This is a genomic window from Roseivirga thermotolerans (genome assembly GCF_014653175.1).
Taxonomy (GTDB): Bacteria; Bacteroidota; Bacteroidia; order Cytophagales; family Cyclobacteriaceae; genus Roseivirga; species Roseivirga thermotolerans.
Map to the genome: position 1 here is coordinate 519,043 of NZ_BNAG01000003.1, position 57,671 is coordinate 576,713.

Genomic DNA, 57,671 nt, shown 5'->3' on the forward strand with positions numbered 1-57,671 from the left:
AGATACTGTGCCAACAACTGTCCTTATAAAGTAAGACGATTCAACTGGTTTAAATACCACGACAATACGCAGTTCGACAAGAACTCTTCCATGAACAATGATTTGGGTAAAATGGTATTGAACCCAGATGTTACTGTTCGAGCAAGAGGTGTAATGGAGAAGTGTAGCATGTGTGTGCAGCGTATTCAAGCTGGTAAACTTGCCGCTAAGCGTGAAGGCAGAAGACCAGTTGATGGAGAGATCAACACGGCTTGTGCATCGGCTTGTCCTTCAGATGCCATTACTTTTGGAGACCTTAACGATCCTAATTCTAAAATCTCTCAGCTGCTTCAGATTGAAGAGAAGAAAGAAGGAGAGAAGGTTACCGAGCGTGTGGTGAATGAAGACAGAGCATACCATGTGCTGGAAGAGCTGAACGTGAATCCGAACGTTTGGTACATGACCAAGATCAGAAACAAGGATAAAGAAACAACAGAAGCTTAAAATAAACCGAAAGAATATGCAGGTTACTTCATCCGTAAGAAAACCTTTAATCACAGGCGGTAAGACCGTTCATGATGTTACCGAAGACATCTGTAGACAGGTAGAAGCTAAGCCCTCCAAACTTTGGGGAATGGCCTTCGGAATTTCAGTTGTCACGCTTCTCATAGGTTTTGTGGCCGTGGCCACCACCCTTTGGGAAGGAATCGGAATGTGGGGTCTTAATAAAACCGTAGGTTGGGCCTGGGATATTACCAACTTCGTATGGTGGGTTGGTATAGGTCACGCAGGAACACTGATTTCTGCCATTCTTTTGCTCTTCAGACAGAAATGGAGAATGTCCATCAACCGGGCAGCAGAGGCAATGACTATATTTGCTGTTATTTGTGCTGCTCAATTCCCAATACTACACATGGGTCGTCCGTGGCTGGGAGCATACTGGGCACTGCCTTTACCTAACACTTTCGGTTCGCTCTGGGTAAACTTTAACTCTCCGCTTCTGTGGGACGTTTTCGCCATCTCTACTTACTTCTCCGTATCGCTCGTTTTCTGGTTTCTTGGGCTAGTTCCCGACTTTGCCACCATTCGAGACAGAGCTACCGGTATTCGTAAGAAGATTTATGGTGCACTCTCTCTTGGGTGGGATGGTGCCGCAAAGACCTGGAGTCGCTATGAGTCCGTATCGCTGATATTGGCTGGTTTGGCTACTCCGCTGGTACTTTCAGTACACACCATTGTATCGTTCGACTTTGCTACCTCAGTAATTCCTGGATGGCACACCACCATTTTCCCTCCTTACTTCGTGGCGGGAGCTATATTCTCAGGTTTTGCCATGGTGCTAACGCTTATGTTGGTAACACGGGCCGTATTTAAACTGCAAGACTACATCACTATTGAACACATCGAAATGATGAACATAGTGATCATTGTAACCGGGTCTATTGTAGGTATTGCCTACATCACTGAGTTCTTTATTGCCTGGTACTCAGGAGTTCCGGCAGAACAATATGCCTTCTACAACAGAATGCAAGGACCTTACTGGTGGGCTTACTGGTCGATGATGACATGTAACGTAATTTCACCTCAGCTTTTCTGGTTTAAAAAGATCAGAACCAGCATTGCAGCCACTTTCATACTTTCAATCATTGTGAACATTGGTATGTGGTTCGAGCGCTTTGTAATTATTGTTACTTCATTGCACAGAGACTTCTTGCCTTCTTCATGGGCAATGTTCTATCCAACTATTTACGATGTTGGGGTATATGTATTCACCTTCGGGCTATTCTTCACCGCGTTCTTCCTTTTTGCGAAGTTCTTCCCGGTAATCAACATGGCCGAAGTAAAAAGTATTATCAAATCATCATCTGAAAAAACTGCTTAATCATGAGTGACTCTAAGAATTTCTTATTGGGCGTCTTTGATGACGAAGATGTTTTGCTAAAAGCAGTTGGCAAAATCCGTGGTGCTGGCGTGAAGATCCACGAAGTATATTCTCCCTTTCCAGTTCACGGATTGGATGAAGAGCTTGGGTATAAGCGTTCTAGGCTTCCAATTGCAGCCTTTATGTTTGGTGCTCTGGGCACAACGCTGGCCCTGGTAATGCAAATTTGGATGTTGGGTGTTGACTGGCCCATGATTATTGGTGGTAAAAACTTTATCGCTCTTCCGGATTTTGTGCCGGTAACCTTTGAGCTTACCGTTCTTTTGGCCGCTTTTGGTATGGTGGGTACTTTCTTGGTAGCCAGTGACCTTAAGCCATGGAAAGATCCTAAGATGTTGGATTTGAGAATTACGGACGACAAGCACGTAATGGCCATCGATCTTGGTAAAAATGCAGGTCTTCAGGAAGCACAGATAAATGCCTTGTTGAAAGACTCTGGTGCAGTTGAAGTGAATAATAAAAATGTTGAAGAATAAGCCTTCTAAAGATATGATTCAGAAATTGAAAGTTTCTATTCCTATGCTGGCGCTCGCATTAGCCTGCGGTTGTGCGGCCAAGGGCGACTATACCGGCCTGGAATATGCCCCTCAGATGTATCATTCTGTGCCTTACGAGCCGCTTACGCAAATCAAAGACGAAGAGGCGGGTAAATGGCTTAGCAACAGAGAGGATGAAAAAGGAGAATTTTATAACTCCAACCCAAACAATCCTTATGCACAAAATGTCAGAAAGCCAGTAGAAGGTACGGTGAGAAGAAACCCTAACGATATGCTGCCTTACAGACTGGAAAAGGATGATATAACTGCGGCTGCAGCTATAGAAAACCCTTTCCCTGCCAGCGAAGAAATCATTGCAGAAGGCAGAAGACTGTATACTCAGTTTTGTCAGCATTGCCACGGTGCTAGTGGTAAGGGCGATGGAAAAGCCGGTGTGGCTTATGCAGGTGTGCCTTCATATACAGCACCTGCTCAGAGAAATTTGTCTCAAGGACACATCTTCCATGTCATCACTCACGGAATTAGACGTATGGGAGCACATGGTTCTCAGATTAGCGAAGATAAGCGATGGAAAATCGCAAGGTACGTTCAAACATTACAGCAACAGTAAACCGTAAATTTTTAAGAAATGGCAAAAGAAGTATTCGATTTTAACGCTGGCCTTAAGAAGAAGATCACTATAACCTTTATAGTGGGTGCGGTAATGTTGCTTATAGGGGCATTGAACCCGCAAAAAAACAGCCACCACGAAGAAGCCGGCCATGGTGACGATACACACGGAACAGAACAGCACGATGATGCTGCAGGCGAGCATGGTGACGAAGGTCATGCTTCACTCACCGATGGAGACTATGAAGTACTAGCCACCGCTGGTGGAGCCGAAGGAGAAGAAGAGCACGGTAAAGGTTGGTTCGAGCGGTTTAAAGTAGACCTGTGGATCAATAACGTATACTTTACCGGTCTGGCACTGATAGGTATTTTCTTCTTTGCAATACAGTATGCCGCACAGGCCGGATGGTCGGCCTACATTGTGCGAATCCCGCTTTCAATGGCTCATTGGATTTTACCTGCCGGAGTACTCATGGTGTTGACATACCTCTTTGTGAGTCATGATGTATTCCATTGGACACACAGCGATTTGTATGAAGTGGGTGGCGATCACTACGATGGTATTATAGCAGGAAAACAAGCTTACTTCTTTGCTCCTCTGGAGGGCGGAAGTTTCCCTCTGTTTTTTGTGCTTCGCATGGTTGTTTTCTTCGCACTTTGGGTTTGGTTGTTCAAGAAGTTGAAAGGCCTTTCATTGGCCGAAGATGAGTTAGGAGGAGATACCTACTGGCACAAAATGAGAAAATGGTCAGCCATTTTCCTGGTGATCTTTGCCGTGTCTTCCTCAGTTTCGGCATGGGATTGGGTGATGTCTATAGATACTCACTGGTTCTCAACCATGTTTGGTTGGTATGTATTTGCAAGCTGGTTTGTTACTGGTCTGGCCTTCATTACTCTGGTTACCGTTCTGTTGAAGGAAGCCGGATATCTACCTCAGGTTACCACCAACCACTTGCACGATCTGGGTAAGTTTGTTTTCGCATTCAGTATTTTCTGGACATACATTTGGTTCTCTCAGTTCTTACTGATCTACTACGCCAACATTCCGGAAGAGTCGGTATACTTTGTAGAGCGATTCCTTAGCGATAAATACGCTCCGTTCTTCTTTGTCAATCTGGTGTTGAACTTCTTCTTCCCATTCCTGACATTGATGACCAGAGATGCCAAGCGTTTGAATGTGTTCCTGAAGATGGTTTGTATAGTAGTAATGTTTGGTCACTTCATAGATTTCTATCTAATGATGACCCCTGGTACTATGGGAGAAAACGGATTCTTCGGATTTACTGAAATAGGAATGTACTTGATGTTTGGTTCTGCCTTTGTGTTTGTGGTGTTAAAAGCAATGTCTTCTTATGCTTTGGTACCCAAGAACCACCCCATGTTACAAGAAGCAAAACATCACCATATTTAAAATATTGACAAAAGAGATATGTTTGGTTTTTACATAGCACTTGCAGTTTTCCTAGTAGTAGCCATTCTGTTGTTGATCTTCAGAATTACTAGGCTGGTTAATGTGGTTAAAGGAACAGGAGAGGAGACTACCAGCAGTAGCAACAACATGAATGCGGTACTCATGATCGTGTTTATGGTTCTGTTCTTTGGCTTAGCAGGATGGTATTCCTGGGCTCATTTCGATGCCTACGACCCTCCGGTAGCTTCAGAACATGGTGAGTTAACAGATAAATTGTTCTGGAGAACCATGTGGATTACCGGTATCGTATTCGTGGTTACCAACATCCTTTTGTTTGTATTCTCTTATAAGTACCGTTACAACAAAAACAAGCGCGCCTTATTCTATCCACACAACAACAAGTTGGAGTACCTTTGGACTGGTGTACCGGCCATTGTATTGACTTGGTTGGTAATTTCGGGTTGGATGGCCTGGGATGGAATAATGAGCGAAGCCCCTGAAGAGTCTGAGCAAATTGAGATCATGGGCTATCAGTTCGCGTGGTCAATCCGCTACGGAGGAATGGACAACCAGGTGGGCGACTATGACTACCGACTCATTGATGCCATCAATACGCATGGAGTAGACTTCTCCGACAGAGCGAACTTTGATGATTTTATGAGCAACTCTTTGGTAATTCCTAAAGGAAAGCCGGTGTTGCTTAAAATTAGAGCCAGAGATGTCCTTCACTCTGTATTTATTCCTCACATGAGAGTGAAAATGGATGCCGTACCGGGTATGCCAACGCAATTCTGGTTTGTAGCCAATAAGACTACAGAAGAAATGAGAGTAGAAGAAGGTAATCCCGATTTCAATTACGAGCTGGCTTGTACTGAAATTTGTGGAGAAGGACACTTCTCTATGAGTAAAATTGTGACTGTACTTGAGCCTGAAGAGTATGAGAAGTGGAAGGCTGAGCAGAAGTCGTGGTTATCTAAAAACCCGTCTTTCATGTCGCAAGTACCAGATAATTTGAAAGAACTGGCCATGGTTTCGGCTGGCATTAACGAATAAAAAGAACTTAACATCATTAGAATATGGCAACAGCAGCAGAAGCGCATATTGATGTACATGGCCATGACGATCACCACGATCATGACCATGAGCAGTCATTTATTTCTAAATATATATTTTCTACCGACCATAAGACCATTGCCAAACAATTCCTGATTACGGGTATTATTTGGGCAGTAATTGGAGCGGCTCTTTCGGCTATTTTCCGTTTACAGCTTGGTTTTCCAGAGGCAGACCTCGGTTGGTTGAGGCCTCTTTTAGGTAAATGGATTTCTCCTGAAGGAACCCTTGACCCTGAATTCTATCTGGCCTTGGTAACCATGCATGGTACCATTATGGTGTTCTTTGTATTGACAGCCGGATTGAGCGGTACATTCTCGAACTACCTTATTCCATTGCAAATTGGTGCCAGAGATATGGCCTCAGGCTTTATGAACATGCTTTCTTACTGGTTCTTCTTTGTTTCCAGTGTAATCATGCTCATCTCTCTGTTTATTGAAACAGGACCGGCCTCAGGTGGATGGGTGGTTTATCCGCCACTTTCTGCACTACCAGAAGCTATGTCGGGCTCCGGACTGGGTATGACTTTGTGGTTGGTAGCCATGGTGTTCTTTATTGCATCTTCATTGTTGGGAGGTATCAACTATGTGTCTACCGTTATTAACCTCAGAACAAAAGGGATGACCTTTAGCCGACTTCCGTTGACTATTTGGGCCTTCTTCCTTACTGCGGTAATCGGTATTCTGTCTTTCCCGGTGTTGTTTGCTGCAGCTTTGTTGTTGGTATTCGACAGAAGCTTTGGAACCTCATTCTATTTGTCAGAAATCTATATCAATGGGGAGGCACTTCCCAATGTTGGAGGTAGCCCAATTTTGTACCAGCACTTGTTCTGGTTCTTAGGTCACCCCGAAGTATATATTGTACTCTTGCCGGCCTTGGGTATTACTTCAGAAATTATTGCCACTAACTCCAGAAAACCAATTTTCGGATACAAGGCCATGATTATCTCAATGATGGGTATCACATTCTTATCCTTCATTGTATGGGCACACCACATGTTCGTTTCAGGTTTGAACCCATTCCTTGGATCAATATTCATGTTCCTGACCTTAATCATTGCGGTGCCTTCGGCAGTAAAGGTGTTCAACTATCTTACCACGCTTTGGAAAGGTAACATTGTCTTTACACCGGCCATGTTGTTCTCTATTGGTTTGGTGTCGGTATTTATATCAGGTGGTATTACCGGTATTTTCCTTGGAAACTCGGCTATCGATATTCAGTTGCACGATACTTACTTTGTGGTGGCTCACTTCCACCTGGTAATGGGTGCGGCATCATCGTTCGGTCTGTTGGCAGGTGTTTACCACTGGTTCCCTAAAATGTTTGGCAGAATGATGGACGCCAGACTTGGTTATATTCACTTCTGGTTAACCTTCATTGGTATTTATTCGGTATTCTTCCCAATGCACTACATTGGTATTGCCGGATTCCCAAGAAGATACTATTCATTTACCAACTTCGATGCCTTTAGCGGATTCACCGATTTGAACATGTTCATTTCGATTGCGGCTATTGCTACCTTCATTGGCCAGTTTATTTTCCTTTTCAACTTCTTCTATAGCATTTTTAGAGGAAGAAAGGCTCCGGCCAACCCTTGGAAGTCGACCACGCTGGAGTGGACTACTCCCCGAGTACCTGGGCACGGCAACTGGCCTGGTGAAATTCCGAAAGTGTATCGTTGGGCTTACGATTATTCTAAGCCGGGTGCTGAAGATGACTTTATACCACAAACTGTTCCTTTCTCTCAAACCATGGAATCTAACCTTCCTCATGAGAACGATATGATTGCTTTGGAGAAGGAAATGGATGCAGAGGAGATTGTGGTTCATGAAGCCAAGCACTAACAAAGGAAGATCATTTAGGCGGTTTTCGGCCGTCACTATCATAGCCGTTTATTTGCTGATAGCGGTAGGCGGTATTGTAAGAACTACAGGGTCGGGAATGGGATGTCCTGACTGGCCCAAATGTTTCGGGAGCTGGGTTCCACCAACCGATGAAAGCCAGCTCCCGGCTAATTATAAGGAAGTATACGTTCAGCAGAGGGTTGATAAAAACGTGAAGTTTGCCAGATACTTATCGGCTTTAGGGTTCGGTGAGTTGGCCAATCAAGTGGAAAATGACCCTTCAATACTGGAGGAGGAAGATTTCAACCCGGTTAAAACCTGGACAGAATATGTGAATCGCCTGATTGGTGCGATTATAGGACTCCTGATATTTGGTACTGCGGTGCTTTCAGTGAGGTTCTGGAAAGAAGATAAACTAATCACTGTTCTTTCATTTCTTGCATTTGTACTCGTAGGTTTCCAGGGATGGATCGGGTCGATTGTGGTGAGTACGAACCTGCTGCATTGGATGATTACCATACACATGCTCATTGCTTTGGTGATTGTTTGCTTGCTCATATATGTATATCACAGATCTAAACCGGTTCAGTCTGATTATAGCTCCAGCCGTCTTGGTACGCTAAAAAGACTTACCCTCCTTTGCCTTAGTTTAAGCCTCATTCAAGTGGTGTTAGGCACGCAGGTAAGAGAGTCTATAGACATGCTGGCCAAATCGTTGGAAAGGTCTGAGTGGGTAGCCAATCTTGGGCTTACTTTCTATATCCATAGGTCATATTCACTCTTACTATTGGGGCTGCATGCTTTTCTGCTTTGGAAATTGTGGAAAGAAGATATACGGCATACGCAGTTGGTGAAACCTACCAGATGGTTGATGGCCATAGTGGTTATTGAAATAGTAAGTGGGGTCATAATGGCCTACTTTGCCGTGCCTGCTGCTATACAACCAGTGCATTTGCTTTTAGGATCGGTGATGATTGGAGTGCAGTATTATCTGTGGCTCATGTTGAGAGAAAAAGAATTGAAGTTGGCCTGAAATGGTTAATAACACAGCAAATATCAATGTAGAACTCACAGTTTCTCAAAAGGTGAAAGCCTTTGTGGAACTAATGAAAATGAGGCTGTCGCTTTTGGTAGCGTTCTCCTCTGCCTTTGGCTATGCGTTGGCTATGGGTGGCAGAGTAGACTGGATGCAACTGGCTGCTTTATTTGTGGGGGGCTGGTTGGTGAGCGGAGCCTCGTGTACTGTGAATCAGGTGTTGGAAAAAGACTATGACCGGGTAATGAAACGTACTCAAAACCGTCCATTGCCCACCGAACGATTATCTAACTCTGAATCGCTGTGGTTTGCTCTGGTAGTGGCCTGTTTAGGAATTGGCCTCTTGTGGGTATCTACCAACTTGCTTACTGTTGGTCTTTCATTGCTCTCTATGGTGCTGTATAGTTTTGTATATACACCTTTAAAGCGAGTAGGGCCAATTGCCGTTTTCGTGGGAGCTTTTCCAGGAGCCTTGCCTCCATTGTTGGGTTGGACTGCGGCAACGGGGTCTATTTCCCATGAAGCGCTTATTATTTTCGGAATTCAATTCATCTGGCAGTTTCCACACTTTTGGGCGATAGCCTGGGTGGCCGATGATGATTATAAAAAAGCAGGTTTTAAGCTACTTCCGGTAAAAGGGGAGAAGGATATGAAAACGGCTTTTCAGATTATGACTTATACCCTGTTCCTGATTCCATTGGGCCTGTTGCCCACGTATTTTGGTCTTACAGGTATAAACTCGGCAGTTGTTGCCACGGTTTGTGGAGTGCTGTTCTTAGCCTCAACCATTAAGTTAATGAGAGATCAGTCGCGTAAGTCGGCATTGAGGATCATGTTTGGTTCCTTTTTGTACTTACCGATTGTGCAGATTGCGTATTTGTTGGATATGGTAAAATGATGATGGCTGAAGATTACAAACTTGTAGATACACCGGTGGAACAACCCCTTTCAATGCATCCTAAAAAATTTGCACTGTGGTTGTTCATCGTGACGGTGGTTATGATTTTTGCCGCCTTCACCAGTGCTCACATTGTGCGCCAGGCCGATGGCGATTGGTTGATATACGACTTGCCCACTATGCTATGGTATACTTCGGCCATTATTCTGTTGAGCAGTGTGTTTATGCAATGGGCCTACATGGCGGCTAAAAAAGACAAACTGGAGCAGGTAAAACTGGCCTTGGCTATTACAACAGTACTGGGAATTCTATTTCTGGTAGGACAGGTTAAAGCCTGGGGGCAGTTGGTAGATAATAACATTTACTTTAACGGTAACCCCGCAGGAAGCTTCCTGTACGTGTTTACCTTTGTTCATGCCCTGCACTTAGTCAGCGGTGTGATATATCTGATATATATGCTAATTTCGTCTTACAAATATAAGGTGCACGCCAAGAACATGCTCAACATGGAAATGTGTTCTACCTGGTGGCACTTCTTAGGCGGACTTTGGATTTATTTGTTCATATTTTTATTGCTGAATCATTAAATAACTAACCAAATCTATGGCAACTACTGCTACAATAAGTAAAAAGAACCTCTGGGGTGGAGGGGTAGAGCCTCTGAAGGCCAGCTATGGTAAGCTGATGATGTGGTTCTTTCTACTGTCAGATGCGTTTACCTTTTCTGGTTTGCTCATTACCTATGCATTCCTGCGTTGGAGTGCTCCGGCCTATAAGGGAGATCCAGATGCATTCACCTTCTCAACTGAGTACTGGCCAATTCCGGAAAAGGTATATGAGGCCTTCCCTGGTTTTCATGGTGTTGAGCTTCCTTTGGTTTTTGTTGGTTTAATGACCTTCATCCTCATTTTGAGCTCTGTGACCATGGTATTGGCAGTAGAGGCAGGACACAGAATGGATAAAAAGGGTGTGGTAAAATGGATGCTATGGACCATTATCGGTGGTTTTGCTTTCTTGTCTTGCCAGGCTTGGGAGTGGAGTCACTTTATTGCCGGAACTGATACAGCAACCATAGGTGATGTAGTGATCAACGGAGTTTGGAAAGAAAACTATGAAATATTTGGAGCCAACCTCACATACAATCAATATGGACCTCCGGCCTTTGCCGCACTATTCTTCTTTATTACCGGATTCCACGGATTCCACGTGTTCTCCGGGGTAGTGCTTAATGTAATTATCTTCTTTAATGCAGCCAATGGCCTGTATGAAAGAAGAGGGCACTATGAAATGGTTGAAAAAGTTGGCCTCTACTGGCACTTTGTAGACCTCGTTTGGGTATTTGTGTTTACTTTCTTCTACTTGATTTAAAAGACTTTTTATAATGGAACAAGCAACAACTAACGTAGTGGCTCAACCGGCCGACAGATCGAAAATACTGGGTATTTGGAAGATAGCCGGTATACTGGCTTTCGTTACGGCAATAGAGTATGTATTTGCCTTTACTATGGATGCCGGAACTCTACGCTCAGCAATATTTATTGGTTTAACCATTGTTAAAGCTTTCTACATTGTCTCTGAGTTTATGCACCTGGGGCATGAAGTGAAAGGTTTGATTTACTCAATCATTTTACCCATGATCTTTATTGTGTGGCTTATTGTGGCCCTGGTAAACCTGGAAGGTGCAGCCATAAAAGAATCTAAGGGTGTGCAGGACTATGAACCTGCAGGAACAGAGCACGTGGAAGAATCGCATTAGATGAAGCAAGATTTTAATTAAGTACAGAATCAGGTCAAATCCATTGGCCTGATTTTTTAGTTTATAAAGCATGGGAAAGAAGGCCGTATTTCTGTTTTTATTAATCGCTCTGCCGGTAATGATTTTTCTATTCCTGAAATTCTTTGGGAGAAACGAATTCACTATACCGGTATACTACGAGCAAGGACTTGGCGACTCGCTTTCAACTCCCTGTTTAGACAAGGCCAATAAGCAATACCTTGTTAACTCAGATTTGCTTCCAAAAGGAGGTATTAATATTGTCCATTTTGAACAAGCCGATGGCCCCGTTCTAAAGTCTCGCTTAGAAGAATTGGAGCGGGTGCAAGATGTCTTCTATGAAGACGATCATATCCGGTTAAACACGTTTCTTAACAGTCAGACCATTGCACTGGATGATATAACAGATTATAACAGGCGTATTCAGTTTCTTGATCAGTTTTGGAATATGGAGGCGCTGGATAGCGCATCTTGGGCAGAACTTAAATACTGCTCCATGGCCATGACCCCTCTTGACAACCGTGTGGTGCTGGTAGATGCCGCAGGGAGAATACGGGGTTATTACAATATTTTGGAGCGGAAAGAAACAGACCGCCTTATCCTTGAGTTAAGAATTTTAAAAACCGAAGAATAGTATGGCACAAACGCTGGAAAAGAAAAAGTCGATGGTGTGGATTCGTATCCTTTCAGTAGCAATACCCCTCGCAGTGGCTGTATTGCTTGGCTTACCTACCAAACTCAACCTGGGTGAGTGGGTGTACAACCTTCCACATGCCATAGGGGCTATTAATACTCTTACTTCGGTTTGTCTTATTGCGGCCTTTATAGCGGTAAAACAAAAGAAGATCAAGCTTCACCAACAAATGAATACGGCCGCTTTTATTTTAGGCGCTATATTTCTTGTACTCTACGTCTTGTACCATGCCAGTGCTCAATCTACTCCTTATGGAGGCGAAGGAGCTTCAAGGTACATCTACTATTTCTTTCTTATTTCTCATATTCTGTTGTCCATTGGGGTTGTGCCGCTTGTGTTACTGGCTTTCTATTATGCCCTCAACAACATGATCGATAAGCATAAAAAGATTGTGAAGTATACTTTTCCAATCTGGCTATATGTATCTGTTACGGGTGTTATTGTTTACTTGATGATTTCTCCCTATTACATGCATTAATGGGAATTATGAGCATTAAGAATTATCTTTGCAGCATGAGTAAGCTCTGGAGAAAATCGGTATGGATTGGGTTATTTCTGATGGTTTCAGGAACTCAATTACTAGCGCAATGTGCCATGTGCCGTGGTTCCGTTGAGTCTACCGTAAGTGCCGGAGATACCTCCATGGCAGCCAATCTCAACCTTGGTATACTTTATCTGTTCTTTACACCATACGTGTTGGTAGCAGCTATCGCCATTATTTGGTACAAAACCAGTAGAAAAAATGTCAGAAAAGCCAAAGGTGCTGGCAGTATTGCAGGGTAGGTGCCCTCAATGCAGAAAGGGCAAACTTTTCCAACACACGGCCTACAATCTGAGCAAGTTCACGCAAATTAATACGCATTGCAGCCATTGCGGGGTGAAGTTTGAGAGAGAACCACGATTTTTCGATGGCGCTATGTACATCAGCTATGGGCTCTCTGTGGGGCTCTTTCTGGTGTCTGCCTTTATCATTTACCTCTTTTTTCATCCGGTTTCCGAAAACGTTTATATGATCGCAATCATATCGGAGGTTGTGCTGCTCTATCCCCTCATGTTTCGTTATTCCCGTATTTTCTACCTCTATCTCTTTGGGGGGCTAAAGTTTGGGGGTTCTATGAAGTAATTCTTTCACTACGCAAACTATTCACCGCCATTTAGGTAATATTTTTGCTTGGTGCTCCCTAATTCTTCCCATGCGGGAAATTATTGTTAGATTTCATCGTAGAAAAAAGGGTGATTAGATTGAGCCGCATTCGACAGTTATTATTCCAGCACAAAGCCTTTTTGTTGAGCGTATTATTGGTTGGGCTCACCCTGATAATTGACGAAGCTATTTTCTCTGACCAAAGGAGAAGGGTAAACCCTCAGGAAACCATAACGGAAAATCTGCACAAACAACTCAATGAGCTGGATGGGCTGTTGCAGCAATTGAGCGACATAGCCGTAGTGGATCTGAGTCGTCTTTTCAACCGTTTTGAGAGCAATGATGAAATGCCATATTTCATCTATGAAAACGGAGAGGTAATCTATTGGAGTACCAACCGCTTTGTACCCAAATATGGCACACTGGATGGTACTTACATTTATCGGTTTTTGGAGCTCAAGAGTGGCAAGTACATAGTAAAGCGCAAAGTGATTAACAGCTCGCAAAACCGCGTAGTTGAGATTTACGCACTCCTTCCGCTTACATCGGACGTGGCTCTCAACGAAAGTTTTGAAGAACACGGGCTAAACGGAGAAATTTTTGGACGCTCATCTTTCACACTCAATGCTCAGGAACAGGAGAATGGTAAAAATATTTATGCTCCGGAGGGTATTTTCCTCTTTTCGTACGAAGGAACCCAACGCATGAAGATTGATTATCCGAAGTATGCGGTCTTTATATTGGTGCTCTACCTGGTGGCTATTTACTTTTTCCTGAGGTCGGGTTATGACTATGCCCAATACCTCACCAATAGAAACTATCTGACGCTGGGTGTGTTGGTTTTAGTCATTTTCATTGGTGTTACCCGCTACTTTATGTTGCGCTATGAGTATCCGCTAAGTGTAGTGGAGTGGTCACTTTTTGAACCTGATCAGTTTGCCGAAAGCTTATGGCAACCGTCATTGGGCGATTTTTTACTTAATCAGTTGGCCATAGTGGCCATTGTTACTTTCACCTTCCTTAGACTCAGAAAACGTCAAACCGATCGCCATAAGATTAAACCTCTGGCGGTGGTGGGAGGTACTCTTTTCTTGCTGGCCAGTCTGCTGTATTTTGTTCAGGAGATAAGCTCACTGTTTGTCAATTCGCAGTGGTCTTTCGATGTAGGAACAGACATCAACTTCTCGCCCTTCAAGCTCATGGCTTATTGGGGAATCTTTGTGCTTGGTATTATTCCCTTTATTTCTGCTCATTATCTGAGTATAGAGCTAAGCAAAACCGACAAGAGAAAATGGGTACTAATGGTCTTGGGTGCAATTTGCTTGGTTCTGGTAATTGTATCGGTAGGTTGGCCTTCTCAATATGTAACTGTGGGCCTTGTAATGGCCATATACTTACTTGTAGTAGTGGGCTTTCATTTTGCGGAGCAGCTAAGTCAGGCCAACTATTCCACTTTCCTTTACCTCTTTACTACCGCTTTGTTGGTGGCCACCATTTGTAGTGTGGTGTTGGACAGTCACATAAAAGAAGAGCGGCTGTCCAATAAGCGCATGTTAGCCACCAGGCTTTTGTCTGAAAATGATTGGGAAGCCGAATACTTGTTGTCTCAGGCAAAAGAACGCATAGAGTCAGATGTGCTCATACAGGCCAACATTACCAATCCATTTTCTTCCAAAGAACTTATCCGTCAAAAAATACAAAGGGTGTTTCTGGGCGATTACTTCGATAAATATGAGATAAATATTCTCTTGTTTAATGGTCGGGGAGCTCCTGTTAGTTCGGCTACCACGGTGAATTACGATGGTTTTTTACAGAGCCACGCCAGGCCGGAAAAAGAAACCTCTGTTGAGGGACTCTATTTCAATAGAAGTAATTATCCGGTAGCACTCAATCAATACTATCTGTTCAATGAAATAAAGCGATACAATACCATAATTGGTTATGTAATAGTCATTCTCGATAGAAAGGAGGTGCTTAACAATAGCATATTGCCAAGGCTTTTATTAAGCGAGTCGGCTCCATCTCAAGGTCTGAGGCATTTAGACTATGCCGTGTTTGAAGGAGAGAAGCTGGTAAAGAGTGTTGGCGACTTTAACTACAGAAGAGATTTCGATGTGAGCATGCTCTCCAATCCGGCTATTTACGATGGAACAATGAGCCTGGCGGGTTATGACCATCTGGCAGTAAAAAATCAGGCCAACAACCAGGTGTATATAATCTCTAACCATCACTACCCCCTACAGTATGTAATTACCAACTTCAGCATCTTTTTCTTGTTTACGGTAGCCATGATTATTCTCATTTTCGGAATTTCCGCAGGCTACTTCAATTGGAGAAAGCAATCCGTAACGCTTTCAGCCAAAATTCAGATTCTACTCAATTTTGCCTTCTTCTTGCCACTTATTATTGTGAGTATTGTGGTACTCAGGCTGGTGAACAAAACGGTGGAGACCAATATTGAGAATCAGTACCTTTCTACTACTGAAAGTGCAGCACAAAATATAGCCAACCAGTTGCAGGCCTTTTTGGAAGGGCAGAATGAGAATAATGAGGCCCTTGAAAACCGAATTGCAGAAATAAGCCAATATGCCCGGGCCGACATGAACTTGTTCAATACCAATGGCCGACTGATCGCTACCAACCAACGGCTTATCTTCGATAATGAGTTACTAGCACCTTTCATTAACCCACAGGCCATGGCAGGAATTGTGGAATCCGGAGAGCGCGAAGAGCTGTATATTGAACGGGTGGGTAATCTCGACTTGAGTTATAAGGCTACTTATTATGGCATCCGGTCCAACGAAAATAATGCCTTATTGGGAGTCTTGAGTATGCCGTTTTTCGATTCGGAAGAACAGTTGAAAGCCGAACAACGCGATATTCTATCCAACATACTCAACTCATTCACCTTCATCTTTGTCATCTTTGTAGTGCTGTCGTTTCTGGCTTCCAGAATACTCACATATCCATTTAAGTACCTCACAGAGAAGATTAAGACTACTACACTCTCCAACCTAAACGAGCCCATTTCCTGGCCAGCCGATGATGAAATTGGTCTGATGGTCAGGGAGTACAACAAAATGCTCAGCAATTTGGAGAAGAGTAAAAAGGCTCTGGCACTGAGCGAGAAGGAAAGTGCCTGGAGAGAGATGGCACAGCAGGTAGCTCATGAAATTAAGAATCCGCTTACTCCTATGAAACTTAAGCTGCAACACCTGAAAAGAGTGCTTTCGGCAGCGCCAAATGTAGATATAGAGTTTAACAAGCCAATAGATAACCTGCTGAGTCAGGTAGAGACCCTAAGTGATATTGCCACTTCATTCTCTTCATTTGCTAAAATGCCTATGCCAAAGAGTGAAAGGCTTAATTTGGTAGAAGTGCTAAAAAAATCGGTAAGGCTCTTTAACGAAGATAAAATGGAAATACAGGCCAATATTCCAAGACAGCCTGTGTGGATTATGGGCGATGATCAGTTGCTGGGACGAATATTCAATAACCTAATTCTCAATGCTTCGCAGGCAATTCCGAATGAAAGAGACGGAAAACTGGAGGTAGAACTGGTATTGACCCATAATAAGGCTCGAATTACCTTTTCCGATAATGGAGTGGGGATTCCGGAGGAGATCAGCGAGAAAATTTTTATCCCTAAATTCACTACAAAGGCAGAAGGTTCCGGGATAGGCCTGGCCATAGCTAAGCGTGGGGTAGAGCATGCCGGAGGGAGTATATGGTTCGAGTCTGTTCCCGATGAGGGAACCACCTTCTTTTTGGAATTCCCATTAACCGATTGATTGTGCAGCGTGGTATTTTCGGCATTCTCTTTTTATTGTTTACTGTAGCCGCCTGGGCTCAGTCGCCTTTCGAGCGGTGCCGATGGATAAAGACCCACAAGAACCCTCAGGTACTCGATTCTCTAACCGTATTTCCAGAGTCTATACGAATAGTAGCCCCCGACAGCCTGCAGCAGTTTAGTTTTAATCTCTCTAGCAATTCAATAAGCTTTGAAAACGCTCTTCACGATTCTGTGCGGGTGTGTTATACCACTTTACCCTTCGACTTGCACAGCAAGCGAGCCAATAAAACCCTCGATATCTATGATTCTACGGCTCTTTTCAAAGACGCTATTTTATACAAGCAAGCGCTGGCCATTCCTAAACGCGAAGAAATTGTAAGTACAGAGAACATCTACAAAACCGGTAGTATTTCTCGCGGAATATCTTTCGGTAATCGGCAAGATGTATTTGTGAACTCTACACTCAACCTACAGATGGAAGGACAACTGACCAATGGAGTAAATCTGAGAGCCGTGATTACCGACCGGAACGTGCCCTTTCAACCCGAAGGGAACACCCAACAAATTCAGGATTTTGATAATGTATTTATAGAACTCTATTCCAATGACCAGTGGCGTTTGAAAGGTGGAGATGTAGTGTTACAGAATGGGGCTTCACACTTTTTGCGCTACTACAAAAACGTGCAAGGTGCGCAATTTTCTACCCGATACGACATGAAAGGAGGCTTTAAGGCACAAACTACTGTGGCCGGTTCTGTGGCCAAAGGTAGGTTTGCCTCGGTGAGTATAGAGCCCATAGAGGGTGTTTTGGGGCCCTATCGCGTAAGAGGGCCGAACAACGAGCGGTTTGTTATTATTTTGGCCGGATCGGAGAAGGTGTTTATTGATGGAGAACAACTGACCAGGGGTTTTGACAATGACTACATTATAGACTACAACCTTGGTGAAATTACGTTTACCAACCGGGTACTCATTACTAAGTTTACCCGTATAAGGGTAGACTATGAGTTTTCCGATCAGAACTACAGCCGGTCTATTATACAGGCTAGTCATTACCAGCAGAATGAAAAGCTAAACTTTGCCTTCAACTATTACAGCGAAAAGGACAACCGAAATCAGCCATTGCTCTTTGACCTTAGCCAGGAAGAGAAGCTCATACTGGCCAATGCCGGAGACAACCTGAACCAAGCCGTGACCAGCCGTGTAGATAGCGTGGCCTATAATCCAGATCGTATTCTTTACCGCAAGACCACCGGTACTGACAACTTGGGTAATGATTATGATATATTTCAGTACTCCACCAATCCCGATAGTGCTTTTTTCGATGTCCGCTTTTCGGAAGTAGGCCAGGGTAATGGAAATTATCGGCTTAGAAATACCACGGCCAACGGAAGAGTTTATGATTGGATTGCTCCTCTGAATGGTCAGCCGCAGGGAAACTACGAGCCGGTGGCCCTGCTCCATGCTCCCAACCAGAAATCGATGGCCACATTGGCTAGTGGCATTAAGTTAAACAAAACCGATGCTATTGAAGCAGAAATTGCTTTTTCAAAAAACGATGTAAATCTCTATTCGCAACGCGATAGCGATGATGATGACGGGTTGGCCTATAAGCTTATTCACACCTCCAAAGACCGTAAACTTAACTTCTTACCCAACTATGTGCTCAACTCCAGCCTCTCATACGAGTATAATAGCGAATCTTTTACCTTTATTGATCGACTCAGGTACATAGAGTTCGATAGAGACTGGAGTTATAATCCCCAGGAATTTAGCACAAGCTTCACCGAAAACATTTTTCAACTCAACTTGAACCTGTCTCAAAATGTTAGCAACGCACTGGCCTATGCAATGGTGAGAAGAAAGCGGGGCGAGGCTGTCGATGGTTTCCAACATAGCCTGTCGCTTAACAAGCGTTTGGGGCCATTTCAGTGGAAATCGAGCGCATACTGGATGCATAATGACCAAACTGTATTGCGTTCAGAGTGGAACCGGCTCAACCTCGATTTCTCCTACCAAAGCCAATGGTTTATTCCGGGCTATCGCTATAGACAAGACCAGAATGAGGTTCGCCAGCAAGCGACCGGTGAGGTGGTAAGAACAGCCATGCACTTTAAAGAGCATACCCTTTACCTTAAAAATGCAGATACACTTAAGACAAGCTACGGTATAGACTACCAGACTCGTGAAGACAGGCTACCGGTAAATGGTGAGTTGGTAGATAACAACCAGTCGTATACCTGGAATGCCTTTTTTCGCACCCAGTTCAACCCGTCCAACAGGTTGTATTTGCTGTTTACTTACAGAGAACTTGAAAATTTGAATGCAGTGGCCTCTGACAAGCTCGACCGGACCATTATGGGTAGAATGGACTGGGCTGCTTCTTTTTTTAAGGATATGGTGCAGTCAGATTTAAACTACAACCTGGCCAACAGCCGCGAACTCAGGAGGGAATTTATCTTTATTCAGGTGCCTACCGGTGAAGGAACCCATACCTGGCGAGACGACAATGGAGATGGGGTGCAAGACCTTAACGAATTTTACCTGGCAGTAAACCCCGATGAGAAGAATTATGTGAAGATATTTGTGCCCACCGATACATTTGAAGAGGCCTTTAACACCATAATCAGCTATCGGCTGAACATAAACTTTCCCAGAGAATGGCTCAGCCAAACCGGTTTACGAAAAATACTGGCCCGATTGTCTAACAGTACTGCATGGGGGTTCAATGCTAAAATTACAGAAGAAGAGCTTGCTAAAAGATTGTGGCCAACCAGTGTGGCCGATGATCAAGTGCTAGGTTATAATGAAAACCTGCGATCTACCTTATTTTACAATAAGACCAACTCAAAGTTTGGTGCCGATGTTGGCTTAGCCAAACTCGAAAATAAACAGCTTTTGGCCAATGGCTTTGAGCAACGCCTCAACGAAGACCTTCGCTACCACATGAGATGGAATGTGAGTAAAGGACTGAATATAGATGTCAATTATGTAGATGGAATTCGCTTGAGCAGGTCTAACGTGCTCACACAACGAAACTACCGGGTAGAGTTCACCAGTATTAATCCATCGCTTACCATTCAGCCTTCGCGAAACTTTAGGCTCACAGGCAGCTACAACTATAAGTCTAAGCAAAATGTACTCACAGAGGCATCAGCAGAAAGTGCCTTCCTAACAGAGTTTGGACTGAATACACGTTATTCTAAAGCTGTTAAAACCAGCATTACGGCTAGTTTTAAGTATATAGATATCGACTTTGAAGGCGTTGAAACCTCTCCCGTTGGTTATGAACTGCTGGAAGCATTAAGGCCCGGAAGCAACCTCACCTGGAACCTGAACTGGCAGCAAAGATTGAGCAATGGGTTGCAATTATTGGTAAGGTATGATGGTCGAAAATCTGGTGATAACCAAACGGTACACTTAGGAAGAATTCAGGTAACAGCTTTGTTTTAAGACAAAGACCTGAATTTGCGCATCATTTTGTTAGCAAAGACAAAGTCATCTAGTTCCTGAACACCCGAATGCATAATATCATCTGAGTTACCTTCCCATAACTTTTTGGTATTGCCAATAAACACAATATACTCCCCAATTTCCATTACCGAGTTCATGTCGTGAGTCACAACCACCGTGGTTATCTGGTATTCATCGGTGATTTCGGCTAACAATTGATCTATTTTAATAGATGTTTGAGGGTCGAGGCCAGAGTTGGGCTCGTCACAGAAAAGGTATTTGGAGCTATTTACAATAGCCCGGGCAATGCCCACTCGTTTTTGCATACCTCCGCTAATTTCAGAGGGCATACGCTTGTTGGTGTTTTCCAGCTTCACCCGTTTTAGAACAGTATTTACACGGTCTAGCTTCTCATCTTCAGGCATAGTAGTAAGTACATCCAACGGGAACTTCACATTTTGCTCCACGTTCATGGAGTCAAAAAGAGCACCGCCTTGAAAAAGCATACCAATCTCGCGCCTGATTTCCGTTTTTAAATCGCGGTTAGCGTTAATAAAGTCGCGGCCATTGTAGAGAATCTCCCCCGAGTCAGGTTTGAATAGCCCCACAATGTTTTTAAGCATAACGCTTTTTCCTGAGCCACTTGCACCAATAATTAGGTTGGTTTTGCCCTGCTCAAAAGTAGCGCTGATGTCGTTCAGCACCGTTTTATCTTCGAACGATTTGGTAAGGTTCTTTACTTCAATCATCGTACAAGCAGTAGTTGAGCCAAAACAAAATCACTAAGTAAAATAGCAATGCAGCTCACGGTTACCGCCCGTGTGCTCGATTGCCCTACTTCCAGCGCCCCACCTTTGGTATAATAGCCCATAAAGGCAGAGATTGATGATACCAGAAAACCAAAAACTACGGACTTTATAAGGGCAAAGGTTACACTAAACTCATTGAACTCCGTTTTTAACCCCGTAAAGTAGTTGGCCGGACTTAATACTTCGGTTAATTCGGCCACTAAATAGCCACCGGCAATGGCAAGAGAACCGGCAAGAATGACCAGAAACGGATACATGAATAGAGTAGCCACTATTTTGGGTAGAACCAGATAAGAAACTGAATTGATACCCATCACTTCCAGAGCATCGATTTGTTCGGTAATGCGCATGGTGCCCAGGTTGCCGGCAATGCTTGAACCAACCTTACCTGCAAATATAATGGCCGTAATAGTGGGGGCCAGCTCAAGAATGGTTAGGTCTCTCACTACCAAACCAATTACGCTGTCCGGAATAAGCGGATTGAGCAGATTATAGGCCGTTTGCAAGGTAGAAACAGCTCCCATAAAAATAGATACAATAGAAACCAGGACAATGCTGTTTATACCTACGTAAATGCACTCATCGAGAGTGAGCCTCACATAAGTGCCGAACGTTTCGCGGTTGGTGAAAAGCTTGCCAAGAAATAAAATATACCTTCCTAAGTTGCTCATAAAGCTCAAAAAACAAGGCCTGATGGTCTTGCCTTACAACGGCAAAATAACAAAACTTGTACGAATGCCTTATGGTTCATTCAATTTAAGTCTTCTTCTTTCCAAGTACAAAGAAAGCATTTTGATGTGCCTCTATTCAAAAGTACCTTTAGGCCATGAGAAAACTTGCGGTAATTAGTAGTGGAACAAAAGGCATAGGTAGGGCCACAGCAGAGAAGTTCTTCTTCAATGGATTCGATATAGTGACCTGCGCCAGAAGTGCAGACGATTTACTCCAGCTCAAAGAAGAACTTGAGGAAAAAGGAGAGGGAGAGGTTTTCTTTAGACCCACCGATATGGCCAGGAAAGAAGAAGTGCTCGCCTTTGCGGCCTATGTGAAGGGGCTGAACAGACCAGTTGAAGTATTGCTCAATAATACAGGCCTTTTCTTGCCCGGCTCAATTCACACAGAACCCGAGGGCAATCTGGAGAAAATGATAGAGACCAACCTCTACAGTGCCTATCACCTTACCAGAGCATTGGTAGATGATATGAAGGCCAGAAAACAAGGGCATATATTTACTACCGGGTCTATTGCCGGTATTACAGCTTACCCTAATGGAGGCAGCTACTCCATTTCCAAATATGCACTGCTCGGTTTCACCAAGTGTTTGAGAGAAGAACTTAAAGAACATGGTATACGGGTTACCTCTATATTGCCCGGGGCTACTTACACCGCCAGTTGGGAAGGAGTAGATTTACCCAGAGAAAGATTTATGAAAGCCGAAGATATTGCCGAAGCTATATATGCAGCGCATAGCCTATCGCCACAAACGGTGGTAGAAGAGATTGTACTCAGGCCGCAGTTAGGCGATATATGAATTCATTAACAAATTCTCTCATTTCGGGTTACCTTTGCAGCAAGTAAAAAACTTATGGAGCCGACCATCTCGCTAGCTAAAAAATACTGCAACAGCCTTGTCAGCTACAGCCGGAGAAAAACTATTCCCGTTCGAGTAGGTGAGGTGATTATTGGGGGAGATAATCCCATTGTTATTCAGTCTATGACCACGGTCGATACCATGGATACGCAGGGTTCGGTAGAACAAGTGTTGAGAATGGTAGAGGCCGGTTGCGAGTTAGTAAGAATAACCGCTCCAAGCCTCAAAGAGGCGGAAAACCTGAGAAACATTAAAAACGAACTCAGAAAGAGGGGTTGCCATGTGCCTTTGGTAGCCGATATTCACTTTACCCCCAATGCTGCCGAGCTGGCGGCCCAAATAGTAGAGAAGGTTCGGATTAATCCGGGAAATTATGCCGATAAGAAACGTTTCGAGAGTATTGAATATACCGATGAAACCTACCAGGCTGAGTTGGACCGGATCAGGGAACGCTTTACCCCACTGGTAGAACTATGTAAGAAGCACGGCACGGCCATGCGTATAGGCACCAACCATGGCTCATTGTCCGATCGTATTATGAGCCGATATGGCGATACGGCTCTGGGTATGGTTGAATCTGCTTTGGAGTTTCTCAGGATTTGCGAAGACCTGAACTTCGACCAGATTGTTCTTTCCATGAAGTCCAGCAATGCTCAGGTTATGGTAGAAGCCTATAGGCTGTTGGTTCAAAAACTGGATGAGGAAGGACTTAAGCCTTACCCACTGCACCTTGGGGTTACTGAGGCCGGAGAAGCCGAAGACGGCCGGATTAAATCGGCTGTAGGAATTGGCACCTTGCTAGAAGATGGCCTTGGCGATACAGTGCGTGTATCCCTCACAGAAGAACCCGAGTTTGAAGCACCTGTAGCCCGAAAACTGGTAGCCCGATACCGTGACAGAAAAGATCACCGGCCAATACCGGAAATAGATGAATCACCCATCGATCCCTTTCTCTACCACAAGCGATCTTCTCGAGAGGTACTGAACATAGGAGATGTAAATGTGCCAAGGGTAATTGCCGATATGAGTAGTCTAAATACCATTGAGGTAAAAGACCTTAAAAGTGTTGGCCATTTCTATTTGCCGGAGCCCGATAAATGGACCATGAACGATCAAGGTGCTGACTATATCTACTCAGGTAATAAAAGCATTCCGTTTATGCTTCCCAATGGCCTGAAAGAATTAGTAGATTACCCTGTATGGAAGCAGTTGACTGATAAAAAAGGACGTTTTCCAGTATATAATCTTCAGCAATTGGCCCAAGCGGAAGATTGTGACGACCAGCTAAATTTTATTCGCCTGAACGCCTCAGATATTGATGAGGACACCATGATGATTTTGGAAGCGGATAATCTGGTAGTGTTGTTGGAAACCGATAATACACATGCTATGCCCGCTCTGAGAAGGTTTTTCTTCGAGTTGGTAAGAAGAAAGCTCAATATTCCGGTGGTTGTGATCAGAAATTTTGAGGTAAGTGATGCCGAGGCCTTTCTTATTCATGCTTCTACCGACATTGGAGGTCTGTTGGTCGATGGTTTTGGGGATGGTGTAATGCTCACTTCAACACCCCAATCAAACAAAGAGGGTCAACTTTCAGATATTAAACTAAAAAATACTACGGCTTTCGGTATCCTTCAGGCAGCCCGAACCCGTATGACAAAAACTGAGTACATTTCTTGCCCAAGCTGCGGACGAACCTTGTTTGATCTGCAAGAAACGACAGCCATGATACGCAAAAGGACGGATCATCTGAAAGGAGTTAAAATTGGGATTATGGGCTGTATAGTGAATGGCCCAGGAGAAATGGCCGATGCAGACTATGGTTATGTAGGATCGGGTAAGGGGAAAATAACCCTTTACAAAGGGCAGGAAGTAATGAAAAGAGGGGTGCCCTCCGAACAGGCTGTAGATGAGCTAATTGAGATTATCAGAGCCGATGGTAAATGGATTGAACCAAAGGCGGTGGAAGTGTAAATGTAAGACTATGTCAGTTGAAGAGCGTAAAGAACAAAAACAGGAAAGGGTAAAACTCACCACCAAAGAAGCGTTCGACTTTGGACCTGTATTAGGCTATTTCTTTCGAAAAAAAGATCCCAATCGTCCATCAAACTTTAACCTTAGAGTAATGCATGGAATCAATAAAATTTCCATCATTATGTTTTTAATTGCGCTCACAGTTATAATAGTGCGTTTTATTTCCCGTATGTAATGTATCTGGACGAATTTAGAGACTATTGCCTGAATAAACCCGGAGTGACCGAAGGGACCCCTTTTGGCCCCGATACGCTCGTGTTTAAGGTTATGGGCAAAATGTTTGCCGTAACAGGGCTCGATACCTTCGAATTTGTTAACCTAAAGTGTGATCCGGAAAGGTCCGTTGAGCTTCGTGAGCAATGGGCTGGCATTAAGCCCGGTTGGCACATGAATAAGCACCATTGGAACTCTGTGTATGTAGATGGTTCCGTACCCGATAACCTCATCAAAGAACTCACAGATCATTCGTATGAACTGGTAGCTGCCAGTCTGCCTAAAAAGGTCAGAGATGAGCTGAAGAGCCTATCGGGAGATCAGTAACTCAGGAACTGAAAAGCGGCTACGCGGCTCTTTAAATCGACCTTACCCGAACCCCAGAGCCCTTAACCAATTAAGTCTGCCAATAAAGGGTTTGCTCTTTAATAGGGTTCTCAAAAGGAATTTTTTCTTCCTGACACTTTTCATACCTGCTACGAATGGCATTATACCATTTGGCTTGCATATCGGGGTCGCCCATAAGCATAAGCGGAGGGTTGTTGTTAAGCCCCTCCTTCAGTTTTTTAAACACATCAACATCTTGTTGAATAAAGCTGTTGGCGAAGCGATAGAATATGGGCTTCAGAGGTTTGAACCACCCTATGTCCGTATAGACAAACTGTGTTAGTTCAGTTTCCTGATCATTCACAGGGGTGAGTGTGGTCATAATTACAATATCGTTTTCGCCCACTTTCAGGTGCTCAATGCGTATGCCTGGCAATTGAAAACTTATTTCCGTGGTCTGTTCCTTCTTTAGAATTTTGTAAGCAGCAGAGTTTTTAGATGGAGCATGCCTCACCATGGTAAATCCCAGATGAGAAGGAGCAAACTTTTTTTCTTTTAGTTTAAGATTGGTCTTTTTTCTAAAAAACCAAGACTGGTGCACAAAAGGCACATGAGCAGGATCTATTAACCCAATTACCGAATGATCCAGGCCACAATCCATTCTCTTGGCTGTTACCAGATCGAAGGACTTACTTTGATCTAACGGAAAATGTGGAAAGAGGCTTTCATCCATATCTTCCGGTTTGCGCATGTCTTTGGGCATATAGATAAATACAATGCCATGCAGCTCACGAACCGGATAGTAGGGGGCTCTTATTTTAGAAACATCCAGTGGTGAATGAGGTGGCAATGCCGGAATTTTAGAGCAAACTCCATCGGTCTTAAAGCGCCAACCGTGGTAGCAGCACTCAATTTCGCAACCGTCAAAGTGGCCATAGGTCAACGGAATGCCGCGGTGTGGGCACTGGTTTCTTAAAGCAAAAGGCTTGCCCTCATTGTCGCGGCCAAGGCAAATCTTTTCACCATCAATCTCCTTTTCAATTGTTTTTCCTTGTTTTAATACGCTGCCATGACAGGCGACATACCAGATGTTTCTTAGGTTTTTAGACTTTACCGCACTCATTTCCGTACAAACATACACATTCCTCAGGTACCCGAATGTACCTGAAAGGCAAACAAAATCGGAGTTTTAGTAGTGTAAAACTATATGTAAATTGTTTATCAGTCATTAGCAAGTCCTATGAAATACATTGTTTCTCTCTTAATATTTCTGAGTGCCTTTTCACTAAATGCACAAATAGAATTGAATCAGTTGAATTATGGGGGTGGCGGTAAGTACACCGACCTGATGGCCGTGATTAATCCCAGCAATATTAAGGGAAGCCCTTTGGGTTTTGATGAGTGGCGCAAAGGCCGCTTTGTAGTGGTTGGGGGCGATACTTCTACCTACTTTCTCATTAACTACCATACGGAAAAGGATCAACTCTATTTGAAGAAAATAGGTACTGAAGAAATTTTTGAAACCAATGAAGACCTGATAGAGGTGTTGTTGCTGGAGAACTTTGAGGGTGAGGTAGAAACCTTTGTGAAGGTAGATTGGCATAGTTTTAAGCGTTTTCCCGATTACAGCAAGTATTGCCAGCAGCTTATAATGAAGGAAAATTTTCAGTTGATTAAATACCGCGATAAAGTATTGGAACGACCCGATATGAAGCAGGATAGCTACTCCGGGCCTAAAATTGAAGAATACGTTTTAAAGGAGCGCTACTTTTGGCGCAATAGCGACAAGCAGCCCTATGAAGAAATTAGTCTCTCGCGTAGTTCGCTAAAGCTTATTTTCTCAGAAACTCAGGAGGAGCGAATGAAGCAGTATCTCAAAAAGAACCGCGTAAAATGGAACCGCGAAACGGAAGTGCTGCAAATGTTAGAGGCTATACTCTAACGTTCGATTATACCTTTTAAAACCTCCAGTTGTCCATCTATTGCCGGTACTTTGGTAATGCCCAAGAGTTCGGCTATAAGCGGGTATACATGCACATTTTCAAATTCTTCGATCACCAAACCCTTTTTAATGTTGGGGCCATTGGCATAGAATATAGCCCCCATAGTTGGAGTGGTTTTAGGGTCGAACCCATGTTCGCCTCGGGTTATTTTATTTTCAATGTTGTGTTTAATTCTGCCTTCAGAACTTATGTAGTGGCCAGGTTTCATCACCAAAACGATATCTCCAATACGTGAATGCGTTCCGTAATGCATATGTGGTGGTAGGTTTTGCTTGTAATATACCTGATAAGCCCCTTCGTGTTGTTTTAGCCTTTTATAAGTTTGCTGCCTTATTTGTTCATCGTTTACATAAAAATGGGCGTGAGGGCCATTGTTTATCATTCGAACCTCCTCATTGTTCAGGCCTTCAAGCAGTTTACCGGCCTCGATGTATTTTTCCTTTTTGGGCTCAATAGGTTCCATGCCATGGTCGGAAACTACTATGATATTAATGGGTAGGTTGAGCGCATCGGTTTGCTTCTTAAGCATGCCCAAAAGGCGATCGGCTTCCAGTACCGCCTTCTTGGTTTCTTCATGATCAGGTCCATAGGCATGGCCGGCATTATCGACCAGCGAAAAGTAGAGCGATATAAAGTTTGGTCGTTCCGGGGCCGGCAGTTTCAGCCAGTTTACAACCTGCTCAATGCGAGGTTCGTTGGCCAGATTGTCGTCATATATCTTATAGTATGTAGGGAATTGCCCCTGAACAGGGGCTTCAGAGCCTACCCAAAAGAAGGAGGCCGATTTCATGCCATTTTGCTGGGTAAGCTGCCAAAGGGGGAGACCACCGTAAAAGGCAGGATTTTGCACTCGTTCTCGGTTGCTTATTCGGTATATGAGGTCCAGATCGCTATCGTAAAAAGTATTGTCCACCAGGCCATGGTTGTCTGGGTAAAGTCCTGTTACCAGGGTGTAATGATTGGGGAATGTTTTAGAAGGAAAGGAGGGAATCATGGCCTTTGCTGCCACACCATTTTTTATAAATGACTTAAAGTTGGGGGCATTATATTTTTCTACATAGTCATGCCTGAATCCATCGAACGATACCAGAATGACATAGGGCGTTTGTTCATTAAGCGATTGACCAAGGGCTGTAGAACCAATGACCACCAATAAAATGATTATCTCTAAGTACTTTTTCATAATACGGGTGCTAAACTAAAGGTAGCGCGTCTATTCGGCCAAAGCTAAAAGTTAAAATTGGGTTAAGAATTATAGAAGCGGGGCCAACAATCGGCATACCGACTCTTTAAGCTTTTGAAGAATACTGCGTTTTTTCCAGTTCTGGAGTCCTAGTTGCACACAGTCGGCCTTATCGGCTTCAAAGGCACTGGCTAGTTGCTGTACCACTTCGCCATTGTAGAAGTAGGCGTTCACTTCATGGTTTAAGTCAAAGCTTCTGTAGTCCATATTGGCACTGCCAACAGAAGCAAAGTTGTCGTCTATAATTATCACCTTGGAATGTAAAAAGCCCTTTCTGTAGTGGTACACCTTCACATCGGCTTCCAGCAACTGTTTAATAAACGAACGAGAGGCTGCTTCCACAATCCACGAGTCGGACGATTCAGGAATCATCAGCTCAATAGTTATATCGCTGCGCGAAGCAGTTACTATGGCATCGAGAATGCTTTCGGTAGGAATAAAGTACGGAGTTGCAATGCGCACCTTATGGCGAGCGGAGTTAATGGCTAGAAAGAAAGAGTCCATTATGCTGGCCAACTCCCAGTCAGGGCCGCTGGCATTTATTTGAACCATATCGTGCCCATGGGTAGTAAAGGTGGGAAAAAAGCTGCTGTCCGGCAGTAACTCTTCCTGTGTTACAAACTGCCAGCTTAGTATGAAGAGAAACTGAAGCGTTTTTACCGCTTCACCCTCAATTTTTATGTGTGTATCTCTCCAGTAGCCATTGGAATGACCATTGTTAATGTATCGGTCGCTAATGTTTATGCCTCCGGTGAAACCTATCATGCCATCGATTACCAGAATTTTGCGGTGGTTTCTGTAGTTGATCTTACTGGTAAATGATGGGAAGAGTACCGGCATAAATTCTACAATTTGTACTCCGGCACTCACCAGATCGGTAAAGAAGGGTTTGCGTAGTCCCAATGAGCCTACTCCATCTACAATTACTCTTACTTTCACCCCTTCCGAGGCTTTTTGCTTGAGTATTTGGGCTATTTCCTGACCAATGAGGCCGTCTTCATAGATGTAATACTCAAGGTGAATGTGGTGTCTTGCCTCCTTGAGTGCGGTTATTAGTTCAGGAAACTTCTGCTCTCCGTTTTGCAACACCGTCACTTTGTTGTTACGCGTAAGCGGAGAAAGGTCTTTGTTCAAAAAGCGAATTACTTTTTCGTATTGCTCCAGTCCTTCTGGAACCACATGATTTCTGGATTTTCGTTCTACGTGTTGCTTGAAATAATGGTCACCAAAGGCCTGGTTAATGAGTTGTTTCTTGGCAAATATCTTACGCTTGCGAATGGTTTGCCCGAAAAACAGGTAAATAACTATACCCAGCAAGGGTAAAAGGAGCAATAGCAAGAGGTAAGAATGTGTTTTGAGCGGATTTCTGTTTTCCAACAGAATGTCGATCACCACAAAAAATATGGCCACATAATAAAGTGGTAAAACAAATGGTGAAATGCTCTGCCAAACCTCAAGCATAGGATCAAGATAAGGCCATTCGAATTATTTTCCAGTTTATTTTATGGAATCCACTTAATGTCTTTAAAGTTGGGCTTTCTTTTCTCTAAGAAGGCATTTCTTCCTTCTTTGGCTTCATCGGTCATATAAGCCAGTCGAGTAGCTTCTCCGGCAAAAACCTGCTGTCCAACCATGCCATCGTCTGTTAAGTTAAAGGCAAATTTGAGCATCTTAATGGAGGTGGGGGACTTTTGTAAAATTTCTTGTGCCCATTCATAAGCGGTGTCTTCGAGTTCATCGTGAGGAATAACAGCGTTAACCATACCCATCTCGAAAGCTTCCTGAGCCGAATAATTTCTTCCCAGAAAGAAAATTTCGCGGGCTCTCTTTTGTCCTACCATTTTAGCCAGATAGGCCGAGCCATAGCCTCCATCAAAACTGGTCACATCGGCATCGGTTTGTTTGAAAATAGCATGTTCCTTACTGGCCAGAGTGAGGTCGCAAACCACATGAAGGCTGTGGCCACCACCAACGGCCCAACCGGGCACTACAGCTATCACTACCTTGGGCATAAAGCGTATAAGCCGCTGTACTTCAAGAATATTGAGTCGTGGCATACCATCATCGTCCACATAACCCTGGTGGCCCCTGGCTCTTTGGTCGCCACCGCTGCAAAAGGCCCAGCCACCGTCTTTAGGCGATGGCCCTTCGCCAGAAAAAAGCACTACACCAATGGAGGTGTCTTCACGAGCATCTAAAAAGGCATCGAAAAGTTCTGCCACAGTCTTGGGTCTGAAGGCATTTCTTACTTCCGGACGATTGAAGGCTATTCTTGCCACGCCCGTGCCGGACTTCTGGTAGGTAATGTCTTCGTATTCTTTTACGGTTTGCCAGTTTGCTTTGCTCATGCTCGTCTTCATTTTGCCGTGAAATTAGCACTTCGTTTTTAAAGTGTGAACTATAATGCTTAGAGATGTAAGCTCTGAAGCAGGGGTAAAAGAAAAGCCTCGCTGATGGGCGAGGCTTTTCCGATAAGATTTTAATGATCCTAGTTTCTGATTGGGTCAGAAAAATCTTTGAAATAGTCTAGGTTAGTTCTGTCATAGACTGCCTTAAATTTCGGCCACTCGTTGCTAAAGAAATTATTAACAATCTGCATGGCTTCATTCATCATTTTCTGTGCGTTTTCTTTCAGACTTCTTTCGTTTGGCCCTGGGGCTGTAAGTCTGGAGCTGGCATATCTGCGGGCCTGACCCAGCCAGTTGTTGGCTGTGGTAAAGCTTTCTCTTGGCACGGCCTGTCCACGCTCTTGTCTTATGCCGGTAGTAAGCTTTTGCACAGGCTCAAATTTTTCTTTCAGAGCTTTTAGTGCTTCGCTCAACTCTTTGGTTGCGTCCTTATCGGCATTTTTCATTTCAGCTTCTACTTTTTCAATAATGTCATTGGCTTCTCTTACTCTGTTGGTAAGGTTAGCAAAGGTCTGAGACATTTTAAGTACTTCATCCAAAAAGTCTTGCTTAGCTCTCAGGTCGGCCATGCTTACTGAAATCCTTGGGTCGTAGTGTACCTTTACAGGCTTGGTTACTTTGTTGTCGCCCAACTCAATTACTACAGTGTAATCGCCAGGAAGCACGTCTCCGGCTGTCTGCTCGCGGTTTTGGTTTCCTCCACCAAAGCCACCGAAACCACCAAATCCGCCACCTCTGCCTGAGAATTCAACAGGGTATGGGTTTCTTCTTTGCAGATCCCAGTAGATAGAAGTTACTTCTCCCTTTTTATAGGTGCTTGAAGCAGTTCTTACTGTATCGCCACTAGCATCCAATACACTCATTTTAATGCGTGTTGGGAGCTTTTTGGTTTCTTGTTTTTCAGCCTCAGGCTCAGCATTTCTATTTCTCCTGTTTCTTCTGTTGTTTTCTTCAGGTTCGGCCTGAGTTTTTTCGGCCTCATCGTTTTTCACATAGAAGTTGATGGCCGCACGACCGAAATATTTGTTTTGTCCTTCATAAGACCCTCCATCGGCAGGGAATCTCATGCCGGCAGGTTGTCTGTAAGTCATGTGATAGGCATCGGCTACGTCAAACACAATGAGTTCTTCGTTTTTGGCATTGTTTACACCTCTTGAAGCGAACTCTCGTAGAGGTCTGATGTCGTCCAGTATATAGAATGCCCGTCCAAAGGTTCCTATGGCCAAATCGTGCTCTCTTTCTTGTAAGGCAAGGTCCATAGTGGAGGCAGACGGATAGCCGTGGGTCCACTTGTTCCAGGTTTTGGCCTTATCGAAGCTCACGTATAAACCATTTTCTGTACCGAGGAAAACCAAGTTTGGCTCAACCGGGTCTTGCAAAATGGAAAGCGTATAACCAAACACCTTGCTGTCATCAGCTATTCGTGTCCAGGTTTGACCATAGTCTGTGGTATGGTAAGCATAGGCCGACCAATCGTTTCTTCGGTAATTGTTAGCAACCACCCAGGCCTCACCTGCATTGTAAGTAGAGGCTCTGATTTGCGGAATCCAGCTTCCGGCCGGTAAGCCTGGAAGTTTGGCAGCCACATTTTCCCAGTTTTCGCCTCTGTTGCGGGTTACTTGTACATTGCCATCGTCAGTACCTACCCATATTACATTTCTGTCTACAGGGCTTGGAGCAATAGAAAGTAGAGTCGTGTGGTTTTCGGCACCTGTGGCATCGATGGTCAGTCCACCACTCTCGTTTTGCTTTTGTTTTTCAGGGTCGTTGGTTGTAAGGTCTGGTGAAATAATAGTCCAGTCATCTCCACGATTGGAGCTATAGTGCAGGAACTGAGACCCGTAATAAACACCATTAGGGTTGTGAGGATCTACAGCCACCGGAGCATTCCAGTTGAATCGCAGGTCTGTGGCGGTATCGGGTTCGGTAGGTCTTACTACCTTGGTATAACCACTTACCTTATCGTATCTCGAAACGTTTCCACCCTGAGACATGGTATATCCGTAGCGAGAGTCGCTCATAATTGGAGCCACATCAAAACCATCTCCAAAGCTTAGTTCTTGCCAGTCGCTGTTTCTAATGCCGGCATAGTTGAATACATAGGCAGGGCCTACCCACGAACCGTTGTCTTGCATACCTCCATAAAGGTTGTAAGGGAATTCGTTGTCTACATTAATGTGATAGAATTGGCCCACCGGTAGTTTTTCAGTAAACCTCCAGGTTTTCCCCATGTCTCTGGTAATGTTCAGACCTCCATCGTTTCCATCAACCATAAAAGAAGGGTCTTCCGGATGAATCCACCAGGCGTGGTGATCGGGGTGCACACCAGAGTATGGAATAATTACTTCAAACGACTTACCGCCATCCTCAGAGCGCGAAACCATTGAGTAAAGGCTATATACTCTGTTTTCATTTTTAGGGTCTACGTAAATGCTTGAGTAATAGAAGGGTCTGTTACCCATGTTGGGCTCTTTGTCAGCCGAAGCTCTCAATTCCCAGGTTTTACCTCCATCGGTCGAACGATAAAGACCATTGGCCTTTGACTCAATCATGGCATACACATATTCCGGCTTATTGCGGGCTATGGCCAAACCAATTCGACCATAAGGGCCTTTGGGTAGGCCTTTTTCTCCGGTCAGGTTTTTCCAGGTATCTCCACCGTCAAGGGTCATGAACAGGCCGGAACCTTCTCCACCTGATTTGAATGTCCAGGGCCATCTTTTGTGCTCCCACATGGCCACAAATATTTTATTGGGGTTAACCGGATCGGCCACCATATCGGCTACACCGGTTAGGTTGTTGGTATAAAGAATTTTTTTCCAGGTTTTACCTCCGTCTGTGGTGCGGTAAACACCTCTTTCTTCGTGCTCTCCCCAGGGAGAACCGATGGCTCCTACATAAACAATGTTAGGATCGTCCGGGTGGATGTATATTCTGTGAATGTTTCTGGTTTTTTCCAGTCCCATAAGTTCCCAGGTATCACCACCGTCAATAGACCGGTACACACCATAGCCACTGCTCACGGAGTTTCTTGGGTTTCCTTCGCCAGTACCCACCCAAATAATGTCTGGGTTTTTCTGGTAGATGGCAATGGCGCCAATGCCTAGTATGGCTTCATCGTCAAACAGAGGTTCCCAGTTTAAACCACCACCGGTAGACCTCCAAAGTCCTCCTGAGGCTGCTCCTGCATAAATAATGTCAGGGTTGCTTTCTACTACATCTATGGCAGTTATTCTACCACTCATAGCGGCAGGGCCCACACTGCGGGCTTTCATGTTCTTAAAAATGTCCATGTCCACCTTCTGGCCCCAGGCGGGGGCTATAAAAGTGAAAAGCATGAGACTGAAGAGAGAGATTCTTAGTAGAAAAGAATCTTTGAGTTTTCTATTCGTCATCAGGTTCTTAGTTATTTGATTGAATAAGGAATCAAAATATGCCAAGAAACCGAGGGCTAAAATTCAATTCTTAGGAGCGCGTAAATATGGGGTATAAGTGGTGTGGATATGCGGCTTACTAGTCAATGTAAAATTTAAGTCCAATACCAAAGCTGAACGAATCGAATCGGGATTGACGCACTTCCAGCAAGTAAGATTCGGTCTGTCGGTCATAGGTTGTGGAGCTTGGGGTTAGGTACTTGGTGCGGTTGCTCTTGAGCGTTCTGAAAAACAGATCGAGTAATACGGTCTCGTTTAAAGGGATTTCTACACCGGCCGTTAGTCCATAAGTAAACGAGAAATCTCTCCAGTCTACAAAATGATCGAAGGCTTCTCCGAGGGCAGATTCTCTGAGAATAGAGCGGGTATAAATGTAATTGACCCCGGCCATAAAGTCCGTGTAAGGGTAGAAGCCGGCATCGCAATCGGGAGAAAACCGTATCAAAGCCATGAGTCTCATCATTTCGTTGTGTCTGCGGTAGCGCACATCTCCCAATGCTTCTCCGTGCCATCCGTCACGCAGTTCCGACCCGTACCGGGTCATGTCGAACATTCCTCCTACATAAATGGGCGAGTTACTCAGGTTATATGCCGCATTGACCCCGAAGCCACCACCCCAAATAGCAGGAGAGTCTTTTTTGAGTTCGCCACTGGGTAAGAACGAATGTAGCTGAAATCCGGCAGTGTGCTGGGCATTTAGCGAAATGGCTAAACCACAACAGAAGAGGAGGCTTAAAATGATTTTCATTGATTTTGAGTTGGTTGACGGGGTTCTACAAACCAATAGTGTGCCAAAAATAGAGCTAATAATTTTGACATACAGCTAAAATAATTAGTTATTTTAGGGCAAAATTATATGTTATGAGTGTTGTTGCCGGAAATATCAAATACCTACGCAAGTTGCATCAGTGGACACAAGGAGAGTTTGCCGAGAAGATTCATATTAAACGTTCTTTGGTGGGAGCTTATGAAGAGGGTAGGGCCGACCCGAGACTGAATAATTTGCTGAATATGGCCAAGGTATTTGGAGTTTCGGTAGATCTCATGATTACCAAAGACCTGGAAGGTAAAACTCTTGAGCAGATTCAGGCTATGGATAAAAAGAGTGGAGGGGCTATGAAAGTGCTCTCCATTACGGTGGATGACAAGGACAATGAGTACATAGATTTGATTCCTCAAAAAGCTTCGGCCGGGTATCTCAATGGTTATGCCGATCCACAGTATCTGGAAGAGCTACCTAAGTTTCAGATACCTAGTTTGCCAACTTCTGGCACCTATCGGGCTTTTGAAATTACCGGTGATTCCATGTTGCCTATTAAACCCGGTACCATTGTGATTGGCCAATACCTGGATAGTCTTAGCTCTATTAAAAATGGGAGGTGCTACATTATTCTTTCTAAAGAAGAGGGAGTGGTTTACAAGCGTGTTTTTGACTATACCGATGAGTTGGGGCAACTCTTTTTGGTTTCAGACAATAAGGCCTACTCTCCCTATAAGATTGAGGCTTCTGACGTGATAGAGATTTGGGAGGCAAAAGCCTATTTGAGTATGGAAATACCCGAGTATTCTGAAGATGATATGAGCTTTGAAAAACTCAAGAATATTGTACTTGAGCTACAACAGGAGGTAATTAAAATGAAGGGCTAAAAAAAGTCCTTCACCATTTCATCGAGCGGGAAGTTGTAGTTGGGGAAAATATCGATTTGTAATAGTGACTTGGCTTCTAGTACAAGAATAAAGAAAAGGGCAATGAATATAAGGTTGAGCAAGTACTTGCCGAAAGTGAGCATATCGGCTATTAACAATTGTCTGGCGGTGTCTTTGTAGATACCCTCTGTGTTCACTTTGGTCTGTATTGTATTTGAAGCCATATTCAAATATAGGTGCAGCCGTCTTTTGGTCATTAGGTAATTTACTTAAATTCTTAAAAGTGGTTTTTTACTGACGCTGCCATTTACGCAGTGTCGCAGCCCGGTCTGGCTTGCCGCTGGCGGTAAGCGCCCAGGTACTAATCAGTGCCCATATTTTGGGTTTTTGGTATCTATCTATCTGATTTTCAATTTGTTTTTCTCCTGATGTCACTTTTTTGTATACCTCTTCTTCTTTAAGTATGGCTACCACCTGCTCGCCCAAAGTAGGGTGAGGTAGTTTCCATATGAGTACTTCTGTTTGCAAAAGTTGAGAGAGCTGTTTTTCCAGAGGTTCAATGTGAACCTTAATTCCTCCGCTGTTCACTACCATGTCGGCTCGCCCTATCCATTTAAATGCCTGCCCATGAATCTCCACTAGATCGTTGGTTTGTATCCATTCATTGTTGGTTACCGAACCCTTTATTTTCAGTCTTCCCAAATCATCGGTGTCTATCTCATTATCTCCTATGAGGGAATAGAATTCTGATCGCTGGTGCCCATTTATTTTTCTCAGGCCAATGTGCGATACAGTTTCTGTCATGCCAAAGGTCTGATAAACCTCGCTGTTCAATTGTTGTAATGACTGTTCCAGACTATCGGGTATAGCGGCTCCACCAATAATGATACGCTTCACTTTGTTCAGAAATCTTGTTCCTTCCTTATGGTCTATGAGCGATTGAACTTGCAACGGAACCATAGCAGTAAAGTCTATGTGTTCGTTGAGCAAGGGAAGTGAAGTAGGGGGTAGAACAAAAAGTTGCCATTGCCCAATGAGTGCTCTCACGAGCATCATTCGTCCGCCAACCATGTCGGGATTCATGCAGAGTAAAGCCTTAGCCCCATTTTTTATAGAAAGGTGGGAAATGGTGGCTCGGGCACTGGCTTCCATTTGGCTTCTGTTCAGGTTGATTTGCTTGGGTTTGCCGGTAGAACCGGAGGTTTGTAGGTTAAAGCTTGGAGTTTCGTTGAGCCAGGCACGCACGAACGCTCTTATACCATTGGCCCATGAGAGATTGGCAGGTAGCTCGGTTTCACAAAGTTCAGTGAAGGTATATGAGTTGTGCTCAAAAATAATCCGCCCTTCCATGCCCCAATGTTAGCCATTATTCATCAAATGAAATACAACTTACAGGAATGAAAACCGGGCTGTCTGGAGGATGTATGTCAGGCTGAGTGGGTTGTGGTTCATGAAAAATCATGCTACTGTGCAAAGTGATGGTAGTTGTTCAAAGCATTATAAGAACTGTCTTTCTTCGGGATATTGTTTAATACTTTCTGTAGGTAATCAAAAAAAGACTGGCTATCCACGAACTTTGTGACTATTTTAGTACAACTTACTGATATACACATGCTAAAGAATTCGTTCGTTTTTAAGCTCGCTTTTTTGATTCTATTCTTTATTCCGTTTCTGGCCTTCTCTCAATATCAGATTCAGGGGGTTGTGACCGATGCAGAAACTGGAGAGACTTTGCCTCTGGCTACTGTGTTCTTTGCCGAAACTACCTTTGGGGTAACCACTGATACAGAGGGAAGGTACACTTTATCATTTTCGGAGCCCGGTTCTTATGAAATAGTGGCCCGTTTCGTTGGATACGCTACCTATGTGGCTAAAATTCGGATCGAAGACGAACGCAATGTACGGCTAGATATTACCCTTAAACCGCAGGTACTCAATTTGGGTAGTGTTGTGGTAGTTGCACGCGAAGACAAAGACTGGAGGCGCCATATGCGACTTTTTAAGGAGTTGTTCCTTGGCTATTCTGTTAATGCAGCCAAATGCAAAATTCTCAATGAGGAGGCCATCGATTTTTATATGGATGAGGAGAAGAACGTTTTATATGCTTATGCAGAGGAAGCCATAAAGATTCAAAATATGGGGCTGGGTTACGATTTAGAGTACTACCTGGAAGGATTTTGGGTAGATTATAACAGCATGCTGAGCAGCTATGTGGGTTTTACTGTGTATAGGGAAATGGAAGCTCGCAACTCTAGGCAGAAAGGAAGGTGGGACGAAGCCAGAGAAGTGGCCTTCCGTGGTTCTCAGCAGCATTTTTTTAGAGCCGCCTATGCCGGCAAACTTGAGGAAGAGGGGTTTAAGGTAGCGAGAGTTACAGATATGGAACGAGGTATTCCAAAGAACATGACGGAGGTGGATCTCAATGAGTTAATCACTAAAGGTCAGTTTGAGTTTTCCCGCAGGCTCCCATTTAATGATTATTTACATGTGACCTACTTGTGGGAGGCCCAATCACATGAGTATATACAAATAGTAAATCCATTAGGAGGATCTGTTACTTATTTCGGAGAACAAGTATCGTGGATTAGCCTGGTAGAAGGAGAGGATCATATTGAGTTCTATAGTAACGGTTCTGTGTATAACCCGCTGAGTTTTGTCAGTAAAGGTTATTGGGGTTTTGAGAAAGTGGCCGATATGGTTCCTATTAATTACAAGGCTATGAATTAAAGGTTGTTGGCTCATTAGCTCTAAGTATTGTACCTCTAAGGATTTATCTACTAAGGTGTGGCATAATTTGGTGAATTATAAGGTTAGGCAAAATTATTGTGGCCCAACTTGTTGCCCTTCTTTGGGTAAACAGTTTTTACTTACAACCAATAACTTTTTACTTCAACCTATGCTACACCACACGTTAAAAGCACTTGTATTTATTTTGTTCTTTCCTGTTTGCCTACAGGCTCAGTATACCATAAGAGGAGTTGTTACCGATGCCGAGACAGGCGAAACCCTGCCATTTGCCAATGTGTTCTTTGCCGAAACCACTTATGGAGTAAGCACCGACTCTGAAGGTCGATATGTATTAAACGTTACAGACCCGGGGACATACGACTTGATAGCTAGGTTTGTAGGGTATCAAACTTATGCCATAAGCATACGCATTAGTGAAGAGCGGGACCTACGCCTGGACATGGCCTTAAAGCCGGAAGAAGTAAACCTTGGCAGTGTGGTTGTTACTGCCAAGAAAGACAAGGATTGGGAGCGTTATATGGTCATTTTTAAGGAATTGTTTTTAGGCTACTCGGCTAATGCTGCCAAATGCAAAATATTGAACGAACAGGCCATAGACTTTTACTTCGATAAGAAGAGTAATACACTCTATGCTTTTGCCGAAGAGGCCATAAAAGTAGAAAATAAGGGGCTGGGTTATATGCTAGAATATTATCTGGAAGATTTTAGCATGAACTACAGCTCTATGCTAAGCTTATATTATGGTTATACGGTTTTCACAGAAATGAAACCAAGGAGTAAGCGCCAACTTAGACGTTGGGAAGAAAACAGAGAAATTGCTTACAAGGGGTCGCTTCAACACTTTTTTGCATCGGCCTTCAAAGGCAGGCTGGAGGAAGAAGGTTATATTATTCAGGAGGCCAAAGATATAAAGGGTGGAAGAGTGCTAAACCCTAACCCTATGGATTTGTCAGGGGTTCTCAGGCAAGGTCAATCGCAGCTTTCTGTACAATTACCATTCGAAAACTACCTCTATGTGACCTATACTCGCGAGGGGCAAAGCGAAGAATTCAGGCAATTCAATAATCCGAGTGGGCTCTCACTGTCTGTTTCTGCAACAAGGGTTGGAGAACAGGTGTCGTGGATTTCTCTGGTAGAAGGTAAAAAAGCCATAGAGTTTGAAAGCAGCGGCTATGTGTATGACCCCATCAGCTTTATTACGCAGGGGTATTGGGGTTTTGAAAAGGTGGCCGATATGGTGCCAATCAATTATAAGCCCAGGCAATAGCTTTTATACTCCGCCAACAAACGCTCGTTTTCGAGCGGATCGCTAAAGATTTCGAGCACTTTGGCCGTGGAGGAAGAATCGAAGAAGGTACTAAGCCCACTAGTTAATTCTGATTGATTAGTACAGGCTGTGTATTCAAAGCCAAATTCCTGGGCTGTAAGAGCCGCAGTGAGTGGTTGATGGGTCTGAAACAACTTTTCGTAAGATTTTTGGTTTCTGGGCCCCTTTATCATTCCAAAAATACCTCCTCCGGCATTGTTCATAACAATAATGCGCAAATTGGCCAGTTTTTGGTCGTGCCAGAAAGCATTTCGGTCGTAAAGAAAGGCCATGTCTCCGGTAAGCAAAGTCACCATTTTGGAGGTAGTTAAGGAGGTCCCCACAGCAGTGGCGTTGCTGCCATCAATTCCGCTGGTACCCCTGTTGCAATAAATTTCCACATGGTGAGGCAGGCCTATGAAGTTGGCATACCGTATGGCCATGCTATTGGCCAAATGCAATAAACTGTTGTGAGGCAGAGATTCCAGACACACCGCTGTTGCTTTTAGCTCTCCAAAACCGCAACGCTCAATAAAGGCCTTACTTCTTTGTTGGGTGTGTACTTCTTTTTGCCGCCAACTAAGATAAAAACTGCCTTCACTTTTGCTTGATTCTTGCTTGGCTAGCTGCTCAATAAAATAGTCTGGAGACAAATCGAATGTGTGGCTTAAATGCTGAAGACCATCGTTCAGACGCTCACCCTTCCGAACATGCCAGTGCATGCGGGGTGGGTTCTTGCGCAAGAACTGCTTCAGGTTTTTCGATATTAGTGAATTGCCCAAAGTGATGAGTAATTCAGGAGCCTCCGGTAGTTGATCTGATTGTAAAAAAAGGTCTTGTTTCTGAAGGCTACCGGATACCATGTGCTGGTTGGCTGTTACTTCATTTACGATGACCACATTTCCTTTTTCAGCCAGGGCTTTCAGAGCCTTGGTGAGCTTCATATCCGGTTCATGCTGGCCAATTATAACCATCCGTTTTTCGGCATCATTCCACTGAGTCAGAAGGGCAGACCATTGCTCTGGCAATAAATAAGAGTGTGAAGTCGGTCTTTGTATTATCCTTGCCTTTGGGTACTCAAATTTTTCGTTTGCCTGAGGGTAGAAAGGTTCTCGTATAGGCACATTGAGGTGGGCCGGCCCCATGGGGTATTTTAGGGTGCAAAGAATAGCTTCATTCACTAATCGATTAGCGTGCCATCGGGCATCGCTGTGGCTAAGGTCTACAGGAAGCGAAAAACTGGCTTTGGCGTGGGCTCCATAAAGATTGGTTTGCCTTATGGTTTGGCCATCGTATTGATCGATCCACTCCGGAGGACGGTCTGCGGTAATGACTAGCAGAGGTATTTCCTGATAGAAGGCTTCGGCAACGGCCGGAGCATAATTGAGACCAGCCGAACCGGATGTGCAGATGACCGCCACCGGTTTTTTGAGCTGTTGAGCAATACCCAAGGCCATGAAAGCAGCGGAGCGTTCGTCTGCAACTACCTGCACGTCAATCTGTGGATGGTTTTCGAAAGCCAGCGATATGGCAGCCGAACGCGATCCGGGAGAAATGACAGCCCGACTGATGCCATGCGCAGCGCATATTGTAGCTATTTCGTTGATGTGTGGCAGTATCAATGCGATTGATTGAGAATGTTCAGCAAAGTATTGAATTTCATTTCAGTTTCCGCCAATTCCTTTTGCGGCCGCGAATGAGCCGTGACCCCCGCTCCGGCAAAAAGGCGTCCGTGGCTGCCAGCCAGTTCCATGCATCGTAAGTTGACATACAAATGCGTGCAATCTTCAATATTAACTGGCCCCAGAAAGCCCGAATAAAACCTTCGGTTTAGTTTTTCCTGTACTTTGAGAAATGCCAAAGTCTCTTCTTTGGGCATACCCGCTACGGCCGATGTGGGGTGAAGTAGCTCGAGCATAACGGTGGGTAATTCCTGAAAATTGGTGGCTTGCAGGTCTACTTCGAAAGTAGTTTTCAGGTGCAGTAAGTTACCTGCTTTTACAGTTTCAGGTCCCTTTTCGCTAAACTCTCTCAGTCTTATTTTTTTGAAACAGTTAATAATGTAGCGGCTTACCATTGCCTGTTCCTCAATTTCTTTTTGTGTCCAGGCTGTGTCGGTTAGTGAAGCATCGGGGTTGTAGCGCTGGGTAGCTGCCAGAGCAATGGTTCTGAAAACTTGTGTTTCTTTTTCTATGAGCACCTCTGGTGTTGCTCCCAACCACGAGCCTGCCTGCGGAATTGAGACGTAAGAGATAAAGGCGTTTTGATAGGCCTGGCATAGCCCGTTGAAAAAGGCAACCAAATCGAAATTTTCAGGTAGGGCAATGTCTTTACTCCTAGCCGGTACTATTTTCTCGAAGGTACCCGCCTGAATGGCTTCAATGCACCGTTCAACCAAATGCTCATAATCTGAAGGAGAAGAGGGTTCGGTAAGAGACATCCCGCCATTCAACGGAACTTCTGGATTGGTTCTGGAAGCTTCAAGCTGCTCAATAAGCTGAACTTTGAATTTTTGAATTTGCTCTGACCCCTGTTCTTTATTCAGTGGGGTAAATACTGTTTCATTAAAATCAAAAGACAATAGAATGTCGCCTGAGATAAACAGTCCTTTTTCTTCTCCGAAGCTAAAAGGAGCAAATGCAAAACCATTAGAGAGTTCTTGTATATCGTATTGAGTTACCTCTTTGGCCGCTTCGAACGACAAGAGTAGGTTCACTTCAGACTGAAAAGGCCTGCGCCAAAGAGCAACAGGGAGCCCTTGCTTACCGGCCCACTGCAAAGCGGCTCTAATAAGTTCTTCTTTTGTGAACGACCCCAAGTCGGGCTCTAAGGTTATTGCCTTTTCCTGATTATTCATTCTTGTTTTTTATCCAGCACAGCCATGGTAATTCTGCTTATGCAGATCAATTCTTTTTCCTCATTTTCAATGCGAATTTCCCATACCTGTGTTCGTTTTCCCACATGAATTGGAGTGGTTTTGCCATAAACAAACCCGCTGCGCACCGATTTTATATGGTTGGCGTTGATGTCTAGCCCAACACAGTATTGCCTCTGAGGATCTACCGTAAGGGTGGCAGCTATGCTACCCAGTGTTTCGGCCAATACTACCGATGCTCCTCCATGCAACATACCCAAAGGCTGATGGGTTCGGTGATCGACCGGCATTTTACCAATGAGATAGTCTTTTCCTAACTCCGTTACTTCTATACCTAAATGTTCAACCAAAGTGTTTTTACTCATTTGGTTGATTATTTCTAAGGTTGCTTTCGGATGAAACATTCAGTTTGGGATTAACTTTTTAGCTTTGCGGCTGGTAGCGGCAAAAATAGAACAAATCGATGATCAAAAAAATATACCTGACCCGACACGGTGAAACGGATTATAATAAGCAAGGAATAGTGCAGGGTAGTGGTATTGACTCTGATTTGAACGGAAAAGGCAGGGCCCAGGCTGCAGCCTTTTATGAGACTTATGGTTCGTGGCCGTTTGATAAACTATATGTTTCCGGGCTAAAGCGCACCCATCAGTCTATGGAGGGCTTTATAAACGATGGGCTACCCTATGAGGTGCTCACCGACCTGAACGAAATTAGCTGGGGCAGCAGAGAGGGACTTCCCGTAGACCAGGAGGGAACAGCCTACTATTTGCAAATGATTGAACGGTGGCAGAAAGGAGAAACCAACTTGGCCATAGATGGGGGAGAAAGCCCCGATCAGGTAGCAGCACGCATGCGCAATGCTCTTTCTTATATACTTGATCGAACAGACGAACATCATGTGCTCATTTGTATGCATGGCCGAGCTATGAGGGTAATGTTGGCTGTAATGCTCAATTATCCGCTAAAGTGCATGGATATGTTCGAGCATTCCAATCTATGCCTGTATCAGTTGGCGTATACAGGTACATCTTTTCAGTTAGAAAAGTACAACGATACTAATCATTTGAAGGGGAGAGTTGGCTGAGGGCTAGCGAAGCCTTACTATCGAGGCTCGATTTATAGGGGTGTTTTTTAAAGCTCAACACTCGTTCAAAATACATTTTGGCCATGGTGTTTTGTCCTTGTTGCTGCTGTAAATAGCCGAGCTGCAAAAAAGCATTGGGAGCATAATAGCTTTCTTCAATCATTTCGGCTTTATCTATTACTGCTCTGTACAGTTCTATGGCAGTTTTGCTTCGGTTTTGCAAATGAGCCATTCGTGCCTTACGATAAGTTAGTTCTACCTGAAGTAGCTCGGTGAGGGGTTCTCGTTCGATAGACTCTATTAAAGATTGACTGAACTCGTAAAAGCCGCCATCTATGGCAAACCGAAGCTGAAGCATGGGCCAGTGCGTTTGCCCCAGGTTTTCCAGTATCTTTTCTGCGTTTTTGTCAATTTCAGTGCCTGAACTACCTTTTTCTTTAGCCTGCCGAATGTAGTGGTTAAACTCAGACGGCCTATTCATAAATTTGGCGCTCAGCCCCATTTTAAGTAAAGCATCTTTTTGGTAGCTGGCTCCTTTAAAGGACTGTATAAAACTGCTAAAGTGGTCGATGGCTTCGGTGTATTTTCCCTGTTGAAAATACGTTTCGCCAAGCAAATATTCGGCAAAAGGCACTTTGCTCCTTACTCGATAAAACAGCTGACGAGCTTCTTCGGCCCGGTGAGATTTGGCCATAATAATGCCCTGGAAGTATGAGGCCAGTGGGGTGTTGCTCCATTTGTGATTGGCAATGAATGAAGGCGCCATGGAGAAGTTTTCCAGTAGGTGGGAGTAAACCATTCCCAATATTATGGCAGACTCCAAAGATTGCATGGAATGGGTGTTTGGGACTTGTTTTAGTTGATTGAGGCCGTCATTTACGGTGCCTCTCATGCCGAATAGATTAAATACCCAGCGATAGTTTTCCGGAGTAACCCCAAATAGAATTTGCAAAAGTCCGCGTGTTCTTTGGTTGAGCTGAAAATCTGGATGAGCCTTGAGGTTGCGTTCAATACTTTTATTGGCTGATCTGATGGCCCAAAATGCCCCCCATTCATCGCCATATTTTAGTTTTAGGAAGCCCCATTGCAGCTTTAGCTCGGCTTCTACAAAACCTTTCCAGGCCGATTGATCGGAAGCTTTGCTTATGGCTTTTAACCGCTGATCTTCCAGGGGCTTGAGGGCCTCATAAGCAGAATCTGATTCATGAAAGATGAGATAAACAAAGTCGTGAAGATTTTGAGTATATATTTCCTGGAGGTCTGTATTAGTACGGGCTTTTTGGGGTGCCTCACCGGGTTGCAGTGCTAAGTTTAGTAAGTCAAGAGTACGGGCAGACTGTCCCTGGCTGTTCAAAACAAGGCACAAAAAAAATGGATAAGCCAGAAGGCCTATCCATTTACTATATTCTTTAAGAAACATCAGTGAATTAACTAGCTGATTTTCTGGTTCTTCTTGCTGGTTTTTTCTCTTCAGTTACAATTTCATCGGTTACCTCGGCTAAGATTCTGCCGCAATGTTCGCAAACAATGATTTTTTTACTGTCTCTGATATCGGCCTGACGCTGAGGAGGAACAATGTTGAAGCAGCCTCCGCAAGCTCCACGGCTTACCGGCACAACGGCCAGACCATTTCGGGCATTATTTCTCAACTTAGTGTAAGAGTTAAGAAGTCGCTCCTCAATGTTTTTAACTGCTTTTTCGCGATCTTTCAAGAGCTTTTCTTCATCGGCTTCGCTTTCTTTAGTCAATACCTCAAGCTCCGATTTTTTGGTGTCAAGGTCTTTGTTTCTTTCGCTTAGCTCGTTTTCAGTGCGCTCAATCTCTTCTTTCTTCGCGTCTATTTTAACGAAAGCTTCTTTTATTCGCTTTTCTGAGATTTGAATCTCCAAATTCTGAAGTTCGATTTCCTTGGTAATGGCATCGTATTCACGATTATTTCGAACATTCATTTGTTGCTCTTCATATTTTCTGATCAGCGCCTCAGAGTTCTTAATCTGAGTTTTGTGATCAGCAATATTGGCTTCGAGCTCAGCAAGCTCGTTTTTAAATTTCTCTATTCTTGTTTCGTATCCAGCTATCTCATCCTCCAGATCGGCCACCTCATCGGGCAGGGCACCTCTTACTTTTTTAATTTCATCTAGCTGAGAATCAATAGATTGTAGATGCTGTAACGCCTCTAATTTCTGTGCAACTGTTTTTTCCATTAACCGTGTTTTTAGAAGTACTTTACGGGGTTCGTATTCACCTCTGACAAATAGGTTGCAATATTAGCAAAATTTTCACTGATAAACGCACCAAGCAGCTCTTTTGTAAATACCTCACTCTCATAGTGTCCGATGTCGGCAATCATTATTTTTTCTTCCGCATCAAAGAACTCATGGTACTTGAAATCAGAAGTGACAAAGGCCTGAGCACCGGCTGCCATAGCAGTGCCTAACAGAAAGCTGCCTGCACCGCCACAAACCGCCACTCGTTGAATGGGTTTGTGGCTTAGGGGGGTATATTTAATGGTATTGAGCTGCATGCTCTTTTTTAGATGAGCGAGAAAGTCTTGTTCGCTCATGGGCTGCTCAAGGTCTCCAACCATACCGGCTCCTACTTCCTGATTGGTGTTTTTAAGTGGTTGCAGATAATAGGCTACTTCTTCATAAGGGTGAGCCTTTTGGAGTGCACCTACTACCTGGGCCTGTAAATGGCTTGGAAATATGAGCTCTACCTTGTTTTCTTCTACAAATTCTTGTTGGTTTTGTTGGCCTATGGTTGGGTTGGCCTTATCGTTAGGCTTAAAAGTGCCTGTGCCCAAAATTCGGAAACTGCAGTGGCTGTAGTTGCCAATGTGACCTGCTCCGGCCCCGTGCATGGCATTCAATACTTCATCGGTATGTTGAGTGGGGATAAAGGTTTCCAGTTTGGTGAGTGTATCTGCCTTGGGCGCAAGAACGCGAAGGTTGTTTAACCCCAGGCAGTCGGCAATTTTACGATTCACGCCAGTGTGTACATTGTCCAGGTTGGTGTGAATAGCATAAATGGCAATGTCATTTTTAATGGCCTTAATAATGGTGCGCTCCACATAGTTTTTGCCATTGAGCTGTTTAAGTCCTTTGAATACAATGGGATGATGTGCCACAATTAAATTGCATTGTTTAGTCACCGCTTCATCAACAACTAACTCGGTACAGTCCAGTGTGCAAAGTACGCCCTTTACCTCCATTTTGGGATCTCCCGTAAGTAGTCCGGCATTGTCGTAACCTTCCTGATAAGCACGTGGGGCTATTTGCTCTAGAAAATCTGTGATATCCTTTATCTTTGCCATATTTTCCGTCTTTCAATGGCTAAGATAGTCAGCCTGCTATGAAAATCATTAGGTATTTATTGTTTCCCTTTTCGGTATTGTATGCCGGTATAATGCGCTTGCGGAATATACAGTACAACAATGGCAGCCGCCCCATAACTACTTTTGACCGTGTGGTGATTTCGGTGGGTAACCTTTCTACAGGGGGGACGGGTAAAACACCAATGATCGAATACCTGATTGGTCGGTTGAAAGATCGTTATAAAGTGGCTACAGTGAGCCGTGGGTATGGACGGAAAACTACCGGTGAGCGCATAGCAACACCGGAAGATACGGCTCGCACTCTGGGTGATGAACCGTTGCAGTTTTATCGCAAGTTCGGTGAGGAAATAAAGGTGGTAGTGGGTGAAGAGCGCATTTTGGCCATTCCCCACTTGCTTATGGATTATCCGGAAACGGAGCTGATACTTCTGGATGATGCCTATCAGCACAGAAAAGTGAGCAGAGACTTCAATATTATGCTTAGCGATTTTTCTGCCCCGTTTTACAGAGACCTTGTTCTGCCGGCTGGTCGTTTGCGCGAGGGCAGAAGTGAGGCTGGGCGTGCCGATGCCATTGTCATTACCAAATGCCCAAAAACGATATCAGATTCAACAAAAGCTGAAATAGAGAAAGAAGTGAGAGCTTATAATTCTGTGGCTCCTGTCTTTTTTTCCAGCATAGAGTATGGAGAATTAAAACCTGTGTTCAATAAGGCTAAGATTGAGAAGGAAGTAGCTGTAATCTCTGCCATTGCCAGGCCTAAGCCATTTTATGAGTATCTGGAGAAGCGTTTTACGCTAATGGAACGATTCGAATTTGTAGACCATTATAACTTCAAGTCGGCCGATCTGGACCGAATTTTAAGAAAGCTTAACGGAAAGCGGCTTTCCATAGTCACTACTGAAAAGGACATGGTACGACTTTTGCCTTTTGCAGACCATCCGCTTATGCGGCAATTCAATGTTTTTTATCAACCGATTGAGGTGAGTATCGACAGGCCGGAAATTTTTGAGAAACTTTTATTAGAATGCATTGAAGGCAGAAAACGTGAACTGAATTCTTAATTTTGGCCGTGCTTAAAAAAACACTCTTTCTGTTCGTCTTATTTTTCTGCCTTGGCGTGGCAAATGGGCAAGATATTAATTCGTTTTCCAGCCAAACCGATTCGTTATTGGAGGCCCGAATGAGAGCGAGAGATGCCGAGGCGCAGGCCAACACACAGAACTACAATGCCCGAAGTACCCGCTTTACTTACGAAAAGAATTTTAAGTTTAACAATATTGTTTTTCGGCACCCCGATACGCTGCCCGATAACATGCACAGGGTGAGTGATTTGGAGCGAAATCGCTACTTGATTCAGAACCTTGGCAACGTGGGCACAGCCCAGCGTTCTCTCTTTTACGAACCGGCCAATACCATTGGGCGTAGTTCGGGGTATCATGCCTATGATGCTTTTGCGACAACACCAGACCAGATTCGTTATTTCGATACACGCTCACCCTATACTGATATTCAGGCTTTATTTGCCGGAGGAGGCAGATCCATTACCCGCGTGACCTTTACTTTTAATGACAGCACCCAGTTCAACATTGGCATGAACTTTAACTCCATCAGGGCTGATAAGCAGGTGGCTTTTTTGACTCGTGGTGACAGGCATGTGAACAGCAACGACTGGAATATTTTTGGGTTTCTTCGTCCTAAAGGGTTGAAAAAATACTTGTTGCTCTTTAATACAACACAGTTTAAACATAGGGTGAGCGAGCAAGGTGGGGTAGTAGACCCTTCTTTACTCACCGGCAATAACCCTCAGAATAAACCACATTCTTATTTTGATGGCCGCGATGCCAACGTAAATCTGAGTGGAGCTGAGAGTTATGATAAACGAGGAGGCTTTCATATTTACCAGCAATACGATCTGGACTCGATATTTCAAGTATACCACTCGGGACAATATGCTGAGCAACTGGTGAGGTACTACGATGCCTACGATTTGAGTGGTTTTGATCAATACATATATAATGAAGCTACTCCCGGAAAAACCAGAGATACCGTGGCTGAAGGTTCTTTTTTTAGGGAGTTGCTCAACGAGTTGGGGTTAAAAGGCCGCACAAAGAAGTTTTCATATACGGCTTACTATAAGAATAGGGCTTTGCGCTATCAGATTTTTCGGGAGAGTTATACCGGGCGAGATCTGGAGCACTATGTGGGTGGTACGCTTCGTCAGCAAATAACCCCTGAAATATTCCTCACGGCCTCGGGTGAGTTTATGTTTGAAGGAAACTACAGGATTGAAGGTGACTTTACCAGTAGTTTTTTTGAAGCCCGATTTACAAGGCTAAACAGGCAACCTTCTTATCTCGTAGACCGATACAATGGTCAGCAAAGAAGCTGGACCAATGATTTCTCGGCAGAGTCGGCCGATCACCTGACCGGAACACTGAAGCTTAATGGTGCTCGTGTTTCGTTTCGTCCGTTTGTTCGCTTTAGTCGCATTTCCAACTACATCTTTTTCAATGAAAATAAGCTACCAGAACAGGCCAATAGCGATGTTTTGCTCTTAACTCCGGGGACTCACTTCGACTGGCAGCTAACCTCTCGTATTCGTTGGAGCAACACTGTACACTATACCTCCGTGTCAGGAGGTTCGGCTAATAATTACAGAGTTCCTCAACTTCTGGCATTGTCTCAAATTGCCTTTAAAAACGAGATATTCGATGGTAAAATGATCGTTCATACCGGTATTGAGGCCCATTACCGGTCGGCCTATGAAGGCTTGGCTTATGACCCGGTGGTGCAGCAGTTTTATTTGCAAAATGGGTTTGAGAATAATGAATATGTAAAGGCCGATGTATTCCTCAATTTTAAGGTGGGCAATTTTCTGTTTCTCGTTAAAATGGCCCACGTAAATCAGCTTTCGCAGAAGGGGTATTTTGTAACCCCTACATATCCAGGTACGGGGCGTACGCTGGATATGGGGGTAAGGTGGTTGTTCTTCGATTAGTTGCTAAACAGCGAGAAGTTAGCGCCAAAATTAAGCACATGCTTAAACTGAATAGCTCTTTCAGGGTTTCCTCCATCGCCAGTATCAATCAAAATATCATCGTCATAAATCAATTGAGTTCCAAAGGTGGCGTTGAACCATTTATTCACCTTCATAACCAATAGAGTTTCCCAGTTGGTATCTACATTGCCAAAAGTATCGTAGGCTGTAAAAAAGTTGAGCGTACTTTTAAAATTGATGTTCTCCATAATGGGCAGATCCAGCACAGCCAACATGTTAGTACCAAATTCTGCTCTGTAGTGTTTGTCGGGGGTTACACCAAAAGCACCGGCAGCAGCCAGGTCATCGTCCATTACAAAGGTGAATTTACCGGCAGCCGGAGCAAAAGAAAGGGTAAATACTTTGCTTGGGTCGTACTCAATACCCAGGTTGATGGTGAGGTAGCCCGGGGCCATAAAATTCGAAATCTTTTGAGCTATTTCTTCACCGGGAATCACCGGGTTGGGGCTGAACTTCCTACCTTCCAGCAGTTGTGTTCTAAAGATACCCGAAACGGAAAACGACCAGGTGGGGTCGAAGGCATGGGCATACTTGGAGATAAGGATTATGTTGTCGTCTGTTTTGCGAAAGTCTTTATCGCCTACCTTGGCGCCACCCAGTGCAAAATCGAGCTGATTGGTCCATTTGTTCTGACCGTGTGTTCTTACAATTTTAGTGTTGAATACCGTGCCTAAAGCAATGGAGTTTTCGCCCCCGGCCGCCCAGTTGGAAAGCCCAACATTGGCAAAGTTAAGGCCCCATGATCCTGTTTTTTTTACCACAACGGAATCGGTTTGTGCAGAAAGCACAACACTCAGGCAGCAGAGTACTACAGTAGAAAGTAGGAGTTTTTTCATGTTGTTATTTATCGTTGAAAGGGACAAAAATGGCCTAATCATAGAAATTAACCAAGTTGAAATAGCAATATGGATTAATTCAAAACTGTGGTTTTTGAATATGAATGGCTGGCTTTACCTTTGCGGCATGTCCGAAAAATTCACCAACCATATGTTAGGGCTTCAGTTGCCCACCGACCCGCGTTGGGTCAATATTGCTCAAATGAATATTGAAGATATTTTGGTAGACCATGCCTATTGCGAACAAAAGGCAGCATCTTCCTGTATTTCGCTTATTGTGCAATACCCAGACAAAAAGGACTTGGTGGATATGATGACCCCGGTGGTGGCTGAGGAGTGGAGCCACTTTGAGCGTGTAATTGAGCAGCTCAACAAGCGCGGCATGAAGTTGGGCAAACAGCGAAAGGACGAATATGTAATCAGGCTCCAGGGTATTCTTAAGAAAGGTGGAGGCCGGGAAGAGCAACTGGTAGAAAAACTGCTCATGAACGCCCTTATTGAGGCCAGAAGTTGCGAGCGGTTTAAGATGCTACACTTGCATATTGAGGACGAAGAACTCAAAAAATTCTACTATGAACTAATGGTATCGGAAGCAGGGCACTACAAAAACTTTTTGAGCCTGGCTAAGTCGTATATGGGTGAAGAGTATGTATCGAAACGCTGGAAAGAGTTTCTTGTAGAGGAGGCCAAAATTATTGAGTCTCTGGAAGTGAGAGGGGATAGGATGCATTGAGAAATATGTACTTAAGACTGTGGCCTCCGGTTCATTTGACTCTTTGACAAGCTTTCACTTTTATCAGGTACCCGATGAGTATGACGGGTTTTGCAACCCACGGTTATTTAAGCAAAAATGTTTTGCGGTAAGCCAGGCTTTTAGACCGTTAACTATCCTCCTTATTTTAAAGCTGCTTTGGCCATTCGCTTGGCTTCTTTTCGGTCAATCCCACTGGCTATTAGCTCCATCTGCTTTTCGTTTTCATCCTGATATTCAGGGCGAATGTGATGTTTTACTCCACCCTTTTGATCTTTGGCTCTCTTTATAGCGTTCTTTTTCTTGCCCAATTGAATCACTCCTCCGGGAATACTTTTGGTTTGAATGGGTTGGCTGTTTGTTGAGACCCGGTTGGCCGCAGACCTGCTTTCGGTAGCTTTTTCTTTGTTGAGGTGTTGTTTCATAGGTTCTTTTGGAGATATACCAAAAAGAAGAAAAGGTTACCCTTGCCAAAGGCTTTCAATGCCTTACGGCTGGTAAAATAAGGTTTTGCATCAGGGCAAATGGTGCCTTGTCTGCCTCACTATTGTATGCCCCACCGGTAAAAACGGCAATAAGCTCCAGGCTGGGGAAAATCATAATGTACTGTCCGCCATTGCCCGTGGCCATAATAGAATGGATGGTTTGGTTATTTACCTTGAAAGGAATGGACCACCAGAAGTAGCCATAGTCCATGCCGGTAATTTTGACGTTGGGTTTAGTGGCTTCGGTAAGCCATTGTTTCGAAACCAATTGTTTACCATTCCATTGCCCATTATTAAGTACCAGTTGACCGATTTTTGCCATATCGCGAGAGGTCATGTATAGGCGTTTTGCAGATGGTATGACCTGCTTTTTGCTGGTGTGCCCCCAAAAGTAATGGTCTATTCCCAACTCATCGAAAAGATATTTCTTGGCAAATGAATCGATAGACATGCCTGAAGCCTGGCTTATGATTTCGGCTGTTAGTATTGACCCCATTGAACAGTAAGCGGCTTTTTCGCCAGGAGTATTAATTAACGGAAGGTCTAAAGTGTATTGAATGATGTCTTTTTTTCGGTACACTTTATCTTCTTGCCCGAGGGAGTTTTTGTCCCAATCGTTGCAATCGAGTCCGCTCGACATGGTGAGCAAATGCCTGATGCTGATTTGCTGTTTTTGAGCAATCGAATTTTTCTCAGGTGCATGGCTTTTCAGGTAGTCGAATATGGAGTCGTCTATACTTTTTATGAACCCTTTTTCTACAGCAATGCCCATGAGAATGGCTCTTATGCTTTTGGTAGTTGAGCGAAGGTCATGTGGATTTTGGCGCGTACCTTCGCCAAAGTATTCTTCTAGTACAAGGCGGTTGTTTCTAACCAGAACGATGCTGTGTATCTGATGCTCCTGAGCTCTGAGGCTATATAACATTTTATAGATGGAAGCCGTGTCTATACGCTGTTCGCTTAAACCGGAGGTTAACCAACCATCATGGTTTAAGGTTTGGGGTGGTGTATACAGGTGAGTGTTTTGTGCAAAACCAACCTGCGCTAAAAGCAGGCAAAAGATTATTAGTGTGCGGTTAAGTAGGACCATGAGTGCTGTTTTGGCTAGCAAGTAACTCCTTGTGATTCAAATGCCAGTCATTGTTGGCGTTAATGTTTTCAAAAAGCCCAATTGAGGCCTGTATATTATGCTCTTTTAGTCTTGTGAGTGAAAGGCAGGTTACACCGTATTTATCCGGGGCGGTCTATTTTAGGTTACTCAAAAAACTGCGTATTTCATTAAAGTAGGTTTCAGGTTGCTCCAACCAACCGTAGTGGCCGCAATTGTTCAGCAATACCAGTTTTGAGTGGGGCAGGAGTGCGTGAGTTTTTTCAGCAATAGACTTTGGTATAATATCGTTGGTGCCCTGTAAAATGAGCACAGGCTGACTGAAATTTTGTAAGCCCGGTTTACAATCAAAACCCATGGATTGCATATTGCGATGGATAATGCCATTCACTTCCATATTGCCCTGAGTCAAACGGAGGCCAATGGCATCTATGTCTTCCTTTCTGTCATGGTATAGATAGGCGGGTGCCAGGTTTTTGGCTCTCTCCAGTCGGGCATGGAATGAGGTGTCACCGTTGCTGATTTGCCTGCTCCAGTAATTGAATCGCTGCCTTTGCTCATCATTCAAATGGCCGGGAATATCTAAATCATCGAAGGCCTCCAAGTCTATGCCACCAGATGAGGAGAGGATTAAGCCCTTTACCCGACTTGGATGTTTGGTGGTATAATAGGAAGCCAACATGCCACCAAAAGATTGCCCAAAAACTACCCATGATTTTACACCGAGGTGTGTACGTAATGTTTCAATATCTTCGACCAGTAAGTCCATACTCATACTTCGTTCACTAACTATGTCGATTTTAGATTTCCCCGTGCCTCGTTGATCGTATATAATGGTCAGGCAATTTTTACCTAGCTCAGCAGCCAGATCAGCGAATCCTTCACTGCTCATTCCCGGACCACCGTTTATGATCAATAAAGTGTCCGGACCGCCACCAAATGTTCGGTAATACATGTGGCCATTGGGTAAAGAGATAGTTCCTTCTACCTGAGAGAATAGGTTGAAGCTTAGAAGTAGTAAAGGTAGGATCAGACATCTTTTCATATTCATCACCACTTATGGAGCGTTTCTGGCTGAAGGAATTTGATAACAAAGCAATCTTAATTCTAAATCCTTGATATTTAAAGTAATAATTATTTAGTTTAATAACTAAAGATTTAATTCAACTAGACATGAGAATAAGACTTTACCTTCTATTGCTTCTTTTATCTTTTGGTTTTTCCAAAGTACAGTCTCAGAGTATTCAAGAAGTAACGGGGCGATGGTACTCAAGCAATGGAACAAATGAACTCCAATTGTTGCTTTCAGAAAAGTATGCACTTTACAAGGCCGACTTCTGGGACGTAGTGGAGTTTAGTAACGGTAAGTTGCGCTTAAGGAATCAGGAAGGGGAGACTGAATTGAGCCTGAGAAAGAACGGGAACAGAGGTGTTTTAACCGCAAATAGAGTGTCATTACCTGTACAAAATTATAAGTCTACTAACATTTCGAGCAGAGAGGTGGGGAAGACAGATGTGAGTAAAGATTTTTTCAAGAAAGACCAGGTAGTGTTGCAGGGTATAGTGATACCTAAAGATACAATGCCTCTGACCATATCTATTATTTATAATCATGCCTTTAGTGAAGGGCAGAAGAAGTTTGTAGAAGAAGTGGATAGCGGGGGAAAATTTAAGATTATATACCCACTTGAATATCCGCAATCAGTAATGGTGAGCGTTGGTGATGCCTTTTTTTACTATTTCTCAACACCGGGAGCTAAACAGGCCATGGTAATTGATGAAGCTTCATTTAAGGGAAGCTGGACTACCGCTAAAAAGTTAGATTTTATGGGCGATTTGGCCGCTGAGAATGAAGAGTTTCGCTTGCTGCACCCTGAATATATGAAGATCAGAAACTATGAGGAGAATGATAGTCTTCAGAAAACCCTGGATTCTGATGCTTACCTGGAGTATAGACTACAGCTTTGGCAGTCGCATCATCGGTTCTATGAGAGCTACTTCGACTCAATTCCTACAAGTTCGTTCATAAAAGATTATAGTTTACGCGATGTAAGAACCTACGCAGCCGATGATCTAAGAAGATATATATGGATGCACAATCTTGGTAAAAATGGAGGAAGAATTGAGGCGGTAGATGTGTCTGATGAGTATTTGGATAAAGTGGTGAGCCTGATGCCTGATGAGATCGGTGACCTGATGACCGATAACTATGCCAATCTTACGCGGGAATTTACCATGGCCGCAATGCCAAAGGAATACAAAGCTATCCATGATCGCAGTTTGAAGTACGTGTATGAGTTTCTATCAAACCAAAGCCTAAGTGAAGAAAACCGTGGCATCATAAACGAATGGAAAGAGAAGGAAAGGAGCAGGAAAAATACTTTCGGAAACCTGTCTTTTAAAGGAGATATAAAGCCCATATTCGAGTCTTATAAGGAAGATATTCTTGATATTCAGAGAAAGGTGAGATGGGATCACTTGATATCGAAGATTGCAGGGTTGAGTACGGTTCAAAGGTCTAGTATTGTGGCCACCTACGTTAACATGAATTTTACTACCAAGGGGTTGCAGGTGCCCGACTACATCCAGGCAAAGTTGGGTGGTTTAAACCTGGTGCCCTCGGTTCTTGAAAGTATTGAGCAGAGCATTGCGGATTTTGAAATTTTGAAGAATGCCAGGTTTGTAGAAGGGGTAGAGATTGCTGAGTCTTCTGACAACATCTTAAGAGAGCTTAAGGAGAAGTACAAAGGCAAGGTGGTTTATATTGATGTGTGGGCCACCTGGTGTGGGCCATGCATAGGAGAGTTCTCTAACATGAAGCGGATTAAAGAGAGCAAGATTAAAGATGTAGTTTATGTTTACCTCTGTGCCCAGTCTACCAAAAAGTCTTTTGATATAATGGTGAAAAAGCATGAGCTCGTTGGTGATAATTATTTCCTCAATGAGGAACAGTATCAAAAGTTGGATAAGGAAGTAGGGATCACGGGCTTTCCTACTTACTTAGTAATTACCAAAGACGGAAAGCTGGTTAGAGAAGGCATTAAGCGTCCCAGTGCCGGGGAAGGTTTGGTAAGGCAGCTTCAGGAATTTTCATCGAGAAAATGAAATTGAAAAAATAGTGATGACATTATGCTGTTAGCGGCATGGGCTATGGCTCATTAGGAGTAGGCGCAGGCCGGTTACCGATCAAAGAATCCTTTGCCATCCATAATTTTGGGTATGAGCTTTTCGATTCGGGCTAAGCGTGTTTTTGATTGCTTGGGTTGAGAAAAATGAATGATGTAACCTCTTTGTCTGCCCGGAGTGAGTGCTTCAAAAGCTGTTTTCAGTTCGGGCATATCCTTAAACTTGGCCTGCAATTCGTCAGGATAGTCTAAGTGGTCTTTGGCTTGCATGTCTACTTTGAGTCCTTTCTTTTCTACCTCAATGGCTTCAAACAAATAGAGCCTGATAGAGTCTTCTGCCTGTAGTATCTGTTCAAGGTTAGTAAACTTAAACAAGCGGGCTGCTTGAGAATTGGGGCCGGGCTTCTCAAGCATTTGATACTTGTCTTTCAACAGAGCGCCTTTGAAAAAGCTCAGAGAGCAGTAATCTTTAAATGCGCTGATCATGGCCACGTTGGCACCGTGGTAGGTGTAGCAAGGTACGCCCCATTTGCTTTCTTCGGTCAGACCACATTCTAACGCAATGGATCGTAGTTTTTGCAGTTCTTGGCTCCACTGGTGCACCTTACAGTCGGGGGTTCCTCCCAGCGAACATCGGCCACAGCCTTCTGCAAGGTATTGGTCAACATTTGTGGTCATTCGCATCATTATTCATTCTTAATTTTACCGGGTGACCTAAAGTACCAAGATGCTGTGGTCAAAGCAAGAGCAATTGCATACGCCTATTTGGGTGAATGTTCAGGTGGAATTGGGTATTTGACAGGCCCTTCGCTTTGCTCAGGGTAAAAAAGAGGGTCAGTAGTAGAGGCAGGCCTTTGAGGTACCCGTTTTCATAGAACCTAACCACCATCAGAATCTCTCGCCAGAAGACTCTGATGACTTCATTTCTCAACATCCCCTTTAGGGTATACTGAAGGCGTGGGTTATTTATCCAGATGAAGCCTGTTTTTCCATCCCGACCGCAGCGGAGGGATCTGCTTGGTAATCTATAGTGAAGTCTCTCATAGGTGTGCTGAAAAG

At 43.9% G+C, this 57,671-nt stretch carries 52 protein-coding genes (1 of these 52 running past the window's edge); 31 read left to right on the forward strand and 21 right to left on the reverse strand.

Annotated elements, in window-relative coordinates; all coding sequences use genetic code 11:
* From IE164_RS12265 to IE164_RS12350, 18 genes are all read left to right on the forward strand, one after another.
* Positions 1-483, forward strand: the end of a protein-coding gene (locus IE164_RS12265) for a TAT-variant-translocated molybdopterin oxidoreductase (RefSeq protein ID WP_189630523.1). It extends 2,631 nt beyond the left edge of the window; the window shows 483 of its 3,114 coding nt (coding positions 2,632-3,114); its start codon lies off the left edge, out of view; its stop codon occupies positions 481-483.
* A gap of 16 nt (positions 484-499) precedes the next feature.
* Positions 500-1,861, forward strand: a complete 1,362-nt coding sequence (nrfD, locus tag IE164_RS12270) for an NrfD/PsrC family molybdoenzyme membrane anchor subunit (protein WP_189630524.1) — start codon at positions 500-502, stop codon at positions 1,859-1,861.
* Positions 1,862-1,863: 2 nt separating this feature from the next.
* Positions 1,864-2,397, forward strand: coding sequence for a DUF3341 domain-containing protein (locus IE164_RS12275; protein WP_189630525.1), 534 nt, complete (start codon positions 1,864-1,866; stop codon positions 2,395-2,397).
* The gene (locus IE164_RS12280; RefSeq protein ID WP_229838658.1) at positions 2,384-3,028 is read left to right on the forward strand and encodes a c-type cytochrome; all 645 of its coding nucleotides are present in this window, start codon (positions 2,384-2,386) and stop codon (positions 3,026-3,028) included. Before IE164_RS12275 ends, IE164_RS12280 begins: the two co-directional genes overlap by 14 nt.
* An 18-nt stretch (positions 3,029-3,046) precedes the next feature.
* The gene (locus tag IE164_RS12285) at positions 3,047-4,438 is read left to right on the forward strand and encodes a quinol:cytochrome C oxidoreductase (protein ID WP_189630526.1); all 1,392 of its coding nucleotides are present in this window, start codon (positions 3,047-3,049) and stop codon (positions 4,436-4,438) included.
* 18 nt (positions 4,439-4,456) lie between these two features.
* Positions 4,457-5,491, forward strand: coding sequence for a cytochrome c oxidase subunit II (locus IE164_RS12290; protein WP_189630527.1), 1,035 nt, complete (start codon positions 4,457-4,459; stop codon positions 5,489-5,491).
* 23 nt (positions 5,492-5,514) lie between these two features.
* A complete protein-coding gene (locus tag IE164_RS12295; RefSeq protein WP_189630528.1) occupies positions 5,515-7,395 on the forward strand; it encodes a cytochrome c oxidase subunit I in 1,881 nt (626 codons plus the stop codon).
* A complete protein-coding gene (locus IE164_RS12300; RefSeq protein ID WP_189630529.1) occupies positions 7,379-8,428 on the forward strand; it encodes a COX15/CtaA family protein in 1,050 nt (349 codons plus the stop codon). Before IE164_RS12295 ends, IE164_RS12300 begins: the two co-directional genes overlap by 17 nt.
* A 1-nt stretch (position 8,429) precedes the next feature.
* Entirely contained in the window at positions 8,430-9,329 is a 900-nt protein-coding gene (gene cyoE / locus IE164_RS12305) for a heme o synthase (RefSeq protein ID WP_189630530.1), read from the forward strand.
* A gap of 2 nt (positions 9,330-9,331) precedes the next feature.
* Complete coding sequence (locus IE164_RS12310; protein ID WP_189630531.1) at positions 9,332-9,916, forward strand: cytochrome c oxidase subunit 3; 585 nt, start codon at positions 9,332-9,334, stop codon at positions 9,914-9,916.
* Positions 9,917-9,932: 16 nt separating this feature from the next.
* Positions 9,933-10,697: a cytochrome c oxidase subunit 3 gene (locus IE164_RS12315; RefSeq protein ID WP_189630532.1), complete on the forward strand. Its 765-nt coding sequence runs from the start codon at positions 9,933-9,935 to the stop codon at positions 10,695-10,697.
* Between the two features lie 13 nt (positions 10,698-10,710).
* Entirely contained in the window at positions 10,711-11,085 is a 375-nt protein-coding gene (locus IE164_RS12320) for a cytochrome C oxidase subunit IV family protein (protein WP_189630533.1), read from the forward strand.
* A 70-nt stretch (positions 11,086-11,155) separates the two neighbouring features.
* Positions 11,156-11,737: a hypothetical protein gene (locus tag IE164_RS12325; protein ID WP_189630534.1), complete on the forward strand. Its 582-nt coding sequence runs from the start codon at positions 11,156-11,158 to the stop codon at positions 11,735-11,737.
* A 1-nt stretch (position 11,738) separates the two neighbouring features.
* On the forward strand, positions 11,739-12,275 hold the full coding sequence (locus IE164_RS12330) for a DUF420 domain-containing protein (RefSeq protein ID WP_189630535.1): 537 nt from the start codon (positions 11,739-11,741) through the stop codon (positions 12,273-12,275).
* A 35-nt stretch (positions 12,276-12,310) separates the two neighbouring features.
* The gene (locus tag IE164_RS12335) at positions 12,311-12,580 is read left to right on the forward strand and encodes a CAMCR motif-containing small membrane protein (RefSeq protein WP_229838662.1); all 270 of its coding nucleotides are present in this window, start codon (positions 12,311-12,313) and stop codon (positions 12,578-12,580) included.
* On the forward strand, positions 12,540-12,920 hold the full coding sequence (locus IE164_RS12340) for a DUF983 domain-containing protein (protein ID WP_189630536.1): 381 nt from the start codon (positions 12,540-12,542) through the stop codon (positions 12,918-12,920). Before IE164_RS12335 ends, IE164_RS12340 begins: the two co-directional genes overlap by 41 nt.
* A 164-nt stretch (positions 12,921-13,084) precedes the next feature.
* The gene (locus IE164_RS12345) at positions 13,085-16,732 is read left to right on the forward strand and encodes an ATP-binding protein (protein ID WP_189630537.1); all 3,648 of its coding nucleotides are present in this window, start codon (positions 13,085-13,087) and stop codon (positions 16,730-16,732) included.
* Between the two features lie 2 nt (positions 16,733-16,734).
* A complete protein-coding gene (locus IE164_RS12350; protein ID WP_189630538.1) occupies positions 16,735-20,187 on the forward strand; it encodes a DUF8818 domain-containing protein in 3,453 nt (1,150 codons plus the stop codon).
* On the opposite strand, the gene IE164_RS12355 is transcribed toward IE164_RS12350, so the two are convergent.
* Complete coding sequence (locus IE164_RS12355) at positions 20,184-20,936, reverse strand: ABC transporter ATP-binding protein (RefSeq protein WP_189630539.1); 753 nt, start codon at positions 20,934-20,936, stop codon at positions 20,184-20,186. The two genes, IE164_RS12350 and IE164_RS12355, sit on opposite strands and share 4 nt — an antisense overlap.
* Complete coding sequence (locus IE164_RS12360) at positions 20,933-21,667, reverse strand: MlaE family ABC transporter permease (protein ID WP_189630540.1); 735 nt, start codon at positions 21,665-21,667, stop codon at positions 20,933-20,935. Before IE164_RS12360 ends, IE164_RS12355 begins: the two co-directional genes overlap by 4 nt.
* A 155-nt stretch (positions 21,668-21,822) precedes the next feature.
* On the opposite strand from IE164_RS12360, the gene IE164_RS12365 reads away from it, so the two are divergent.
* The 4 genes from IE164_RS12365 to IE164_RS12380 are packed head-to-tail and all read left to right on the forward strand — an operon-like array spanning position 21,823 to position 25,161.
* Positions 21,823-22,527, forward strand: coding sequence for an SDR family oxidoreductase (locus IE164_RS12365; protein ID WP_189630541.1), 705 nt, complete (start codon positions 21,823-21,825; stop codon positions 22,525-22,527).
* Positions 22,528-22,581: 54 nt separating this feature from the next.
* Entirely contained in the window at positions 22,582-24,561 is a 1,980-nt protein-coding gene (ispG, locus tag IE164_RS12370) for a (E)-4-hydroxy-3-methylbut-2-enyl-diphosphate synthase (RefSeq protein WP_189630542.1), read from the forward strand.
* A gap of 10 nt (positions 24,562-24,571) precedes the next feature.
* Complete coding sequence (locus IE164_RS12375) at positions 24,572-24,796, forward strand: DUF6728 family protein (RefSeq protein ID WP_189630543.1); 225 nt, start codon at positions 24,572-24,574, stop codon at positions 24,794-24,796.
* Positions 24,796-25,161, forward strand: a complete 366-nt coding sequence (locus IE164_RS12380; protein ID WP_189630544.1) for an MmcQ/YjbR family DNA-binding protein — start codon at positions 24,796-24,798, stop codon at positions 25,159-25,161. The genes IE164_RS12375 and IE164_RS12380 overlap by 1 nt, the downstream gene beginning before the upstream one ends.
* 70 nt (positions 25,162-25,231) lie before the next feature.
* Here IE164_RS12380 and IE164_RS12385 read toward each other — a convergent pair whose 3' ends face one another.
* The gene (locus IE164_RS12385; RefSeq protein ID WP_189630545.1) at positions 25,232-26,284 is read right to left on the reverse strand and encodes a Rieske 2Fe-2S domain-containing protein; all 1,053 of its coding nucleotides are present in this window, start codon (positions 26,282-26,284) and stop codon (positions 25,232-25,234) included.
* A gap of 117 nt (positions 26,285-26,401) precedes the next feature.
* Here IE164_RS12385 and IE164_RS12390 point away from each other — a divergent pair, with 117 nt between their 5' ends.
* Positions 26,402-27,103, forward strand: a complete 702-nt coding sequence (locus IE164_RS12390) for a hypothetical protein (protein WP_189630546.1) — start codon at positions 26,402-26,404, stop codon at positions 27,101-27,103.
* Here the strand turns inward: IE164_RS12390 and IE164_RS12395 are convergent.
* From IE164_RS12395 to IE164_RS12415, 5 genes are all read right to left on the reverse strand, one after another.
* Entirely contained in the window at positions 27,100-28,347 is a 1,248-nt protein-coding gene (locus IE164_RS12395; protein ID WP_189630547.1) for an alkaline phosphatase family protein, read from the reverse strand. The genes IE164_RS12390 and IE164_RS12395 overlap by 4 nt on opposite strands.
* A gap of 69 nt (positions 28,348-28,416) precedes the next feature.
* On the reverse strand, positions 28,417-29,868 hold the full coding sequence (gene cls, locus IE164_RS12400) for a cardiolipin synthase (protein WP_189630548.1): 1,452 nt from the start codon (positions 29,866-29,868) through the stop codon (positions 28,417-28,419).
* Between the two features lie 41 nt (positions 29,869-29,909).
* The gene (locus IE164_RS12405; protein ID WP_189630549.1) at positions 29,910-30,755 is read right to left on the reverse strand and encodes a 1,4-dihydroxy-2-naphthoyl-CoA synthase; all 846 of its coding nucleotides are present in this window, start codon (positions 30,753-30,755) and stop codon (positions 29,910-29,912) included.
* A 140-nt stretch (positions 30,756-30,895) separates the two neighbouring features.
* Positions 30,896-34,210, reverse strand: a complete 3,315-nt coding sequence (locus IE164_RS12410) for a VPS10 domain-containing protein (RefSeq protein WP_229838664.1) — start codon at positions 34,208-34,210, stop codon at positions 30,896-30,898.
* A gap of 118 nt (positions 34,211-34,328) precedes the next feature.
* Positions 34,329-34,997, reverse strand: coding sequence for a hypothetical protein (locus IE164_RS12415; RefSeq protein WP_189630550.1), 669 nt, complete (start codon positions 34,995-34,997; stop codon positions 34,329-34,331).
* A gap of 113 nt (positions 34,998-35,110) precedes the next feature.
* Here IE164_RS12415 and IE164_RS12420 point away from each other — a divergent pair, with 113 nt between their 5' ends.
* Entirely contained in the window at positions 35,111-35,896 is a 786-nt protein-coding gene (locus IE164_RS12420) for a LexA family transcriptional regulator (RefSeq protein WP_189630551.1), read from the forward strand.
* On the opposite strand, the gene IE164_RS12425 is transcribed toward IE164_RS12420, so the two are convergent.
* Both IE164_RS12425 and IE164_RS12430 read right to left on the reverse strand, forming a co-directional pair.
* Complete coding sequence (locus IE164_RS12425) at positions 35,893-36,120, reverse strand: hypothetical protein (protein ID WP_189630552.1); 228 nt, start codon at positions 36,118-36,120, stop codon at positions 35,893-35,895. The genes IE164_RS12420 and IE164_RS12425 overlap by 4 nt on opposite strands.
* 67 nt (positions 36,121-36,187) lie before the next feature.
* Positions 36,188-37,246, reverse strand: coding sequence for an AMP-binding protein (locus tag IE164_RS12430; RefSeq protein WP_189630553.1), 1,059 nt, complete (start codon positions 37,244-37,246; stop codon positions 36,188-36,190).
* A gap of 261 nt (positions 37,247-37,507) precedes the next feature.
* Between IE164_RS12430 and IE164_RS12435 the strand changes: the two genes are divergently transcribed.
* Together IE164_RS12435 and IE164_RS12440 are read left to right on the forward strand one after the other, a co-directional pair.
* Positions 37,508-38,623 (forward strand): carboxypeptidase-like regulatory domain-containing protein, encoded by a 1,116-nt coding sequence (locus IE164_RS12435; protein ID WP_189630554.1) that lies wholly within the window; start codon positions 37,508-37,510, stop codon positions 38,621-38,623.
* Positions 38,624-38,792: 169 nt separating this feature from the next.
* The gene (locus tag IE164_RS12440) at positions 38,793-39,911 is read left to right on the forward strand and encodes a carboxypeptidase-like regulatory domain-containing protein (protein WP_189630555.1); all 1,119 of its coding nucleotides are present in this window, start codon (positions 38,793-38,795) and stop codon (positions 39,909-39,911) included.
* Here IE164_RS12440 and menD read toward each other — a convergent pair.
* Genes menD through IE164_RS12455 form a run of 3 tightly spaced genes read right to left on the reverse strand, consistent with a single transcriptional unit; the run spans position 39,893 to position 43,190 of the window.
* Positions 39,893-41,572, reverse strand: a complete 1,680-nt coding sequence (gene menD / locus IE164_RS12445; protein ID WP_189630556.1) for a 2-succinyl-5-enolpyruvyl-6-hydroxy-3-cyclohexene-1-carboxylic-acid synthase — start codon at positions 41,570-41,572, stop codon at positions 39,893-39,895. The two genes, IE164_RS12440 and menD, sit on opposite strands and share 19 nt — an antisense overlap.
* Positions 41,569-42,807, reverse strand: coding sequence for a chorismate-binding protein (locus tag IE164_RS12450; RefSeq protein WP_189630557.1), 1,239 nt, complete (start codon positions 42,805-42,807; stop codon positions 41,569-41,571). Before IE164_RS12450 ends, menD begins: the two co-directional genes overlap by 4 nt.
* A complete protein-coding gene (locus IE164_RS12455) occupies positions 42,804-43,190 on the reverse strand; it encodes a hotdog fold thioesterase (RefSeq protein ID WP_286746838.1) in 387 nt (128 codons plus the stop codon). Before IE164_RS12455 ends, IE164_RS12450 begins: the two co-directional genes overlap by 4 nt.
* Positions 43,191-43,288: 98 nt before the next feature.
* Between IE164_RS12455 and IE164_RS12460 the strand changes: the two genes are divergently transcribed.
* Positions 43,289-43,912 (forward strand): histidine phosphatase family protein, encoded by a 624-nt coding sequence (locus IE164_RS12460; RefSeq protein ID WP_189630559.1) that lies wholly within the window; start codon positions 43,289-43,291, stop codon positions 43,910-43,912.
* On the opposite strand, the gene IE164_RS12465 is transcribed toward IE164_RS12460, so the two are convergent.
* The 3 genes from IE164_RS12465 to IE164_RS12475 are packed head-to-tail and all read right to left on the reverse strand — an operon-like array spanning position 43,884 to position 47,225.
* Entirely contained in the window at positions 43,884-45,332 is a 1,449-nt protein-coding gene (locus tag IE164_RS12465) for a tetratricopeptide repeat protein (protein ID WP_189630560.1), read from the reverse strand. The genes IE164_RS12460 and IE164_RS12465 overlap by 29 nt on opposite strands.
* A 7-nt stretch (positions 45,333-45,339) precedes the next feature.
* Entirely contained in the window at positions 45,340-46,116 is a 777-nt protein-coding gene (locus tag IE164_RS12470; RefSeq protein ID WP_189630561.1) for a zinc ribbon domain-containing protein, read from the reverse strand.
* 11 nt (positions 46,117-46,127) lie between these two features.
* On the reverse strand, positions 46,128-47,225 hold the full coding sequence (locus IE164_RS12475) for a Nif3-like dinuclear metal center hexameric protein (RefSeq protein WP_189630562.1): 1,098 nt from the start codon (positions 47,223-47,225) through the stop codon (positions 46,128-46,130).
* 38 nt (positions 47,226-47,263) lie between these two features.
* Here IE164_RS12475 and lpxK point away from each other — a divergent pair, with 38 nt between their 5' ends.
* Positions 47,264-48,310, forward strand: a complete 1,047-nt coding sequence (lpxK, locus tag IE164_RS12480) for a tetraacyldisaccharide 4'-kinase (protein WP_189630563.1) — start codon at positions 47,264-47,266, stop codon at positions 48,308-48,310.
* An 8-nt stretch (positions 48,311-48,318) separates the two neighbouring features.
* A complete protein-coding gene (locus IE164_RS12485) occupies positions 48,319-50,247 on the forward strand; it encodes a putative porin (RefSeq protein WP_229838692.1) in 1,929 nt (642 codons plus the stop codon).
* Here the strand turns inward: IE164_RS12485 and IE164_RS12490 are convergent.
* Entirely contained in the window at positions 50,244-51,143 is a 900-nt protein-coding gene (locus tag IE164_RS12490; RefSeq protein WP_189630565.1) for a DUF3078 domain-containing protein, read from the reverse strand. The genes IE164_RS12485 and IE164_RS12490 overlap by 4 nt on opposite strands.
* A 127-nt stretch (positions 51,144-51,270) precedes the next feature.
* On the opposite strand from IE164_RS12490, the gene IE164_RS12495 reads away from it, so the two are divergent.
* On the forward strand, positions 51,271-51,876 hold the full coding sequence (locus tag IE164_RS12495) for a MiaE family protein (protein WP_229838666.1): 606 nt from the start codon (positions 51,271-51,273) through the stop codon (positions 51,874-51,876).
* 161 nt (positions 51,877-52,037) lie between these two features.
* Here IE164_RS12495 and IE164_RS12500 read toward each other — a convergent pair whose 3' ends face one another.
* The 3 genes from IE164_RS12500 to IE164_RS12510 form a co-directional block, all read right to left on the reverse strand.
* The gene (locus IE164_RS12500; RefSeq protein ID WP_189630566.1) at positions 52,038-52,319 is read right to left on the reverse strand and encodes a hypothetical protein; all 282 of its coding nucleotides are present in this window, start codon (positions 52,317-52,319) and stop codon (positions 52,038-52,040) included.
* A 55-nt stretch (positions 52,320-52,374) separates the two neighbouring features.
* Positions 52,375-53,469 carry a serine hydrolase domain-containing protein gene (locus IE164_RS12505; protein ID WP_189630567.1) on the reverse strand — a complete coding sequence of 365 codons (1,095 nt, stop codon included), beginning with the start codon at positions 53,467-53,469 and terminating at the stop codon, positions 52,375-52,377.
* Positions 53,470-53,623: 154 nt separating this feature from the next.
* Positions 53,624-54,532, reverse strand: a complete 909-nt coding sequence (locus IE164_RS12510; protein ID WP_229838668.1) for an alpha/beta fold hydrolase — start codon at positions 54,530-54,532, stop codon at positions 53,624-53,626.
* A 128-nt stretch (positions 54,533-54,660) separates the two neighbouring features.
* Between IE164_RS12510 and IE164_RS12515 the strand changes: the two genes are divergently transcribed.
* Positions 54,661-56,592 (forward strand): TlpA family protein disulfide reductase, encoded by a 1,932-nt coding sequence (locus IE164_RS12515; RefSeq protein ID WP_189630569.1) that lies wholly within the window; start codon positions 54,661-54,663, stop codon positions 56,590-56,592.
* Between the two features lie 74 nt (positions 56,593-56,666).
* Here IE164_RS12515 and IE164_RS12520 read toward each other — a convergent pair whose 3' ends face one another.
* Positions 56,667-57,290: a YdeI/OmpD-associated family protein gene (locus tag IE164_RS12520; RefSeq protein WP_189630570.1), complete on the reverse strand. Its 624-nt coding sequence runs from the start codon at positions 57,288-57,290 to the stop codon at positions 56,667-56,669.
* Positions 57,291-57,671 lie beyond the last annotated feature (381 nt).

Excerpts from the sequence above, each read along its gene's own strand:
- nrfD (WP_189630524.1), top strand. The coding sequence starts at position 500 with ATGCAGGTTACTTCATCCGTAAGAAAACCTTTAATCACAGGCGGTAAG.
- IE164_RS12275 (WP_189630525.1), top strand. The coding sequence starts at position 1,864 with ATGAGTGACTCTAAGAATTTCTTATTGGGCGTCTTTGATGACGAAGAT.
- IE164_RS12280 (WP_229838658.1), top strand. The coding sequence starts at position 2,384 with ATGTTGAAGAATAAGCCTTCTAAAGATATGATTCAGAAATTGAAAGTT.
- IE164_RS12285 (WP_189630526.1), top strand. The coding sequence starts at position 3,047 with ATGGCAAAAGAAGTATTCGATTTTAACGCTGGCCTTAAGAAGAAGATC.
- IE164_RS12290 (WP_189630527.1), top strand. The coding sequence starts at position 4,457 with ATGTTTGGTTTTTACATAGCACTTGCAGTTTTCCTAGTAGTAGCCATT.
- IE164_RS12295 (WP_189630528.1), top strand. The coding sequence starts at position 5,515 with ATGGCAACAGCAGCAGAAGCGCATATTGATGTACATGGCCATGACGAT.
- IE164_RS12300 (WP_189630529.1), top strand. The coding sequence starts at position 7,379 with ATGAAGCCAAGCACTAACAAAGGAAGATCATTTAGGCGGTTTTCGGCC.
- cyoE (WP_189630530.1), top strand. The coding sequence starts at position 8,430 with ATGGTTAATAACACAGCAAATATCAATGTAGAACTCACAGTTTCTCAA.
- IE164_RS12310 (WP_189630531.1), top strand. The coding sequence starts at position 9,332 with ATGGCTGAAGATTACAAACTTGTAGATACACCGGTGGAACAACCCCTT.
- IE164_RS12315 (WP_189630532.1), top strand. The coding sequence starts at position 9,933 with ATGGCAACTACTGCTACAATAAGTAAAAAGAACCTCTGGGGTGGAGGG.
- IE164_RS12320 (WP_189630533.1), top strand. The coding sequence starts at position 10,711 with ATGGAACAAGCAACAACTAACGTAGTGGCTCAACCGGCCGACAGATCG.
- IE164_RS12325 (WP_189630534.1), top strand. The coding sequence starts at position 11,156 with ATGGGAAAGAAGGCCGTATTTCTGTTTTTATTAATCGCTCTGCCGGTA.
- IE164_RS12330 (WP_189630535.1), top strand. The coding sequence starts at position 11,739 with ATGGCACAAACGCTGGAAAAGAAAAAGTCGATGGTGTGGATTCGTATC.
- IE164_RS12335 (WP_229838662.1), top strand. The coding sequence starts at position 12,311 with ATGAGTAAGCTCTGGAGAAAATCGGTATGGATTGGGTTATTTCTGATG.
- IE164_RS12340 (WP_189630536.1), top strand. The coding sequence starts at position 12,540 with ATGTCAGAAAAGCCAAAGGTGCTGGCAGTATTGCAGGGTAGGTGCCCT.
- IE164_RS12355 (WP_189630539.1), bottom strand. The coding sequence starts at position 20,936 with ATGATTGAAGTAAAGAACCTTACCAAATCGTTCGAAGATAAAACGGTG.
- IE164_RS12360 (WP_189630540.1), bottom strand. The coding sequence starts at position 21,667 with ATGAGCAACTTAGGAAGGTATATTTTATTTCTTGGCAAGCTTTTCACC.
- IE164_RS12365 (WP_189630541.1), top strand. The coding sequence starts at position 21,823 with ATGAGAAAACTTGCGGTAATTAGTAGTGGAACAAAAGGCATAGGTAGG.
- ispG (WP_189630542.1), top strand. The coding sequence starts at position 22,582 with ATGGAGCCGACCATCTCGCTAGCTAAAAAATACTGCAACAGCCTTGTC.
- IE164_RS12375 (WP_189630543.1), top strand. The coding sequence starts at position 24,572 with ATGTCAGTTGAAGAGCGTAAAGAACAAAAACAGGAAAGGGTAAAACTC.
- IE164_RS12380 (WP_189630544.1), top strand. The coding sequence starts at position 24,796 with ATGTATCTGGACGAATTTAGAGACTATTGCCTGAATAAACCCGGAGTG.
- IE164_RS12385 (WP_189630545.1), bottom strand. The coding sequence starts at position 26,284 with ATGAGTGCGGTAAAGTCTAAAAACCTAAGAAACATCTGGTATGTCGCC.
- IE164_RS12390 (WP_189630546.1), top strand. The coding sequence starts at position 26,402 with ATGAAATACATTGTTTCTCTCTTAATATTTCTGAGTGCCTTTTCACTA.
- IE164_RS12395 (WP_189630547.1), bottom strand. The coding sequence starts at position 28,347 with ATGAAAAAGTACTTAGAGATAATCATTTTATTGGTGGTCATTGGTTCT.
- cls (WP_189630548.1), bottom strand. The coding sequence starts at position 29,868 with ATGCTTGAGGTTTGGCAGAGCATTTCACCATTTGTTTTACCACTTTAT.
- IE164_RS12405 (WP_189630549.1), bottom strand. The coding sequence starts at position 30,755 with ATGAGCAAAGCAAACTGGCAAACCGTAAAAGAATACGAAGACATTACC.
- IE164_RS12410 (WP_229838664.1), bottom strand. The coding sequence starts at position 34,210 with ATGACGAATAGAAAACTCAAAGATTCTTTTCTACTAAGAATCTCTCTC.
- IE164_RS12415 (WP_189630550.1), bottom strand. The coding sequence starts at position 34,997 with ATGAAAATCATTTTAAGCCTCCTCTTCTGTTGTGGTTTAGCCATTTCG.
- IE164_RS12420 (WP_189630551.1), top strand. The coding sequence starts at position 35,111 with ATGAGTGTTGTTGCCGGAAATATCAAATACCTACGCAAGTTGCATCAG.
- IE164_RS12425 (WP_189630552.1), bottom strand. The coding sequence starts at position 36,120 with ATGGCTTCAAATACAATACAGACCAAAGTGAACACAGAGGGTATCTAC.
- IE164_RS12430 (WP_189630553.1), bottom strand. The coding sequence starts at position 37,246 with ATGGAAGGGCGGATTATTTTTGAGCACAACTCATATACCTTCACTGAA.
- IE164_RS12435 (WP_189630554.1), top strand. The coding sequence starts at position 37,508 with ATGCTAAAGAATTCGTTCGTTTTTAAGCTCGCTTTTTTGATTCTATTC.
- IE164_RS12440 (WP_189630555.1), top strand. The coding sequence starts at position 38,793 with ATGCTACACCACACGTTAAAAGCACTTGTATTTATTTTGTTCTTTCCT.
- IE164_RS12450 (WP_189630557.1), bottom strand. The coding sequence starts at position 42,807 with ATGAATAATCAGGAAAAGGCAATAACCTTAGAGCCCGACTTGGGGTCG.
- IE164_RS12455 (WP_286746838.1), bottom strand. The coding sequence starts at position 43,190 with ATGAGTAAAAACACTTTGGTTGAACATTTAGGTATAGAAGTAACGGAG.
- IE164_RS12460 (WP_189630559.1), top strand. The coding sequence starts at position 43,289 with ATGATCAAAAAAATATACCTGACCCGACACGGTGAAACGGATTATAAT.
- IE164_RS12465 (WP_189630560.1), bottom strand. The coding sequence starts at position 45,332 with ATGTTTCTTAAAGAATATAGTAAATGGATAGGCCTTCTGGCTTATCCA.
- IE164_RS12470 (WP_189630561.1), bottom strand. The coding sequence starts at position 46,116 with ATGGAAAAAACAGTTGCACAGAAATTAGAGGCGTTACAGCATCTACAA.
- IE164_RS12475 (WP_189630562.1), bottom strand. The coding sequence starts at position 47,225 with ATGGCAAAGATAAAGGATATCACAGATTTTCTAGAGCAAATAGCCCCA.
- lpxK (WP_189630563.1), top strand. The coding sequence starts at position 47,264 with ATGAAAATCATTAGGTATTTATTGTTTCCCTTTTCGGTATTGTATGCC.
- IE164_RS12490 (WP_189630565.1), bottom strand. The coding sequence starts at position 51,143 with ATGAAAAAACTCCTACTTTCTACTGTAGTACTCTGCTGCCTGAGTGTT.
- IE164_RS12495 (WP_229838666.1), top strand. The coding sequence starts at position 51,271 with ATGTCCGAAAAATTCACCAACCATATGTTAGGGCTTCAGTTGCCCACC.
- IE164_RS12500 (WP_189630566.1), bottom strand. The coding sequence starts at position 52,319 with ATGAAACAACACCTCAACAAAGAAAAAGCTACCGAAAGCAGGTCTGCG.
- IE164_RS12505 (WP_189630567.1), bottom strand. The coding sequence starts at position 53,469 with ATGGTCCTACTTAACCGCACACTAATAATCTTTTGCCTGCTTTTAGCG.
- IE164_RS12510 (WP_229838668.1), bottom strand. The coding sequence starts at position 54,532 with ATGAAAAGATGTCTGATCCTACCTTTACTACTTCTAAGCTTCAACCTA.
- IE164_RS12515 (WP_189630569.1), top strand. The coding sequence starts at position 54,661 with ATGAGAATAAGACTTTACCTTCTATTGCTTCTTTTATCTTTTGGTTTT.
- IE164_RS12520 (WP_189630570.1), bottom strand. The coding sequence starts at position 57,290 with ATGACCACAAATGTTGACCAATACCTTGCAGAAGGCTGTGGCCGATGT.